Here is a 41,987-nt window from a genome sequence, read left to right as displayed (position 1 = left end):
TGCGCGATCTTTCACCCCCATCCTAACCTTCCCCCATCAAGGGGGAAGGGACTTTTGGACAGCACCTTTCTCCATCAAGGGGGAGGGGACTTTTGGGCAGCGTTCATAGTTGATTTGCAAATTTGCCTACCCCCTGTTAGCCCATCAAGGGGGAAAGGGATTTATGAAATCGTCTCAACAGGATAGTCAGGATGTTAGGGATGGGGCTAGATGCTCGTCTTCTAGCGCCTTTGCCATTTGCAGCGTTTTAGGGGCGAGTTTGCCATCGTATAGCGTATAGCGCGCGGCGAATTCGTTGAGTATCGCCTGTGCTACGGTGTCGTAGGCGGCGCCTTGCACTTCGTCTTCGATGCTGCCGACGGTTTCGGGCGTCCAATCTACGCCTAGCGCGTCGTACACGGGCAGCAGGACATCGCGGATGCGCTCGCTGCCGCTTACGACGACCACGCCGCCGACATGCGCCGCACCCCGGATTAGCCGCTGCCCGACGCCCATCAGCTTGCGCTCGCCGCGCGCGTTGACGCTGTGCTGACCGGGGCAGTACTCGCCTGCGACCTCGCCTACCCGCGCGTCAATGCCTAGACTTCGCAGCGCGCGCAGCATAATGTCGGCGGTCTCGTCGAAGCGCGCCATCACATCGCCGCGCGGCTTCGTCGTGTCGGGCATCGTCCACGAGAATGCGATAGTGCCGTCGTGGAACACCGCCGCGCGTCCGCCCGCCAGCCGTTCGATAGCCTCGAATCCGGCGGCTCGCGCAAAGGCGGCAGCGTCGGCGTATCTTGGCGCGCGCGTGTCCTGCGGTCCGAACGCGACAACATCCGCCGGTGTGTAAATCCGCAGCGTCTCCGGTTCATCGCCGCGCGCGATCTGTCGCAGCAACGCCCGTGATACAGCCGTATCCAGCGCCGCCCGTTCGCGGAATGCCTCGCGGGTAACGCGTATTGTTCGTTCGCTCATGGTAGAGAGGATACCATAGCCTGCGGTGCTCAAAATGCTGGTTTGGGGCTTGATGAGACGACTTTACAAATGCAATTTACCCTTGTCATTTCGAGCGAAGCGAGGAATCTAAAGTCGGAAGCAGGTTTGCATGCGGCGATCCCTGCCTTCGCAGGGACATGCTTTAGATTCCTCACTGCGTTCGGAATGACATGAAAACGGTGTGGGATGACGTGAAAACGATGCGGGATGACAACATTAGGGATTTGTGAAATCGTCTTTGTGATATGCTTGCTGCGCTTTTGATTCGCGCTACCTTACTTTGTAGCGTCCCTTTGATATGAAGCACATTATTGCTGTAAGGAGAAGACGAATATGAAAATCAAGTCTGTACGAGCGGTTTCGGTGAATATACCGCGTACGCCGCCTAAAACGCCGGCTCGGCGTGATGGCTGGAACTCGCATGCGCGGCGCGCTTTACCAATCAATAAGTATCCGGAGTTTCCGCGTATGCACGGGTCGATGCCGGGCGCGAATACGCAAGAGGAGCTTTGGGTGCAGGTCGTCGCAGAGGACGGCACTTACGGGCTGGGGCAGTGCAGTTTCGGCGAGCTTACCGCCACGCTTGTGGACTACCATTTTGGACCGCTGCTTGCCGGGCGCGACTGCTTCGCCACCGAGTTCCTGAACGACCTGATGTGGCGTTCCACGCAACGGTTCGGCGCGGGCGGCATCGCGACCGTCGCGCAGTCCGGCATCGACCTCGCGTTGTGGGACTTGAAGGGCAAGCTTCTCGAACAGCCTGTCTATCGGCTGCTCGGCGGCCCGTGCCGCGACAAGGTTGACTTGTATGTAACATCGGACGATCTCGACTGGTCGATGGAACTCGGCTTCCATGCCTTCAAAGTGAGCAATCCGGTGCACTACGAAGAGGGCATGGACGGGCTGAACATCTTGGACGAGCATATCGGCAGGGCGCGAGATATGGTGGGCTACGATGTGGAGCTGATGTACAATCCTGTGATGTCGTTCAATGTGGAGTTCGCGGTGCGCGTTGCCGAGCGGCTGCGAAAGTATGGCTTGCGCTGGCTGGAAGAACCGCTAATCCCAACCGACCTCGAGGGGCATATCGAACTGCGAAAGGCGATAAACTGGGTGCCGCTCGCCACCGGCGAAGACCACCACGGCAGGCATGCGTTCCGCCAACTCATCGAGCATCGCGCGATAGACATTGCGCAGCCCGACCTCAAGTGGTGCGGTGGGCTGACTGAAGCGGTGAAGATATACACCATCGCGGAGGCGGCGGGCATCGCGACGATACCGCACGCAGGCGCGGGCACACCATACGGGCAGCACTTCGGCATGGCAATGCCCGAATCGCCGATGGCGGAGTTCTGGATGGGCTCGGACCCCGGCGTGCCGCTGGAGGAGGTCTGCCCTATCCCCGGCATGCCAATGCCTAAGGACGGCTATGTTGTGCCGTCGGACGCGCCCGGTTTCGGCATGGAAATACAGGACGAGTGGATAACGCCGTGGGACCATACCGCGGCGATGAAGACGCTGGGATAAGTGTGCAATGAGAGAAACTACCTGCCGTCCGTATATCGAGGGCGGCAGGTAGTGTTGCGGTTTGAGGCAAAAAGCCCCTTCACGCTTTGATAGGGAAGGCTAGACGGGGAAGGTTAGGATGTGGGCGAATCCGCTAATCTTCGCGGCACAACGCAGATGCCACCGGAGCGCGCGCCTTATTATTATGAATTGTCCGGTTGTATGAACAAGTCGGACTGCATCGCCGCGCGTTGCGGTGTTTAACTTGCATGCCATATAATTGCGGACAGGCGACTGACGTGCGGCTGTGCCGCATTTTGCCGTGTATTCCCGTAGCGGTGTTTCGAGATAGTGTCCGGGCCGGTACCCTCGTACCGGCGGTAGGAGGTCAACGATGAGCAGCGACCTTGCAATGATAGCCCACTTGATGCGGCGCGCAGGCTTTGGCGCTTCGCGCGAAGAGCTGGAACGGCGGCTTGCCGTCGGGTATGAAGAGACGGTCGAAGACTTGCTGCACCCGGAGCGGCAGGAGCCGGTGGACATCTACGAGTTCCTGCGCTATCACCATTTGCAGTGGAAGCCGGGCACGCTCGGCGGCGTCGGGCAGGTAAGCTGGGTCTGGCGGATGATTAACACGAAGGCGCCACTGGAAGAAAAAATGTGCCTGTTCTGGCACCAGATTTTCGCAACGGGCGTGTCGAAGGTCGATCACTATGACGAAATTACGGATATGATCGACATGTTCCGCGAGAAGGGCATGGGCAAGTACCGTGACCTGCTGCTGGCGGTGTCGAAGAACCCGGCGATGCTATTCTGGCTGGACAACAACGAGAACCACGCGACCGCCGTGAACGAAAACTGGGGCAGAGAACTGCTCGAGCTGTTCAGCATGGGCGTGAGCAACTACACCGAAGACGATGTGCGCGAATGCTCTCGCGCGTTCACCGGCTGGACTATGACGCCCAAGTTGCCGCGCTTCCACATGGGCAGGTGGGACTGGTACTTCGAGTACAGGGAAGACGACCACGACCACGGCGATAAGACATTCCTCGGCGAGACGGGCGACTTCAATGGTGAAGACATCATCGATATCATCCTGAAGCAGCCCGCCACGGCGCGGTTCGTGGCGCGACACCTGTACAGCTTCTTCGTGGCTGACGAGGTGCAGGTGCCCGCGTGGCCGGTGACGCCGCCGAACGATCCCGAAGCCATCGACTTCCTGTCGAATGCGCTGATGGAGACGGACTACGATATTCGCGCCGTGCTGCGTATGCTCTTCAACTCCGACTTCTTCAAGGCGGCGCTGTTCCGCAAGGTGAAGAACCCGACCGAAGTCGTCGTCAGCACACTGCGGATGGCAGGCGACGCCGAGCTGCCCACGCCGGACATATACGCGTGGGCGAACCACATCACCTATATGGGGCAGGAACTGCTCAATCCGCCGAGCGTAGAAGGCTGGCACTCCGGTGTCGAGTGGATAAACAGCGGCGCGTTGATGAAGCGAACGAACTTCGTCGCGGATATGGTGAACGAGACGGACCGACCCGGCATACGCAGGCTTATCGAGCGCGCGCAAGCGGAGTCGACCACGCCCGAGGCACTGGTGGATGCATGCCTCGACTTGATGGGGCCGTTGCAGTTCAACGAAGGCACACGCGCCGAACTCGTGGCGCATGCCGTGCAGAACGGCGTGTGCGGCGGCGACGGCAAGTCCGACGCCGAGGGCGCGCGAGAGATTGCGGAGCTTCTGCAGCTCATCGTGTCCACGCGAGAGTATATGTTTGCGTAGCGTCTTGCGAGATTTCCGCGATATTTCTGTATAGTCCCACCACAACACACAAAACCGCTTGACTGCGAGGTAAGCGCCTATGCTGACGAGAATAGTTGCCGATAGAGTGTACGACTACAGCCATGTCGTGGGCGGGCGGCAGATAACGGGGATGCTGACGCTGACGGTCGGGCAGGACGACGATGTTTTCGTGCTGCTGCGCCGCCCGCAGAACAGCAATATCACGAAGATTACCATCGGAGATATGCCCGGCGACGAAGAGATTTTGACTCAGTTCGGCACGTGCGGCGACGGCGGCGGGGAGTTTATGTGGCCCGCAGGCGTGGCGGTGGACAGCGACGAGAATGTGTATGTAACCGACGAGTGGCTGCACCGCGTATCGGTGTTCGACAAGGACGGCGGCTTTCTGCGGATGTTCGGCGAGCTTGGCAGCGGTCCGGGGCAGTTCAACCGCCCGTCCGGCATCGCGATCGACAACAACGACGACCTGTATGTGTCCGACACGCTCAATCACCGCGTGCAGAAGTTGGACAAGTTCGGCAACCCGAGCATTGTGTTCGGGCAGCGTGGCGATGGCGACGGCGAGTTGAACGCGCCGTGGGGCTTGACCGTGGACTCCTGCGGATGCGTGTATGTCGCCGACCACAAGAACCACCGCATACAGAAATTCGACGCGGACGGCGAGTTTGTGTTCAGGCTGGGCGAGCTTGGCGACGGCGAGGCGCAGTTCGATCACCCGACCGATGTCGCGGTCGATCCGGAAGGCGACATATATGTGTGCGACTGGGTGAACAACCGCGTGCAGGCGTATGACGCGGACGCCAACTACATCACGACATTCTCCGGGGACGCGCAAGAGTTGTCTAAGTGGCAGCACGAGTATGTGCTGAGCAACCCGGACGTGTACAAGGCGCGGCGGCGGGTGTACAGCCTCGAACCCGAGTGGCGGTTCGCGCTGCCGATGGCGGTGGAGTTCGACCCGGTGAAGTCGCGGCTGCTGGTGGTTGACCCACAGCGCTGGCGGATACAGATATACAACAAGCTAGACAACTACGACGACCCGCAGTTTAATATCTAGCCTTTACATCGCTATCCAGTCTTACCGGCTGCGTTTACCGGCTGCCGCGGAGTCTTGGGTCTAGGATGTCGCGGAGGGCGTCACCTAGTAGGTTGATGCCGAAGGCGGTGAAGGTCAGGGCTAATCCGGGGAAGACGCTCGTCCAGGGTCCCGCGGCGATGTAGCGCTCCTGCGCCTGTCCTAGCATGTTGCCCCAAGTCGGGATGTTGGGCGGCACGCCTAGCCCGAGGAAGCTTAGGCTTGCCTCCGTTACGATTGCGCCGCCTAGCACCGCTGAGCCCACGACTATGACGGGCGCCATGCAGTTCGGCGTTATGTGACGGAACATTACCCGCCAGTCGTCTGCGCCAACGGCACGCGCCGCCTCCGCGTACTGGCTCGCCTTGACGCTGAGCGCGACGGAGCGCACCGTTCTGACCGTGCCCGGCACGCGCACCGCCGTTATCGCGATGATGACCGCCGTCAGCGATGGTCCCATCGCCGCCATCAGCGTGAGCGCGAGCACAAGTCCCGGCAGCGCCTGCATAGAGTCCACGACGCGCTGCAGCAGCAGGTCGAGCGTCTTGCCGAAGTATGCGCTTGCCACCCCTAGCGCCGTGCCTAGTACGCTGCTCGTTACGACCGCTATGAAGCCCACCAGCAGAGACACGCGCGAGCCGTAGATTACTCGGCTCAGCACATCGCGCGCGATATGGTCTGTGCCGAACCAGTGTTTCGTGTCCGGCGGCGTCAGCCGCGATGTGCGGTCGGATATTTCCGGGTCATACGGGCTGATGACCGGCGCGAATATCGCCACCAGAATGGCGAAAATCAGAATGAACCCGCCGAGCGCGCCGAGCGGCTTCGATTTCACAAGCCACCACGCCCGTATGAGCAGGCTTTGCTTCCTGCTCATGCCGAACTCTACGGCGAGGGTCGCTTCAACGGACTTGTCGGTCATTATGACGCCTTTGGCGGTGCGAGATTATTCCGGTGTGGTTCTTCGTGCGTAGATTGGGGATTGGGATTGCTCGCGGGGCAACTATTCGTAGCGTATGCGTGGGTCTAGCCAGCCGTACAGCAGGTCAACCATTAGGTTGACGGACAGGAAGATGAACGCGATGAACATCACCAGGAATTGCACCATCGGGAAGTCCCGCGTGTTGATGGCGAAGATGAGCAGCCGTCCTATTCCCGGCAGGCTGAAGACGCTCTCGATGACGACCGAGCCGCCCAGTAGAAAGCCGAACTGCACGCCGAATAATGTTAGCACGGGCAGCGCGGCGTTCTTCAAGGCATGTCGGAGTACGACTACGCGCTCTAGTAAGCCCTTCGCCATTGCGGTGCGGATGTAGTCTTCGCGCAGCACTTCGAGCATCTGCGAGCGTGTCATCCTGGCTGCGACCGCGTTCGTGGAATACGCAAGCGCGACGGCGGGGAATATGAGCTGTATGAAGTTCGTCTTCAGATCAACCCACGGCGCGGTGTAGCCGAGCGGCGGAAACCAGTTGAACCAGAGCGACAGGCATAATAGCAGCAGCGCGCCAACCCAGAATGTTGGCATTGCCAAGCCGATGATGGCGAAGATGCGCAGGAAGTAGTCTATCCAGGTGTCTTGGCGCGTGGCGGATATGATGCCCATTGGCACGGCGAAGGCTATGGCGAGGAATATCGCCATAAACGCGAACTGGAATGTCAGCGGCAGGCGCGGTCGCACTTCTTCCCATATCGGGCGGTTGGTGAAGAACGAATCGCCGAAGTCCAACTGCACCGCGCTGGCGATCCACTTGACATACTGCACATAGATGGGCGCGTCCAAGCCCAAACGCCGGCGCACACGGTCCAACTCATCCTGCGTGAACGAACCTTCGCCTTCGTACCCGGCGAGCATTATGAACGCAGGGTCGCCCGGCACGATTCGCAGGATGATGAATACGATGAGGGATACCCCAATCAGGGTTGGGAAGAAGAGGAGCAGTCTTCGGACTACATAGGCGCGCAACAGTCAACCTTCCCTGTCATACTAGGTTCTGTTGACATTTGGTTAATGAAGCGTTTCGGACTTGAAAATCAAATCTATTCTGCCATGCCACACCATTTGTCATGTCATTCCCGACTTTATCCTGTCATTCCGAACGCAGTGAGGAATCTAAAATCATTGCGCGTAAGCCGGTTCACGACTTTAGATTTCTCGCTTCACTCGAAATGACAGGGAAATGGCGAAATGTCAACGCTGCCTAGGCAGCCCAAAACGAAACGGTGCACTTGGCAGACTCTTCGCTACGGTATTCGTGGTGATTCGTGCCCCCGTCTCGTGCCTCCCCCTTGACGCGGGGGAAGGCACTTATCCTACCCATTCTGTACATCATGATACTTAACGCGCTTGTTAGGCGTTTCGGGGCATTGGGGATGCCCGCCCGGATACGGCAGCGGCACAGGGCATTGCCCCGACCTAGCGGCAGGGCTCTTCTTGGTCCAGCCAGACGCGGTCGAAGCGGTAGTTGTTTTGTCCGAGCGCGCGGGGCTGAGTGTAGTCCTTTACGCAGCTGTACTGCAAGTGGAAGCCAATGCCCTGCGTGCCGGGTATGTACGGCACATCCTGCAGCAGAATGTCGGTCATCTGGCGCAGCAGCTCGCCGCGCTTGCTCTGATCGACTTCCTGCTTTTCTTCATTGAACAGCGCGATGAACTCGGCGTTCTCCCAGCCTTGATAGTTGCGGCCGGCGGTGGGCAGCCAGAGCAGGTCGTTCGCGGCGTCCGGGTCAAGGAAGTTAAGCCCGGTGCCCTGCCAGTTAATCTCGAAGTCGCCCTGCTGGTAGGCGGCGAACCCTGCCGCGCTCTCCATCGGGCGCAGCGTCAGGTCGATGCCGATTTCCTTCCACTGCTGCGCGACTATCGCCGAGTAGTCCGGATACGGTCCGACCTTGCGGAAGGTGATGGTCGCGTCGAAGCCGTCCGGGTATCCCGCTTCGGCTAGCAGGCGCTTTGCCTCTTCGATGTCCTCTGCCTTTTGGTCGAAGCGGAAGCCGGGGATTTGCATGTAGTCTTCAACAGTGTAAATCCAATCGAAAATGCAGGGGTAATAGCACTGCGGCTCGCCGCCTGCCGGGTGAATCAGCTCAATCATCGCTTCGCGGTCGGTGGCGAGCTGCAAGGCTTGGCGCACACGCACATCATCGAAGGGAGCGTTGCGCAAGTTGATGTGGATGCCGCCCACTCCAAAGCCTACCGTCTCGCTCACGAAGAGCCGGTCGCCCATCTGTTCGCGAATGGCAATGTCGTCGTCCGCGCCGAATGCGGGGAAGACGGCTTCCTTGTGCGCGTGTCCGGTGCGGAACGCCGCCACGCGCGAACTAGGGTCGGTTACGATGACATGCCGCACGCCGTCGAGATACGGGAATGGCTGGTCGTAGTAGCTCGCGTTGCGCTCCACCTCGAACGATATGCCGCGCTGGTAGTTCTTCAAGATGAACGGTCCTGCGCCTATCACTTCGTCGAGTTCAAGCTGGCGTCCGGGGTCCGCGCCGGTGTCAACCTCTTCAAGGATGGACTTTGGCGGAATGGAAATCCACGGCGATGCGACGCAGCCAAGGAATCCGACCGCCGGGTCTTTCAGCGAGACTTGCAGCGTCGCCGGATCTACCGCCTGCGCGCCGTCCATAAAGCCGCGGATGCAGCCGGAACGCGGCATCGCGATGTCGTTGGGGCGTTCTACCATGCGGTTGAGCGAGTACGCCATATCTTCCGAGCTGACCGCCGTGCCGTCGCTGTATGTTACTCCGTCGCGCACCTTGAAGGTATAGACCTTGCCGCTGGAATCCACTTCCCACGAAGTGGCGAGGTCAGGGACAACATCAACCCAAGTCTCGGTGCTGTACTGCAAGATGCCGGGGTAGATGTGCGTCATGTACGACAGTTCGGCGACCGATGTGTTGCGGTGCGGGTCGGTGTGCCCTAGGTCGAAGCCCGCAAGGGGGACTAGGATGCCGCCGGGAATCGCCTGCTGACCGGTCGGCGTAGGAGCCGGTCTGCGTTCCTGCGCGACTGCCGCTATCGCCACTGTCGGCACAGGGAGCGGCGCGCCGGACTGCACGGGCGCAGCGGGCGCAGCGGGCGCGGGTTGCGCCGGTGCTTGTGGCTGAGCCGGCGCCGCTTGCTGCTGTGGCGCAGGTGCCTGTGCGGGCGCTGCCGCCGGCGCCGCCTGCTGCTGTGGCGCGCTGGCAGGCTGTGGAGTCGCCGCGCCGCCGCAAGCCGCTACGAACAGCGCGGTAATCGTGATTGCCAATAGTCCAAACGCGATTTTACCCAGTTTCATAGTGCGAACCTCCGGCAACGAGCGTAGATTGGGCAAGAGTGTAACATCGGCACATGAGTATATCAAGCGCGGATAATTAACATTGATACGCGGCATAGTCCTTGATAGCCAAGCATAATTGTCGTATCTCGCCCTGCCCATCCCGCATATCAATACATAAAATGGCTTGACATATACGAACAATAGTCCTAATATGTTTGCGTGATGGGACGGAGAGAACGGAGGTTATGGATGGAAGATAGGATTCGGTCGATGAGCATGAGCATCGTGCGGCGTGACGCGATGGACGACACTCGGCGCAGTGTGGTCATCGCGGCGAACGATAGAGCGCGGACGGCGCCGGAGATAGACCTTGCGGGGCTGCGGTTCGACAATTATCGCCGCAATCCGGTGGTGATGTGGGCGCACGATTCGACGGGGCGGTCGCCGTCCGGCGGGCTGCCCATCGGCAGAACGCTGAACATCAGCCGCGCTGAGGACGGCGGTATCGTGGCGGAGTTCGAGTTCCTGGAGGACGACCCGTTCGCGCAGCGCATACGGAACGCATGGGACAAGGGTTTTCTGCAAGCGGCGTCGATAAGCTGGCTGCCCACGGAGAGCGTACCCGCCAAGCAAGGCGGCGTGCGGGATGTGCGGGCGGAACTGCTGGAATGGTCAATCGTGTCCGTGCCGGCAGACCCGGACGCGCTGCGCGAGACTCACCGGAGAATGCTCGATTCGCTGATAGAGGACGGAACTGACATGGATGGATGGGATGGGGAAGACTATCACCCCCATCCTAACCTTCCCCTATCAAGGGGGAAGGGATTTAACGGAGTGGATGAGAAAGGGAGGATTGGGATGACGACTACGGACATTCAGGGAATCAAGAAGGACTTAGCGGACATCAATTCGTTCGTGCGCGAGCGGTTCGAGCCGGTGAGCGGCGAGATTGGGCTGCTGCGCGAAGAGACGGAGCGCATCGCGCGGACGGTGAACTCGGCGGTCGAGCGCGAGCGCAGCGTCCGGCGCAATGCGCTGAGCGGCTACGCGCAGGATGCCGCGCTGCCCACCGTGCCGTCGGGCGCTTACGCGGGCATGGACATTCTGGATTTGGCGCTGGTGCGGCGGTTCGCGCATTCGCAGCGGCGCGAAGGCTTCGGTCCCGCTTGGATCGAGCGCGCGGAAGAGGCGAAGCGGCTGCTTGCGGCGAGTATCACGTCATCGGACATACAGGCGTCGCACACGGCGGCGGAGCGGCAGCTCGAACGCTGGTTCAGCGTGGACTCGAAAGACACCGGGCAGTTTCAGGGCTTCAGCCGTCAGCTGCTGGGCGCAATGACACGCGCGGCGATGGACAGCACGACCGCAGGCAGCGGCGACGAACTGGTGGCAACGCTCGAAGCGCGCGAACTGTGGCAGGATGTGAACTTGCAGACGCTTGTCGCGCCGCTCGTGCCGACATTCCCGATGCCGTCTAACCCGTTTGAAGTGCCGCGTCAGCTCGGCGATGTGAACTTCTTCCCCGGCACGGAGAACACGGCGAGCACGGACACCGCGCTCGCCACCGGCAGGACAACGCTGACCGCGTTCGAGCTTGTCGGGCAGGTGCCGTACAGTTTCACGCTGGAAGAGGACGGCGTTATCGCGATGCTGCCGGAGATTCGCGCTAGTCTGGTGCGCAATGTCGCGGAGGTACTGGACGACATCATCCTGAATGCGGACAGAACCAAGACGAACGGCATCAACACGGACGGCGCGACGATTTCGGCGAGCACTTCGGGCAAGGCGCACTGGCTGGTGGGCTACGACGGCATCATTCATCTGCCGCTGGTGGACAACACATCGCAGGCGAACAATCACAACGCAGCCGTGTCGGATGATATGTTCAACGAGCTGCGGACGAAGCTGGGCAAGTACGGCGCGCGCCCGTCGCAGTTGGCGTGGGTTATGGATGTGAACACTTTCATCCGCGCGCAGTCGGTGGAGCAGTTCAGGACGATGGACAAGCTCGGACCGAACGCCACGCTGCTTACGGGCATGCTGGGCGCGGTCGAGGGCATACCGGTCATCGTGTCCGAGCAGATGGCGCTCGCGGACGCGGACGGCAAGATTACGGACGGCGCGGCGACGAACACAAAGGGTCGTCTGCTGCTGGTGAACCGCACGCAGTGGGCGCAGGGCTTCCGCCGGCAGCTGATGATAGACGTTGACCGCGACACGCAGAAACGCCAGACGGTCGTGACGGTGAGCTTCCGGCACGCGCTGGCGGAGCGCAGCGGATCGCGCGGCACGGCGACGCACACAGGCTTGCAATACAACATCGACCTAGCGTAACACCAGACCGACATGGGACATGGGATGGAGGGGATGGACAGGATATATCCCTTCCATCTTGTACATCCATGTTTGCTTGAAGGATTGTTCTATGACACATGCATACATAACGCCGGACGCGCTGAAAAGTCCGTCCGCGCTGAACATCACCGGGACGGCGAATGATGACAGGCTGCTGGCGCTGGCAGAGGCGGCGAGCGGCGCGATAGATCGCTGGTGCAACCGGCACTTTTACGCGCGGCGGGCGACGATACGGCTGGACGGAAGCGGCGAAACGACTATCGGCGTGCCGGATCTCGTGAGCGTGGACGGCGTGCGGATTTATGGCGGCATCAGAGGACCGGCGACGCCATGGAGCGCGGCCGACTACGACCTGCTGCCCTACGACGCGGATCCGGCATCGGCGGGCAATCCGTATTCGCGTCCATACACGCGGCTGCTTGCCACCGGCGCGGCGATCGGCAGGGCGATATTCCCGGCCGGTCGCGGCAATGTTGAGGTCGAAGGCGTATGGGGTTGGTGGCAGCATCTGCGGCGCATATCGCGTGTCGTGGGCGCAAACGCCGGTGCCGATACTGCGACTATCTTGCTGTCCGCTGCCGTAAGTGGGAGTGCCGAAGTTGGCGCGGGCAACACGCTGCTGATTGGCAGCGAGCAGATATATGTGCTGGCGCGCGACGGCGATACGATGGCAGTGCGGCGCGGAGTGAACGGCACGACGGCGGCATCGATAGCGCAAAACGCGCCGATAGACATCTATGAATATCCGCCGCCCGTGGGCGAGGCTGCGTTGCTGCTCGCGGTGCGCCTTTGGCACGGAGCGCGCGGCGGCGTGGACGACTGGCAAACAAGCGAAATCGGCATGGACTCCGACATCGGCTTGCTGCTAGGCGCCTACCGCAAGCCCGCGCTTGGTGTCTATTAATAACCGATGGACAGGATGGTTAGGATTTTGAGGGAATGGTGATGGCGAACGAAATCGGTGTAGCGAAGCGGGGGCTGGCGTCTGTTCTGTCGAACATAGACGGGCTGCGGGTATTCGACCACGCGCCGGACAGCGTGCACGAATTCCCGGCGGCAATTGTGCGTCTGGAATCGCGCGAGTCGGTGGAGACGCTTGGCGGCGCGGTCAGGGGGAGCATGCGCGTGGAAGTGCTAGTTTCGGCGGCGGACGCGCGGCAGGCAGAAGCGATGCTAGACGCGCTGGTAGAGCCGCAGGGCGCGCGCAGCATCGAGGCGGCAGCGAACACCGACCCAAGCTGGGACGGTGCCGTGGACTATGGCCACCTGCTAAGCGTGGACAACATCGGCGCTCGCAAGACACGCGGCGCAAACTGCGTAGGCGCGGATTTCCGGTTTGTCTTCATGGCGCGGGGGTAAGGGGCATGAGAACGGCGGCTAGGGTTCGTCCACATTAGTATGAAATGACGCTGGTATGATAATATCAAGCACACCGCTTCAGCAGGGCGAATTCGAGGAGGCGATGTATGACTGCCATTGCCGACAAATGGCGAACCCAACCGATGTATAGCTTCGTTGAAGCCGCGCGCCTCGCCAATGTGTCAACGACCACCGTCAAAAACTGGTTCCTTGGATACTCAACGAAAGCCAAAGGCGCTGTGCCTCCGTTGTTCCCCGGAGGTGTCGCCGGTGGGTCAATGCTGTCCTACCTTCAGCTAATGGAAACAGTCGTTGCCGCGCGATTCAGAATGGTTGACAATGCGCGTTATCGTGATGTGCATGCCGCCTATCGGAACGCCGCGGAAATCTTGAAAGTCGAGTATCCCTTTGCTCATCTGAAATTGGAGTCGCTGGGGGGACATATCATCGCTCGGCTTGAAGGCGAAGATATTGGAGGCAGCCTGCAAGCGTTTGACAACCCGGCGCAGTGGTCCTTGCCCGGGCTTATCATCGACACAATTCTCCAAGTCGAGTACGAAGATGAACTTGCGGCGAAATGGTTCCCCTTAGGCAAAGAGTATCCCATCGTAATCGACCCGCGTATTAGCTCTGGCATCCCTACTATCAAAGGCAGAGGAATCAGCGTGAACGCCGTCTTCAAGCGTTGGCGCGCGGGTAACAAGATTGGATTCATCGCCGAAGATTTGGAGATGGAAGCCGATGTCGTGGAAACTGTGTTGCAGTATGGGGACGGAATTGCAGCGTGATACTTCTCTGCGATGAGGATATAGGCACCGGAGTTCCCATCGCTTTAACTGCTGTTGGATATGACGCAAGGGCGCTTGTGAGGCAAGGATGGGGAGGCATGCCCGATGTGGAGTGGCTGGCTTTGGCCGGAAGCCTTGGGATGCTGGTTCTTAGCTGCAACAAGAAGATGCTACTTATTTCTACCGAGCGCCAGGCGATCGTAGATGCAGGTATTGGCATCATATTCCTGACGACCGGCGAAGAACGCCCTCCCAGAGTTCTGCTTACCTTGCTTAGGGTGTGGGAAACTCTCGAAGGAGTTGACACGAACGAACCGCGTCCCTTCGCCAAGTTCCTCTCGCCAAACGGCAGGCTATCGGACGAATACAGAGGCCTGAGGCTCTGATATGCGCTCGCCCAAGGCTCTTGCTGGCGTACCTTTCTGCTGTTCGCTTCTAACTCCGTGGGTGCGGGTCTGCGCTGAACTCTGCCGTTACTGATGTGCTTGGGGTTGCGACCGCAACCGAACCGTAGAGCGGTCAACGGCGTTTCCATGTGTCCACCAGCGCTTCGCCGTCTTCGTCGCTCACGCCCCACATCTTGAAGTGGATGCGGATGTCGTCGTACACCAGCCTGTCCGACGGCGGCGGGTTCGGGTCGCGGTACGCCTCGACGCTGACGTCCATCCATTCGAGCGGGCGCTCTTCCTCTTGCGCGACGCGCTCGATCATATTGACCGCGCATGCCGATATGCCGCCGAGGAATAGCTCACCTGCGCCAATTTCCTCGCCGCCGGAGTCGTCGGCGACCCAGTGATGGTTGCGCGCGTTGCATATCGCGCGCCCAAGCGTGCCGGTGCTGTAACTCCGCACGGCGTAAGCCAGACTCAGTTCCGTCATAACGAACCTCCCTTTGCGTATCTCACTTCGGTCGCGTCAATCCTATCAGACAGTATCTGCGAGTGATTATACTCTGCCGCGTCGATTATGCCATTTTCAATATCTGGCGCGGCGTCAGCGCCCATAGCAGGCGGGCGCGTTCCGGCGTGTTCGCGGGGTCAATCGACAGTTTGCAGAGCGCGCCTTTCTTGAGCTTGACGATGTCAGCGACGCTGCCGGTGAGCGCAAAGGCGACAAGGTTGCTAAGGTGCGGCTCGTGCCCGACGACCATCACATCGGCAACGGCGGAGTGATGCGTGGCAATGTCGTGAAGAATCGCGCTCGGGTGCGCTTCAGGCACAAGGGCAATGGACGACACCATACGCGGCGGCGATTCCAATCCTTGCCGCACAATGTCAGCCGTCTGCGCGGCGCGCACGAGCGGGCTGGCGATAAGCACATCCGGAGCGATGCCAATGGCGTTCATCCCCGCAACTTGGCGGCGCATGCGGTCAATGCCCCTGCCGGTAAGAGGACGCAAATCGTCGTCCGGGTATTCGCGGCTATCGCGGTCGGCAGCGATGCCGTGCCTGAGTATGTAGAGGTTCATTGGTTTTGCCCTCACCCTAAGCCTCTCCTTCCGGGAGAGGGGATGTTCGTCACCCCCATCCTAACCTTCCCCCGTCAAGGGGGAAGGAATTATGTAGCAGCGACAGTTTCGGCAGGCTCGTCGTGAGCAACGGATTCGCAGTCCTGCTCGCTAGAGCATCCCTTTACTTCGAGGCGAATGCCTTCGTGCTGCCGGATATGCTTGATTATGTCGAAGAGGTCGTTCACGCTTGTGTCGTGGTCGGGATGGCACATGCGCTTGATGTCGTCGGGCGTCTTGCCCATAAGCTCGCCAAGCTTTTCGTAGCCGATGGTGGAGTAGATGCAAGAGTGTAGTGCGATTTTCCCGACTCTGACATCATCGGAGAGAAGAAGGTCGATTGCGCTTGGGAGCATCATTGCACGATATACAGGGTCCCATTGCGCGCGTTCCCGGAAAATGTCGTCAATGGGTATGCCAAGCTTGTTAGCCATGTTTAAGCCTCTCGCCGCTTGTTATGTCTGTACTCTCGCCAAAGAGTATGAGCGTTCTGAATATCTCTATGCTGGCGGCTCTTTGTGCCGCCACCGAGCAGGATGATTAGTGTGTCGCCGTCTCTGCCGAAGTAGATTCTGTATCCGGGTCCGAAGTTAATACGGTATTCCGATACGCCGCGCCCGACGCTTCTAGCATTGGATAAGTTTCCCGCCCGCATCTGAAACAAAGCCGACTCTATTCTATTTGCCGCGATGCTATCCAGCCTGTCGTGCCAGCGCCGAAAGGGATTGCGCCCTCTGTGGTCAGTGTATGCGATGACTTCAATCATTATCGGAAAGTAACACCTTCACTTACCGAGGAGCAAATATAGGCTTCACCTTCCTAACTATCCAGCCCGCCGCACTCCGATGGTTGCCTGTATGCTATTCACCTTCAGCGTCTCGGTGTAGGCGTCATCGGCGGGCAACTGGCTCACCAGCTCCTGCGACAGCGTCTCCTGCCGGATATAGTCGCCGTGCGCCGCGATTACGGCGTGGAGTTCCGGGCTGCTCTCGTAGTACGTGACGATGTGATCGGCTATGTCGAAGTCGGCGGAGCGGCGCATGTTCTGAATGCCGTGCACAAGCTCGCGGGCGTCGCCTTCGAGGCGCAGGTCTGGTGTAATTTCCGTCGACAGCGCGACCGAGTATGCCCTGTCTTCTTCTGCCGCAAAGCCTTCTGGAGCGATTCTTTCTTCTAAAATGTCGAACAGCCCGGAACTCAGTACGGGGTCATCGGGTCCTTTCGTGAAGACATAAGTAGCGGTCTGAGGAGCGTCTTCAGACATTCGAACTATCTCTTCCTCGGATGCGCCCAACTCTATTCGGGGTAGCGATACGTCCTTTGGCGGGATGACGACTTTTTCGCGCTGCCGCAGTTTGGTTACGACCTCGCGCGGGTCCATTTCTGTCAGCCCTTCGGTAATCTCGCGCAGGCGCGGCCCGTACTTCGGTCCCAGGACTCGCATGTTCGGCGATACTTTCCAGTCCCAGAAGTGTATGTCTCCCATGCCTTCGCTGTCGTAGATTACCTCTACATCCTTGACATTCAGCTCCTCCCTGAGCTGGTCGGACAGCGCCTCCACCGTCGCTTTGTCGGACTCGCCGGACACCAGCACCTTCATCGTCTGCACGGGCTGGCGCACCTTGATGCCCGCCTTCTGCCGCGCAGCGCGTCCCATGCTTGAGAGCTGCATTATCATACGGGTTGCGCGTGACAGGCTTTCATCTATCAGCGATTCATCCGCGACAGGGAAGTCGTCCAGATGGACACTTTCTTTACTTTGCCCATTCGTCAGATTGCCATACATCTGCTCGGTCATGAACGGCGTCACCGGCGCGATGAGCTTTATCAGCGTGAGCAAGCATTCGTACAGCGTGGCGTATGCGCCGTGCTTGTCGGCGTCCGCGTTCTCGGCGAGGATTCCCGCCTTCCAGAAGCGGCGGCGGCTGCGGCGTACATACCAGTTCGACAGGTATTCGACGAAGCCCTCGACATGGCGCGCCGCCCTATCCGGATCGAAGTTCTCGAACGCGTCCGTTACTTCCCTGACAAGCTGGTTCAGCTCGGACAGTATCCAACGGTCTAATTCGGCGCGCTCCGACACCGGCGGCGGCGTTGCCGTGGCATCGTAGCGGTCGATGTTCGCGTATGTTACGAAGAACGAATAGACATTCCACAGCGGGATGATGAAGCGGCGGCGCACTTCGTCGGCGGAACGGAAGCCGAAGTTGATGTTGAGCGCGGGATTTTGGCGCAGGAACACCCAGCGCATCGCGTCGACGCCCATGCGCTCGGCGGCGTCCTCGAACCAGATGGCGTTACCCTTGCTCTTATGCATCTCCTCGCCCTTGTCGTCGCGCATCAGGGCGTAGCTGAAGACCGACTTGAACGGTGCAGTGTTTTCCAGCACTGTGCTCATCGTGAGCAGAGAGTAAAACCAGTTGCGGAACTGTCCGGGGAAACTCTCAGAAATCCAGTCGGCGGGGAACCACTTGCGCCAGTATTCCTGGTCGTGGCGATACTGGATAGTGGAGAACGACACGATGCCCGCGTCCAGCCAGGCGTTGCCAACATCTTCGATGCGGCTAACGGTTGCGCCGCACTTGTCGCAGCGAATCTTCACCGAATCAACCCAAGGGCGGTGCGGCGAGTTGCCGGCGAATTCATCCCAGCCTTCTACGGCGCGACATTGCAGCTCAGTCTCGCTGCCGATGACATCGAACCAGCCGCACTCGGCGCATTTGTAGATGGGCAGCGCTAAGCCATAGTAGCGCTTCTTGGAGATCATCCAGTCATCCATGTTGCGCAGCCAGTCGAGTTCGCGCGCGTAGCCGAACTCCGGCACCCAGCGGATATCGTCCACCACATCCATAATCTGGTAGCGCAGGCTGTCCGCCTTTTCCGCGCCGGTCAGTTCTTCGCGGGGCTTGTCGTGCTTTTCGCCCATGCTGATGAACCATTCGTCCACCAGCCGGAAGACCAGCTCCGAATCGCAGCGCCAGCAGACCGGGTAGCGGTGCGAATATCGTTCCAGATTGTAGAAGACGCCCTTGGCCTTGAGGCTGTCGTAGATGGCGTCGTTCGTGTCATAGACATTCCGTCCGGTCAGCCAGTCGAAGCCGTCCACGAAATCTCCGTATTCGTCCAACGGCGCGATGGCGGGGATGCCGTTCTCATTGCCCAGCTCGAAGTCTTCCTTACCGGCGCCCGGCGCGATGTGCACGATGCCCGTGCCTTCGCTCTCGCTCACCTCGTCCCACGCGACGACGCGGTGTTCAACACCTTCCTGCACGGGCAATTCCCCGAACGGCGCCCGGTATCGCGCGCCGACAAGTTCGCTTGCCGGCAGTTCGCCCAGCACTTCGTAGTCGCCCTTCAGCACGGACGCGCGTTCTTTGATGAGATACAGTGTATCGTCGCCCTGCCGCACCTTGATGTAGGTCTTTTCGGGATGTACGGCGGCGGCGGCGTTCGCGGTGAGCGTCCAAGGCGTGGTCGTCCAGACCAGCAAGGATTCTTTGCTTTCTTCACTCCCATCCTGACCTTCACTCATCGAGGGGGAAGGGACATTTATGAGGGGGAACTTGACGAACAGACCGGGGTGTACGATTTCCTTGTAGCCTTCGGTTACGATTTCGTGCTCGGACAGACCCGTGCCGCAGCGAGGGCACCACGGCATAACATCGCGCCCTTCGTACAGCCAGCCCTTCCGGTGGCAAGTCTTCAGGAAGTGCCAGATGGTGTAGTTATTCTCGTCGGACTTGGTGTGATACGAATCGTCCCAGTCCATCCAATAGCCGAGCCGGATGCTCTGCTGCGAGATGATGTCGGCGAAGCGGTCAACGCGCTGCTTGCACATATCCACGAACTTGCCGACGCCGAACGCTTCGATGTCGCGTTTGGACTTGAAGCCGAGTTCCTTTTCCACTTCGACTTCGATCCAAAGCCCTTGCCCGTCGAAGCCGTTCTGATAGCGCTGGTCGTAGCCCTGCATAGCGCGAAAACGCAGGAAGATGTCCTTGTAGGATCTGCCCCAGGCGTGATGAACGCCCATAGGATTGTTGGCGGTGATGGGCCCGTCGATAAACGAATGAGTCTTATCGGCGCCGGAATTGCGCTGCATATACTTGGTCGGGATGTCGTTGCGCTCCCACCAGTCGAGGATGTCGCGTTCCATAGCAGTGAAATCGGTCTTGGTATCGACGGGATTGAACATGGGTGAAATCTCCTGAAACCGGCATTGATACATGGGATAGACGGGCGATTAGTCTATTGTATCGCATTCGTGGGATGTATCAATGTTTTGTGCGGCGGGGGGAGATTTTAGTCAGGGGATAAGATAGCGCAGGTTGGACCTGGCGCACGACTGAGCCTGCGGTCAAGTGTAACAAGCGGGCAATCGAGTGCCTCTGCCAACGCAACAAACCATGCGTCGTAGATTGTCAGATTATTCCGCAACTGCCATATCCGCTCGGCGAATGGGGTGAAGGGATACAGAACAATGTCGATATCGAACAGTTCAGTATAGGCAGCCGTCGCTTCTGTGTACGATAGTTGCCCGGCGAGTTCCATCCGACGCAAGATGTTGCTGGCTTCCGCAAGCGCCAGTTCCGGACAAGCTAAGTCTTCGCCTGCAAAGGCGGCATCTACCCATCTAGTGTCGCTGCCGTGGTCCACCACAGACGCGACCAGCGCGGAAGAATCGGCGACGGCAGTCATGTGCGGTCCGCGTCGCGCATTTCAATGATTTCATCTGCCGTAATCCGCGTTCGGGACGCAACTCTGCGCTTGCGTACCTTTTCAAGCCACTCATCTGTAGAAAGCTTAGGACCGTTCACTGCGCGCCTGATTCTTTCGAGGTCTTCTTGTTCTGTCCACACGTCCGCAGCAGGCTTCACTTTCTCGGCACGCTCTTCCTTAGAGAGTTTCGATTCCACCTCGACGGTCAGCGACACGATTTCGCCTTCGGACAGGTCGAGCGGCGTGAGCGGCGTGAGCGAGCCTTCGGAGTATCTTGCTCTTACCTTCTTAAGCATGTTGAAAGCCTTTCTTTAGCAGTGATAGCCGTCATACGCTGGGACGCGGCTCCGCCCTTGAAGACACAGATCCTACCTATCGAGTTGGCGGATAGTTCGCTTTAGTGCAGCCAAATTCGGCGTGCTCATCCCAGCAAGTGTCGCAGAGGTCTTGACCGCAGCCGTAGCATTTCAAGGTAGGCCACCATGTCCCACATCGCTGGCATCTGTTCATTGATTGCTGTCTCTTTTCAACGATAGGGGTTCAATAGAGCATATCATGCTGAAGATATTGGAAGGTGTGGTACCGAATTCGCAAGAGCATCAGCAAGAGGCTCGATACGATATTTGATGGCGTCGGCCAATTCCTTATCCTTCCGAATTAGCGCGATGACCGCTTTCTCATAGTCTTTTCGATCCTTGAACCGAAGTGATTTTACAATTTCACCAAAAGCCGCCGATTCTCGGATGGGATAACGAGCGACGATGATATCCAATTTTCTCTGTGCGACTAATTTTTGGTAATGGGACAATTCATTCTTGTAATCGCAGGATGATGGGATTGTGACTGCCAAATCCTCACTTGCTCCAATGGAATTCCAGTCTGGGACTTTGGACAGTAGCGAGCTTCGTATCTTGCGGACACACAATTTCTTAGCCATTCTTTCGACAACATCTTGATGGCCAACGACATTGAGTGCGCGGGTTGTTGCCGAAGCATTCATTGCTTCGGCGTCTGTATTCAAGGTCTCCGCCTGTCGTTTGGCGACTGCTCTGATAGCTTCCGAGCAATAGTAGAGCGATTCAACTGAGTAAGCGTCAAGAACATACACATAGTCATCTGCGAGTTTCTCAATGTTTTCTTCCGTTCGGTTGTCCCTGTCTATCAGACCGAACGCTTCAACATCATTAAGGGATTGTGTTTTCCTTAGACCACTGACTGCTCTCTGGACATCATCACAAGTTCCTATTGGAATCACTGTAACGTCCGGGAACAATTGCTGGTAAAGTCGAATATCCAAACTGTCTTGTTTGCCCTCTATAAAGAGCATCCTCTTTCTTGACCCTAGGATTGACCGTTTGATGTCCTCTGGTAAATCTGTATCCCTTTCAAGTACATCTATATCCCAAGAACTAGGGGCATTGCCGTTCCATTGACACGACCGAGTTATTATCACTTGCGCATTTGGATGAGCGATTGGCAGGGCTATTTCGTGTGTCGATACGACGAATGTACAATCAGTGCGCCGTTCAAATAGGGCTGACAGGAATGGCTCAGTGATGGACCTGTGAAGATGACGCTCGGGTTCGTCAATCAGTAGTATAGTTCCATCTTCGACGGTAAGCACTTGTGCTGCAATCAAGACTGCATTACGTTCGCCATCCGACATTTGGGAAATACTAAATGGTGCGTTGGCATTCTGATGTAAAGCCAGTATCTCGGTATCATCATCAGAAATCTCGATTTTAACCGCTAAGTTTCCGAGTCGTATTAGATCATTGAGTTGGCTGAGTGCAGACACTGATGATCGGGACAGTTCTTTCGCCCCATCTATATTTTCTTCATCAACTTGACGGGTGATTGCTCGTGCGCGCATATTTTCACTTGCGACCAGATCGAATAGGATTGCAGAATGTTGGACTCCATAACCATAATAGTTTGCGCCTTCCTTCCATAAAGATTCTGCTTGACGCTCGTAGTTTCTGATCTGATCGTCGAGTCCTTTACGTCTTGCAGGAGTCAAGTCAACACTTCCTGATTCAAGCCATGTCTGCCGATATGCCGTGATACGCTTGATATTCTCATTAGGATGCGACGAAATGAACTGTTGTAGCAATGCCGACTTACCAGATCCGTTGGGTCCAACTATAAGTAGCGGCTCTCCAGTGGTTAGGCTTACTGTCGTGGATTGCCCAGTGGTTGTGGGGATATGCCAGTCCATCCAGTGCTCCTATGCCTCAAGCCCTTCACATACATGACCATTTTCCTCTGGCTAATATAGCACAAAAACTCTAATTGCATAAAGGATATTAATGCACATTATGAGGCACTTATCAGTGCGCGAAAACATTGTTCCTATGCCATTGGATAAAGTCGGTACGGGGAACAAATCGGCTTGGGAGTTTGATTTGTCGCCCCTCGTATGTCAACAACAAATCACGCACAGCGTCGTTTGTTGAACGCGAAACTTGCTCACTGACCATAATGGTGTAATCGTCCGCGACGGTGATTAGTCCCCTGTCAAACGCGCGGTCATGCAGGGCGTTCAAGCACAATCCATTTTGCGGATTTAGTTTTTCGGTGCTGTCGGATTCCGCCCAGGGCTTAATATGGCTTGCGACTAACAGAGTCTCTATGTCAATGCCGGTGATACAGCATTCACTTTCATAGGCAGATAATATCGCCTTACGGAAGAACGGCTGATTTTCCCTGACTCTGCGAACGGCCAGCCTTTCCCCACCCAATCTTTCGGGCAACTCCTTATTCTCAGGGACAGGGTCAACCGCAGGGGCATCGTCAAGTGTTTTCTCTTTTTCTGCGATTAGTCGCTCACTCTCCTCAATGAGCGTCTGCCAGTCATTGTGAAACTCGTCCCATATTTGTCTGTCTAAGCGAGATGCGTTGCGAAGTCCTGTTATGCCGCGTTTCTTCAATTCCGGGTCGAAGCTGCCAAAGTTCCCGATTTTCATGTTGACGGCAGAGGGGGAACGATTGACCAATTTAGCAAATCGTTGAACATCTGGATGGGACTTGTTGGAGTCCTTGAATGGAATCTGGCAGTACAGGTTGAACACTATGATGGTTTCTTCGCGTGTCCATCTACGAAAACCAGGTCTAGCCGCCATTTTCGTTCATCACCTGTTAAGAATTTTGGCTTTCTACCTGAAATGAATAGAGTAGAACTATATCACGCAAAGGGCGAAGCCTTTCACACCACAAACAGCGGAGACGCGCGCGTAATCACCTGTGTCTCTGCCGCCACCGCCTCGCGCAGGAACTTGGGGACGGCGAACATGCCACGGTGCGCGATGCCGTCGTAGCTGCGTAGCGCGCCGCTTCCCCCTGCGATGCGTTGGGCGATGCGGCGGTCTATCTCGCCGGCGGTGAGCGTGAGCACCGTGTCGTCGGGCGCGCTAACTACGAATCCCCAGGTCGTGCCGAATGATGGGATGAACGCTTCGCATAGGTGCGCGGCCGGGAACATGGACGCGGCGGTGTTCGCCACGGCGGAGAAGCACTGCTCGTAGAATGTCGCGCCCGTCGGTCCGGATTGCGCCACCATTATGCCGCCCGGATTCAGCCGCGATCGCAGCGAACGATAGAACTCCTGCGTGAATAGCAGGTACGCCGGACCTGCCTCTAGCGGGTCTGGCACATCGATGATTGCGATGTCGAAGCGCTCGTCGGTTGTCTCGATGTATCGCAGCGCGTCCTGGTGCAGCAGCGTCAGGCGCGGGTCGTCAAACGCGCCTTGGTGGTGATTCGGCAGGTGCTGCCTGCACATGCTCACGACCAGCTCGTCTAGGTCAACCATTACCACGCGCTCGACGGACTTGTGCCGCAGCGCCTCTCGCGCCGTCGCGCCTTCGCCGCCGCCCGCGATGAACACCGAGCGCGGTTCGGGATGCGCCAGCATTGCCGGCTGCACGAGCGCCTCGTGATACACGAATTCGTCGAGTTCCGTGGACTGCGTCTTGTCGTCCAGCACCAGCGTCCTGCCGAAGCACTCGGCGTCGTGGATGAGCACATGCTGATACGGCGAGTCGCCCTCGAACAGCACCTCGCGTATGCGCTCGAGCTGCATCAAGCCTTCGGTGATAAGTTCGTAGTGCCAGTTGCCTTCGGGCGGAGTTCTCATGGAATTATTACTTGCTCGGATATACGGGGTGGGTCGCGGAGTATAAGTTTCTTCGCCATTAAGGGGAAGGTTAGGATGGGTGAGGTAGTCTGAAAATGCCGATAAGGGCGCGCGTTCTACGAAGTCGTATCTTCATCAGCGCAAGGCGCCGGCGATGTCCCCGGTCGGCGCGATGCCGCCGTATGTCAGTCGTCAGTGGTCAGTCGCCGAACGCCGCGGACAAGGACGCGCTGACGCCGCCGCGCTGCACTTCGGTGATGTCGCATTGGCGGGATTGCAGGCTTTCTGCGATGAAGTTTGCCGCCTTGCGTGGCTTGAAATCCTCGCCGCAGGTGAAGATGTCCACGGCTGCGTAGGCGTGTTCGGGCCAGGTGTGGATGCTGATGTGCGACTCGGCGATGCAGACGATGCCGGTTACGCCGATGGGCGAGAACTTGTGGAACACCTCGCCGACGATGGTGGCGCCCGCCTCCTCCGCGGCGCGAAGCAGCACTCGCCGGAGCAGCGGCATATCGTCGAGTAGCGATGGGTTGCAGTCGTTCAATTCCACCAAAAGGTGCGTGCCTAGCGCCCCGTACCTCTCATTCAATCACCTGCCCTCCCTAAACAAAGTTCATTAATTATGAACGTTTATCGTCCAACTTTCAATTATAGATGCGCGGGGAGATAAGCAGTTTCAGAAATCTAACCCCTACCCCGCCTGTGGTAGAATCAATCGTAGCAAGGAGGCGCTTATGACCACACCAGCCACGACTTCCATAGTTTATCCAGATTCGGATGGTATGCCATTGCCTGATGGAGAGTATCAATCGCCACTGTTTTCTGCGGCAGTCAGTACCCTAAGACTTTTCTTTCGCGATGTTCCCGGCAGCAGAGTTAACGGCGATACTTTCATATATTATGTTGAAGGCAACCCGCGCATTTTCTTTTCACCGGACTGCTATGTGGCGACTGATCTTTCAGAGGAATCCATAGAATCTATAGTGCGCAGAAACGTCTATCTGACATGGGAAGTGGGAAAAGCGCCTGACTTCATTCTTGAGATAGGCTCGCCAAGCACGGCGCAGAATGACTTGGGCAGCAAGAGAGACCTGTACGCCGAATTAGGCATTCGCGAGTACTGGAAATACGATGGTACGGGCGGCGATTTCTACGGCGAGCCGCTTGTGGGTGAACGGCTTGTGGACGGTGAGTATCAGCGTTTGGAGAGGCGTGTCGAGGCTGACGGAAGTGTGTGGGCACACAGCGATGCGTTGAATCTTGACCTCTGGTGGATAGATGGCGAGTTGCGGTTCTGGAATCCGCTTGCCGAGCAGTGGCTGCTGAACCATGAACAAGAGCATCTGCGCGCTGAAGAAGAACGAATAGGCCGTATGGCGGCAGAGTCTCGCGCGGACGAAGAGCAAGCACGCGCGGACGAAGAGCGAGCACGCGCTGAACGAGCCGAATTTCGTCTGGCGGAGATGGAAGCCGAACTTCGGAGGCTGCGCGGCGAGTAAGCGCTGCCTGTTCTTTACACGCAAATCCGCCGCGCTTTGTTGCGTTATTCCTCTGTCCGTGAGCCATCATCGTAGGCAATTAGCGACCTTTGCAAAGCCCTTGCAGCGCTGGACAAGCGCCACACGCCACTTGTTTTAGATTTCCAAGTACCGTGCCAATCGGCAATATAGATTGGCTTCCCTTCTTTCGCATTCCGCTTTTCTTCGGGACGGGCGCCGCGCCACCTTGCCGTGTTTATCTATGCAGGTCTCGAACAGGCATCGCGCAGAACATGCCCGCTGAATATCGCCGCTTGCGTATATTGCCCGTATTACTGAAATTGCCGCTAGTCTATCCACTAATTGTTCCCACTAATAGCCACCAATCGTCTGACGGCAGCGGGCGTCTGCTAGAATAGCGACATCGGGGCATCGTTGCCTCGTGGCATGGGCGAATAGACAGGCACACTACGGACAAATATACGACACAGGTCGGCGACATTTGCGCCGGTCAGGTTTTTCATGGGACGTTAGGCGTCAGAGAGTTGAGGGAGCGCCATGAAGTGGAGTTCGGCAATATCGGAAGAATCTACCCTTACCGGCGCGTTCGAGGATTGCGCGCGCAGGCTGGAGGACGAACTCGGCGGGCTGGCGGCGCATATAATAGTGGCGTTCGTTTCGCCGCACTACGCTCACGAATATCAGGCGATGACGGGGCTCGCGGCTGATCGGTTCGGCGATGCGCTGCTGGTCGGATGCAGCGGCGGCGGCGTCATCGGCGCAGCGACCGAGGTGGAAAATCGCCCAGCACTCGCGCTCACGGCGGCACATTTGCCTAATGTGCAACTGACGCCGTTCCATATCCAATACGGTGCGCTGCCCGACGGAGACGCGCCGCCGGACGAATGGGGCAGTTTGGTCAACACGCCCATCGGCGCGGATGTGGACTTCCTCATCCTCGCGGACCCGTTCAGCATGCAAGGCGAGCAGCTGCTGATGGGACTGGACTACGCATTCCCGCGCAGTGCGAAGATTGGCGGGCTGGCAAGCGGCGCGCACCAAGAAGGCGGCAATGCGCTATATCTCGATGACGAAACCTACACCGATGGCGTTGTGGGCGTGGCGTTTGAGGGCGATGTGCAAATCGACACGGTTGTCGCGCAGGGATGCCGTCCCATCGGCGAGCTGCTGCACATCACATCGAGCCGGCGCAATATCCTGCTTGAAGTTGACGGGCGCACGCCGTTCGAGGTGTTGAAAGAGATATTCATAACGCTGGACGAACGCGACCGCGAACTTGCGCAGCACTCGCTGTTCTTGGGCGTAGTGATGGACGAACTGAACGACGACCCGCAATTGGGCGACTTCCTGATTCGCAACATCGTGGGTGTTGACGCGCAGCGCGGCGCGCTCGCAGTGGGGGAGATGCTGAAAGAAGGGCAGACTGTGCAGTTCCACCTACGCGATGCCGAAACATCGTCGCAGGACTTGAGCGCGATGCTGGAGCAATATGTCTCCGAATTGCCACAATCCGGGCGCTCCGAGGCAGGCGCGCTGCTGTTCCAGTGCCTTGGTCGCGGGTCGTACCTGTACGGCAGACCGGACCACGACACGAGCATGTTCACGGACATGGTGGGTGCCGTGCCGCTGACCGGCTTCTTCTGCAACGGCGAAATAGGGCAAGTGGGCGACGCAACATTCCTGCATGGCTACACTAGCTCATTCGGGATTTTTCGTCCGAAGCACAGAGATATGGAGGTATAACAGATGGTTAGAACCACAAAAGACTATGAGAACGAGTTCATAGAGATACCGACGGGCCCAGGCAAGCACGGCGAACCGATAATAAAGGGAAAGGGTCCAAAGGTTTGCCTGTTTGCATCTGATGCCAGATACCGTGGACTGACGCCCGAGGAAATTTTGAATAATGGATGGAAAGGCTACCTCACCTTGGAGGAAATAAATGCCGCACTTGACTTCGCCGAGAAGTACCCCTGGCTGATAGACTGGGACAGATACAAGCCTGAACCTGAAGAGGTCTGGCATCGTGATTGAGCATCTCTACTTCGATGAGAACATGCCGCGTGAAATGGAAGGCATTCTGCGCGGCATGGGTTACACGGTGCATACGGTTTATGAAGTGGGAACTTCTTCAGAGGACGATGCTACACACCTTCGACTGAGCGCGGAAAGAGATTGGGTGCTGGTGACTCAGGATCGCAGGGACTTTCGCAGGCTGCACTGGCTTTGGACGGCGCTCTACAAATGGGGCGTACTGCATGAGGAGCACGGCGGCATTCTGACAATTTATCAGACGCGGCTTTCTACGCCATACCTTGATTGGGCGGCGGCTATTCACGACTTTCTTCAACCGCGCGACACGCTGAGGGGTGAGATGCGCATGTGGCGTCCTTCACAAGGCAGGTGGGAAGAAGAGCCTGTGAAGCTGATGTGAACTACGCCAGCCCCAGCAGGCGCGCGGCGTTCCCGCCTTGTATGGCGGCGCGGTCTTGCGGCGATAGATTAGCGGCGGCGATTTCGGCTAGCAGGCGGCGTGGGCGCAGGAGCGAGTAGTCGCTGCCGAATAGCGCCTTATCCACGCCGACTAGCGACGATACCGTCGAATAAATCTGCGGCGTGTACAGGAATGGCGATGCCGCGCTGTCGAAATAGACATTGCGCAGCGCTGCTTTAACTTCCGGCATCAGCGCGTAGAATGGCAACCCGCCGCCCCAGTGGGCACAGACTATCGTGGCATCCGGGAAGTTGCCGATGAATCGCATCAGGATGTCCGGCGTAACGCTGCCCTTGCCAGCGTAAATGTGTCCCACAGGCTCAGACGAATGCGTATTCAGGATTAAACCGCGCTCTTCGATGACCGACATTAGGCTTGCCATCGTGTCCCTGTCGCCGAGGTCGAATGCCTGCGTATCCGGGTGCAGCTCGCCGATGCCGCTCAGTCCGGCGTCCGCGCATCGTTCGGCTTCACGCGCCGCTAAGTCGCAGCCGTTCGCAGCCGTACCCCACGCCGGATTGACGCTCGCGAAACCTACGATGCGTCCTTCGTAGCGCTGTGACGCTTCGATGATGTAGTCGTTCGCCTCGCGCGCGGTGTCATGGTCTGTCCAGCCGATGCCCATCGCTACCGCGACATCCACGCCGTCTTCGTCCATCGCGGCAATCAGGTTTTCGGCGGTCGCCATGCGTGCTTTGGGATTGGCGTACAGCGCGGCGAATGTACGGTCTCGCCGTATGTGTCGCTCGCGGTTCTTACGCATGGACGGCGGGAATATGTGCGTATGGAAGTCGATAATCACTTGGAGCGGGGTGTTATGCTTTGCCCAGAGGGTTTCATCTAGTCTTTATTGGCTGGCTATAATTGCCGCGGCTGCGCCTATGACTGCCGCGCCTTACTTGTCAGGCGTCAATCATAGCAGACATTCGTCTCGTAATCCGAGTTTATACCGCGAAACCCAGGGCAATCGCATCTAATTTGTCTGACGCGAAACTTCGGAAAGTCAGCCGTCGCCACTTCTTTCAAACGGCAGATATTTGCTGAAATACACAATCTAAAGAGTTGTTCAGTCAAATACACAGCCGATATTCACTCAATCAGATACATCAGAGCAATCATTATTCCAAGCATAGCAAGATGCGATTGCCCTGCCGCGAAACCCGAAGATGGCATAATGCATACAATGCCCCTTTCCTAACCTTCCCCCTTAGAGGAAAGGGATCATCAAGGTTGCTATTGTATCCGGCGGAAGTGGGGATACGCGAAGGCGAATATGATAGTCAGTCCGGTCAGAATCATGCCGCTTATGCTGAGCGCCTGCCCCGTGCCGATTACTTCGGCGAATTCGCCGAACGGTATCGCGCCGATGGGCATCAGCCCGAACGTCATCATGAACAGGCTCATGACTCGACCGCGCTTCTCGGGGTCGGCGTATATCTGCGACAGGGTCATGTTCAGCGACATGTAGAGCGAGCTGAGGAGGCCGTTAATGACAAGGAAGAATATCGCGGAGACGAACTCGGCGGAGAACGCGACGCCCACGACGGATATACCCCATATCACGCTGATGACGAGAAGGATTATGCCACGATTGCCGAGGTTCCGCATAGACGCCAGCCCGAGGGTGCCGACCAGAGCGCCTATGCCCATAACAGCCATCAGGTAACCGAGGTCGAACGATGTTACGTTGAGCTGCTCGCGCGCCCACGCGGGCATTAGGGCGAAGAGCGTGAAGCCGAACATCGCCGGCAGAAACGCCATGATGATGAGGCCCCTGAGTGTCTTGTCTCCCAAGGCGTAATTCAAGCCTTCCTTGATGTCGCCGGTTACGCTTTTGCGTGGCCCGCTTGCCCGGACTCCCATGCTCTTGACGCGCAGAACGGAAAAGCCAGAGATGACATACACGATGGACACGATATAGAAGACGAGAGCGGTGCTGAAGAAGGCAATGAGAATGCCGGCGACTGCAGGTCCTGCCGCGCGCGTCAGGTTCATGGATGCGTTGTTCAGGGCGACGGCGTTCATCACGCGGTCACGCGGCACAATCTCGGATATGATGGCTTGGCGGCTTGGCATGTTGAGCGCGAACATCGAGCCGTTCAGCACTCCCAACGCCATCAATGCGCCGAGCCAGATGGTGCCGGTGGCGTCCATCATACCCACGACAAGGGTGAGAGCGGCGTTCCCCAACTGGCTGCCGAATATAAGGTACTTCTTCGGCATTCTGTCCGACAGCGCGCCGCCGAACAGGGAGATAATAGCCATCGGCGCGGCGAACGACACCATCGCCCAGGTTAGCGCGGACGGCGAGTCGTTTTCTAGCCGCAACACAAGCCATCCGCGGGTAATCATTTGCATGTTCATTGCGGTGAACGACGCAAACGACCCAAGCCAAATCCAGCGAAAGTCGGGGATCGCTAGTGTCTCGGCGATGGGAGATTGCCTGAGTCGCTCAGCGAAGGACTGCCGTTCGGCGGCACCGGCGGCAGTGGACGCCGGCGCCCTTATTGTGCTCTGTGCCAAAAATGCCTACCTTAGCCGGGCGGCAGACATGTCCGTTGTCCGATGCAACTTGCCGCCGCGTGTTATCTACCTTGACGATAGCACCGCACCCCGATGTCGTCAATCGTTTCAGCGCCTACATAATTTCATCGATACAATTAAGGTCGATGGACAGGAAGTGCAGGATACAACGCGCCAAGCCAAATCCTGCCCATCCTGTATTTCCCTGTATGTGAATGTCAATTTCACCGCCGCGCGCCAACCGTGTCGGGCGTCAGGTCTGCCGGTATTTCGGGTTTTGGGTCGGTCTTGAATACGGATGCTATCGCGCCGATGATTTGCAGCGTCGCCATTGTTAGAAACGCCGTCTGCAGCCCGTCCAAGAACGAGTCCAGCAGTGCCGAGCCGGGTGCCGCGTCGAGCACGGCGTCTATCTTCACTTCAAAGCCTGCGCCGACCATTACAGCGGTAACGATGGACGCGGCGACTGCCGTGCCCGTCACATTGCCGGAGTTGCGAGATAGGTTCACGAACGCAGCGACCACGCCGTGCCGCTCCGGCGTAGCCGCGCTGAATATCGACGCGGAGTTGGGCGATTGGAAGAGTCCGGACCCGATGCTCTGCAAGAGTATGCCGGCGATTACAATGACTATGGATGTCGATGCGGAGAGGAATGCGAGGACAACCAAACCGCTCGCGGACAGCAGCAGCCCGATGATGTTGAATGGCTTCCAGCCGTATCGGTCGGACAGGCGTCCGCTGACTGGCCCCATCACAATCCTGCTTGCGGCATTGGGCAGCAGCGCCAAGCCCACCAGCGCCGGTGTGTATCCCAGCGCCGCCTGAAGGTAGAATGGCAGCAAAAATCGCGACGACGTTATGCCCAAGAACGACATGAAGTTCGTACCGATGCCGATGCTGAACACCCTGCTGCGGAACATTGACATATCCAGCATAGGCGACGATGCGCGCATTTCCCACCAGATGAACGCTACTAGGAACGCGAAAAATCCCATCGCGCCGAGCATTATCGGCGGAGACGTCCAGCCCATGCGCGAGCCGTTGGACACGGTGAGCAGGAAGGATAGCAGCACCGCGGTGGACAGCGCCGCGCCTGCGTAGTCGTAGCTGCGGTTGCGCGAGTCCTGCCGGAACACATCGCCGCGGATTATCAGCAGCACGACAATCATCGTGGCGATGCCCATCAGGATGTTGATGTAGAACAGCCACCGCCAGTCGAATGCGGTTATCAGGAAGCCACCGGCGATGGGACCAAGCACGCCGCCCGTACCAACGACGCTCGCATGCGATCCGATACCTTTGCCGCGCTCTTCGCTGGGGAAGACGGTGGTAATCATCGCCATGCCGGTGCCCTGCGTCATCGCCGCGCCAAGCCCCTGCACGGCTTTGGCGGCAATCAGCGCGATAATGCTGCCAGAGGTCGCGGCGAATATAGCTGCCGCGACAAAGATGACAAGCCCGACGACATATATGAGCTTCCTGCCCACGATGTCGGATAGCCTGCCCATCGGCAGCAGAAGGGCGCTTATCGCCAGCCCTTCTGCTATGACAACCCACTGCACCGTCGATAGGTCAGCGTCGAAGTACTGCGCGATGGTCGGAAGTGCGACAGACATACCGCCGTGATTGACGACCGAGGTCAAAGTCCCCAGCGCAACGGCGGAAAACACCCACCAGCGGTAAGTCGGCTTGTCAACAAGTGCGGATGCAAGCATGTCCCTGATTCTAGCAGAAACTACGATGCCCTATTCTCAACACCGGAATTAACAGGATAGACAGGATGTATAGGATGGTATAATCGCCTTTCAGTTGATATTTGCGTAGGAAGGTTTGGCTATGCTGATTCCGTTTGCGGGGGCTTATGACTTGCGCGCCACGCTTTGCGGCGGGCAGGCGTTCCGGTGGCGCGATGAGGGTGATGGCTGGTTCGGCGGCGTGATATTTGGCAATGCGGTCAGGATGCGCCGCGTCGATGATGGCATCGAGTTCACGAGTGCGCCGGACAGGGAGGCGTCGCTTGAGCCGCTTGTGCGCGACTATCTTCGCGTGGACGATGACATGGACGCGATATACACGGCGCTGAGCGAGGACGAGCATCTCGCTGACGCGGTTGAGCGGCATCGTGGGCTGCGTGTGCTGCGACAGGAGCCTTGGGAGTGCCTAGTATCCTTCATCTGCTCTGCGAACAACAACATCCCACGCATCACGCAGAACGTCGAGAACATGGCGGCGAACTATGGCAGTGCGCTGCCGCAGTTTGATATGTCGCCGGAGGATAACGGCGATTCGGGTGTGGAGTCGGCTGGCAGCAGAAGCGCATTCCCGCCTCCCGGCGCACTATGCGATGCCGGTGAGCAAGCATTGCGCGACCTGAAGTTAGGCTTTCGCGCGCAGAACGTGATAGGGGCAGCGCAAGGGATTGTCGCGGGCGACGGTCCGGATTTGTACGCGCTGAGAGAGTCAGAGTACGACCACGCGCTCGCAGAATTGGTCAAGCTGCGCGGAGTCGCGGACAAGGTGGCGAACTGCGTGCTGTTGTTCTCGCTGGACAAGCCGCAGGCGTTCCCGGTGGATGTGTGGATAGTGAAGGCGCTGCGAGACTGGTATCCGGACGCCCCCGTTCCACCGCCACTAAACCGCAACGGCAACAAGTCCGCGCCCACCGAAAAACAAAAGCGCGAGATGCGCGAGTGGGCGCTAGACCGCTACGGCATGCACGCCGGCTACGCGAACCAGTACATGTTCCACCATAAGCGCTATTTGGATGGCGCGTCAGGATAAGCCGTGCAGCTTCGTGCGGATGATATGATTTCGCGTGGCAAGCGAAGTCAGGCGCTAATCGTCGTCCTCATCCCCAATATCAATCGGCAGGTTTTCGAAAGGAACGCCGTTCTCTTTCGCCCATGCGCGCAGTTTGGCGTGCGTCCGCCTGCGCTCTTTCTGAACGCCGATTTCAACGCCTTCCGTGCGCCCTATCTTGATTCCCTCCTCGAGTTGTTTTTTTCTTAGCCAGCTTGCTAGAACCATTATTGCCTCCACACATAGCGCGACGGCTAGGGCGTTCATTGCGGCGCCACCACCCAGGGGACCTGATGACCTTACGATGTCGCGCGCTATCTCGCTGAACGAATCGCCTTGCGCCTGCTGTATGCGCGCGTATGCTTCCATCGTCACCAGCGGTATGTATTGCGCCAAGAATATGGCGAAGTACGCCCCGATTGCCTGGGGCGCTATCGACCATATCGCCACTCTTTGCTCGGAGTCGTCGCGCAGGGTTGTCAAATTCTTCCATTATCCGTAGTCTGATTTAGCGACAGTATAGCATGGGAGAACGGATTCGTATCGCGCCGCTAACCGTGCAGCTGCTTCCGGACAACCGCTGGTATCTCGTGTAGGCTGCACTTCACTTGGCGGGCTGGGGGTAGGGAGCGCAGGAAGGCGGAGCCGTAGCGGCTGCCGGTTACTCTGCCGTCTAGGATTACGACCACGCCTCTGTCGGTTTTGGTGCGGATTAGGCGGCCGAAGCCCTGCCGCAGACGCAGTATCGCGCGGGGCACGCTGTACTGCATAAAGGCGTTGTCGTACAACTCGGAGCGCGCCTGGAAGACTGGCTCATTGGGCACATCGAAGGGCAGTTTGGCGATTATCAGTGCGCTGAGCGCATCGCCGGGCAGATCAACGCCCTCCCAGAAGCTGGCGGTGCCCAGCAGCACGGCGCGCGGATTCTGCATGAAGCGGCGCACGATCTGAGCCGGCGGACCATCATTGCCCTGCTGCAAGACCTCTATGCCGCGCGCCTTCAGGTCGTTCCTGATGTTGGACGCCGTCTTGCGCAGCGCGCTGTACGATGTGAAGAGCGCCATCGTGCGTCCATCGGCGGCGATCGCGGTATCCTTTATAGTGTTGTCCAGCGCATCCTGATACGCCCACGAATTCGGCGCGGGTATGTCGTTCGGCAGGCAGAGCGCGGCGACATTCGGGTAGTCGAATGGAGAGCCTAGCAGCAGTGCGCGCGCGTCCTTGAAGCCGGTGCGTTCCACGATGTGATTGAAGTTCTGCTCTGTGCTGAGCGTCGCGCTGGTCATTATGACGCTGCGGGTCTGCGAGAATATCAGGTCGTCCAGATGTTCCGCGACATGCAGCGGCGCGGCGTGCAGCGACAAGTCTTGGCGCTGTGCCGACAGCGTGAGCCAGTAAATTGCGTCGTCCTCCGGCGCGACCACGAATTCGTGCAGATTGCGGCGCAGCGTATCGTTCGCCTGCGCTGCGTCGGCAAGATCGTTCATCAGCGATTCGTAGTTTAGCAAGCCCGCCTCGTCCATGCCTTCCAATGCCTTGTGCAAATTCCCCAGCAGCTTGCCCAGTTCTAGGAGCGCAAGGTCCGCGTTCTCCCAGCCGATTTCTATCTCGGACCACTTCGGATTCGCCCGCATGCCCTTCGTGACGCGAACCTGCTGCGCGTATGCCGGCTGCTGGCGTCCGCTGTCCGTGGGCTTCACCATCGTTCCCATTTGCGCCAAAGTACGCGGGACATAATCGCGCACGCGGGGCATCAGCCTCGCAATCTCATCGACGACCGTATCCACGGTTTCCTTGCGGTCTGTAACATCCGACAGCGCGGTGCGGAATGCCATAGTTGCCTGATTGGGCAGCCCGGCGTCGCCGCTTAGATTCTGGAAATGTTCGCCGAAGCGCGCCTGCGTCAGCTCGAAGCCGAGATGCTTGGTGGCTTCCTCTTCGAGATGGTGCGCTTCGTCGATGATTAGCACATCGTAGTCCGGAATTATCCTGCCTACGAGCGCGTTCGACAGAAGCAGCGCGTGGTTGACGACAATCAGGTGCGACGCGGCGGCGCGTTCGCGGGCAGCGCGCAGGAAGCAGACGCTCTCATTTCGCATACAGCCACGCGCGTTGTTCGCAGACAACCTGTCCCACGGAGCGGCTGCGTCGCGATGCCCTAAGTTGATTTCGGCGCGGTCGCCGCTCGCGGTCGATTGCAGCCAGAGCATAGTCTTGGCGAGCAGTCGCGCCTCTTCAGAAGTCGGCTCGGAGGCGTACATTGCGTTCCAGCGGCGCATGCACAGGTAATTCGCGCGTCCCTTCAGCGAGGCGAATCGCAGCCCGTCTTCGTCTTCTTCGCCGTCGTCGTCCGCAAACTTCAGCGCCTCTACGAGGATGGGCACATCCTTGTTCAGCAGCTGCTCTTGAAGGTTTATGGTGTTGGTGGAAATGACCACGCGCTTGCCGTTGGCGAGGGCGTAGAGCGCGGCGGGCAGCAGGTACGCGAGCGACTTGCCGACGCCGGTGCCCGCCTCGATGATGATGCGCTCGCCGTCGTTGATAGCCTCCGTAACCGCCTGCGCCATCTGTACTTGTTCGGCGCGCGACTCAAAGCCGTCCAGCGCCCGCGAAAGCTCGCCGCCTTCGCTGAACATCGACGCGACCATATCCGCATCGATGGGCGTTATTCGCTCGTTCTCTTTCAGCGCACCGCCGCTGTGCAATCTGCGGGTGATGCGCTGCATATCCAATCCGTTCAAGCCGACTTTAGACTCATCCTCGTCTGAATTCGCATCCTGTATAGACGCATCGGACGATTCCGCAATCGCTGACGATGTTAGAGGCGGGTAACCGCCGGATATAACGCGCGGGTTGGCGGCGATGCCATCAAGCAGATACGACATCGACCAGCCAGACGATTGCGCTATACGCTGCATGGCGGCGAGCGTCATCGGATCGAGCGCGGCGGCGTCTTCCAGCAGGCTCAGGAAGAGCATTTTGCTTACAATGGCGTCATAGACAGCGCGGTGCGCCCTGTCCTGTTTGCGCTGCTTGCGGATATTCGGAAGTTCCAAGTTCTGCGCTAATTGTTCCAACGCGTAACTCGGTTCGTCCGGTCGCAGAACATACGCAAGGTCGTATGTATCCACGATGGGGTTCGGCAACTCGATACCGCTATTTCGCAAGAAGCCGAGGTCAAAGCCTGCGTTGTGTGCGATGAGGGGCGCAGTGCCAACGAATGCGACGAATTCAGGCGCAACGCGGTCGATGGTGTCCGCGCGGTCTAGCTCGCGCTGTTGAATGCCGGTCAGCGCCGTGATGAAGGGGGATATTCTCCGCTGTGGATTCACGAAGCGCTCGAATGTGTCGAGCGTTTTACCGCCCTGAAACTTGGCAGCACCAATCTCGATAATGGCATCGCCTCTATCGGCGTTGAGTCCGGTCGTTTCGAGGTCGAAGGCGACCCAAGCATCGTCAAACGGATCGGTGTGGATTGAAAGCAATGTGGCGACTCTCAGTTGGGCTTTGTGTGGCGTAATCCGGGCTTGCCCCCTTACTCTAACCTTCTCTACTAATCTTTCTCGAAGAGGGCGGAGAGATAAGGCGGTAGGGCAACGATTAATGTTAGCAGGATTTCGAAGAAAGCGCACATAGTTTCTGGTGCAATTTATCGGATATTTAATATCATTTCTTGGTGGGGGGGACGACTATTGAGACGGCTATTGTGCAATCTGCGCGTGGTTGTGCCTAAAGGCGTAACAATCTAACATTAGGGAGACCAAAAGAATTGATGAGAGGTTAACAATGACTACACCAAGTTCGGGGATGGTGAGCGGCAGTGAGCTGATTGGCAGGGCGCTGGCGCTTGAAGGCGTGAAGAATGTGTTCACGATTGCGGGCGACCATGTGCTGCCCGCACTGGATACGATGGCGGATATGGGCTTTCGCTTCGTGGACACGCGGCACGAGCAGGCGGCGGCGCACATGGCGGACGCTTGGGGCCGCATTACCGGCGAGCCGGGCGTGGCGATGTACACGACGCCGGGCTTTTCCAACGCAATACCCGGTCTCGCCAACGCGCAGCACTCGGAAAGTCCGCTGCTGTCCATCAGCGGCTCCGCGGAACTCGCTGAGCTGGGACGCGGCGCGATGCAAGAGATCGATCAGGTCGGCATGGCGCGTCCCGTCTGCAAGGGCGCGTGGATGGTTACCGACACGCGGCGCATCCCGGACATGATAGCGCACGCCCTTCGCGTGGCGTACAGCGGGCGGCGGGGTCCCGTGCATCTGACCATTCCGGTTGACATTCAGCAGAACATGGTCAGCGAAGACGAAGTCGCGCTCTACGCGCCGAACGAATATCGCGGCATCGGCGCGGCACAGGCATCGCAGGCGGACATCGAGCAGGCGATTGCGATATTGCATGCCGCCGAGCGCCCGCTCATCGTCGCGGGCAGCGCGGCGGCGTACTCGCGCTCCGGCGAGGTGATGCAGGCGTTCATCGAGACGACACGCATCCCGCTGCTGACAGAGGGAGACGCGCGCGGTCTGGTGTCGGACGAACATCCCTACTGCCTAGGTTTCTTCGATCAAGGGCTTAGTCAAGCGTCGCGCAAGATACGCGATGCGGATGCCGTGCTGATGCTCGGACGCAAGCAAGACCTGATTATCGGCTACGCAATGGCGCCGACGATAGGCGCGGACGCCGCCGTCATACAGATCGATCCGTCCGAAGCGGAAATCGGGCGCAATCGCGGGGTGGCGGTGGGAATCGCCGGCGATGTCGAAGCCACGCTGCGGCAGCTCACGGCGGAGGCGGGCAAGCATGCGTGGTCGGACTTGCCCTGGCTTAACGAACTTCGCGCAGAGCGCAGGGCTTGGCAGGAGCACCTGGAATCGCTGGCAGTGCCGGACGCGCCGATGCATGCGATGTTTGTGCACCGCACCGTGATGCAGCAGCTGTCGCCGGACGACTACCTGATATTCGACGGCGGCGACTACTGCCATTTCGCGCGCGCGTACCTGCCTGCGCGGTTTCCCAAGAGCTGGCTGTATGTAACGCCGTCCGGCATGCTTGGGCACACGATACCGACTGCGCTCGCGGCGAAATTGGCGCATCCGGACAGACGGGTAATCGCGTTCAGCGGCGACGGCGCGTTCGGTTTCAACGGCATGGAGTACGATACGGCGGTGCGGCACAACCTGCCGTTCGTCTGCGTGATGGGAAACGACTCCGCGTGGGGCATCGACCGGCAGATTCAGCTTGGGGTATATGGCAAGCCCGTCGCCACCGACCTGCTGCCCACGCGCTACGACCAAGTGGTGCGCGGACTAGGCGGGCACGGCGAAATCGTAGAGAACCCGGAGGAACTTCATCCCGCGCTCGAACGCTGCCTGAAACTGGAACGCCCTGCGCTCATCAACGTGCAAGTGCAGCGCCAAGTCAGCCCGCGCGGACAGTCTGCCATCAATCGGTGGAAAAGCCACACGATAGTGCCGATTTAGCGCATATAGGTCTCTTTCCATGCCTGCCAATGCCCCGATAGGGCGGGGAATTAACATCGATGGACAGGATGGGCAGAACGAGCAGGATGAGGGATGAACCGTGCGCGATGCAGGCCCGTACAACCTGAGAAATAAGGTGCAATATTGAGCAGCAATATACAACTCAGTGTCGTGGACCAGTCGCCGGTGCGGAAGGGCGGCACGGCGCGAGACGCGCTGACGGAAACCGTCGAGCTGGCGCGCGCCGTCGAGCGGCTGGGCTACCGGCGCTTCTGGGTGGCGGAGCACCACAACTTGGCGAACTTCGCCGGGACTAGCCCGGAAATCCTCATCGGGCAGATTGCCGCGAACACGGAGAGCATTCGCGTAGGCAGCGGCGGCGTGATGCTGCCACACTACAGCGCGTTCAAGGTCGCCGAGGTGTTCCGTATGTTGGAGACGCTCTTCCCCGGCAGGATAGACCTCGGCATTGGGCGCGCGCCGGGCAGCGACCAGATTACGGCGGCAGCGCTGTCGTATCCGCGTCCGCAACTCGATGTGCGCCACTACCCGGTCGTCGTGCGCGATCTGCTGAACTTTCTGCACGACACGGTGGACGGCGAGCATCCCTTCGCGTCGCTGCACGCCGGTCCCGGCGAGTTCACCACGCCCGATGTGTGGCTGCTCGGCTCGCGTGCGGACAGCGCGGCGATGGCAGCCGAGATGGGCTTGCCGTTCAGTTTCGCGCACTTCTTCGGCCTGGCGACAGAGCACGGACCGGCGATCGCCGAGATGTATCGGCAGAACTTCCAGCCGTCCGAGTATCTGTCCGAGCCGAAGGTGAATGTCGCGCTGCAGGTATTGTGCGCCGAGACGGACGAGGATGCGCAGCGAATCGGCGCGAGCCGCAATCTGTCGCGAGTGCGCTCGGTGCAGAACATCCGCGAAGGCGTGCCGCCCATCGAAGAGGCGCTCGCATACGAATACCGTCCCGACGAATGGGCGTATCTGTCGAAGCTAAAGGAAAGCTACATCGACGGCACGCCCGAGTATGTGCGCGACAAGATAGAGGCGCTCGCGTACGCCTACGACACCAACGACATCGGCGTCGTAACGATATGCTACGATTTCGCGGACAGAGTGCGGTCGTATGAATTGGTCGCAGAAGCGTTTGGGCTGGAGAAATTTAACAGCGATGAACAGGATGGATAATCGAAAGACGCTGTTGGATATGTGCTGTTGGATATGTAAGGAGGCTTGCAATGCGCTGGGTAAGATATGAAGCGGATGGCGGCGCGGCTTTTGGGATTGTAGAAGGCGATGAGATTGCGGAGGTGAGCGGCGATCCGTTCGATGGGTATGAGCGCACGGGCGGACGCAGCGCGCTTGCGGATGCGCGGCTGCTCGTGCCTTTTGAGCCGAAGACGTTTTACGCGGCGGGTGTGAATTACGAAGAGCATGTGCGTGAGGCGGCGGCGCTGCTCGGACGCGAGCCGGATATTCCGCAAAAGCCGGATATCGGCTACCGTGCGAACAACGCGCTTATCGCGCACGGCGAACCCATCGTCAAGCCGGCAGACTCCACCGAGCGCTTTCAGTACGAAGGCGAGCTGGTGGTGGTTATCGGTAAGGAAGCGAAGCACCTGTCAGAAGAGGACGCGCTGTCCTGCGTGCTGGGCTACACTATCGGCAACGACGTGAGCGAGCGCACCTGGCAGGCAGGCGACCGCACGATGTGGCGCGCCAAGAACAGCGACACTTTTAAGCCGATGGGCCCGTGGATCGAGACCGATGTTGACCTGGACTCGCTGCGGACGACGGTACGGCTGAACGGCGAAGTCGTCTCGGAGTTCGCCACTAACAACATGGTCTTCGGCGTGGAAACATACATCAGCGCGATGACACGCTACCTGACGCTGTATCCGGGCGACATGATATGGATGGGCACGGACGGCGCGACGGACAACATGAAGGTGGGCGACGTGTGCGATGTGGAGATAAGCGGTATCGGCGTGCTGAGTAATAGTGTAGTTGGTCAGTAAGTCGGTATATCGGTTTGTCGGTATATCAGTAAGTCAGAGGTTTACGCGGTGCAGGATTTCAGGAACTTGAGGGTATGGAAGCATGGTCATCAGTTGACTCTGGATGTGTACAATATCACGCAAAATCTTCCGCGCAATGAGCAATACGGATTGACCAGCCAGCTACGCAGGTCGGCGGCATCCGTCCCCGCCAATATCGCTGAAGGCTGCGGTAGGTATGGCAATGCAGAGTTGAGACGCTTCTTGCAGATAGCCATGGGTTCTGCCAGCGAACTGGAATATCACATACTGCTGACGCGCGACTTGGCATACATTGACAACCAGACTTACGATAGAGTTAACCAGCAAGTAATTAGCGTCAAGCGTATGCTCGCTTCATTGATTACCGCCTGCGTTAAGAAAGCGAAGTTCTGACTAACTGAAATACCGAAATACTGACATACTAAAACCGGAGGTTTTACCGATATGGCGACGATCAATTCGGTGCTGGGGCCGATGGACACGGCGGACTTGGGATTCACGCTGTCGCATGAGCATGTGATTGTGTCGTCTGCGGGGATTCAGCAGGTTTACCCGGAGTTCATAGACCGCGCCGGCTCTATTGAACGCGGCATACGCGACCTTAAAGCGGCATACGACGAAGGGCTGCGCAGCATGGTCGATGTTTCGACAAT

At 58.4% G+C, this 41,987-nt stretch carries 38 protein-coding genes (1 of these 38 only partly in view); 18 read left to right on the top strand and 20 right to left on the bottom strand.

The genetic code is table 11. The features are described 5' to 3' along the window. Positions 1–186 precede the first annotated feature (186 nt). The gene (locus F4X57_13535; GenBank protein MYC08174.1) at positions 187–957 is read right to left on the bottom strand and encodes a lipoate--protein ligase family protein; all 771 of its coding nucleotides are present in this window, start codon (positions 955–957) and stop codon (positions 187–189) included. A gap of 354 nt (positions 958–1,311) precedes the next feature. Here F4X57_13535 and F4X57_13530 point away from each other — a divergent pair, with 354 nt between their 5' ends. The 3 genes from F4X57_13530 (at position 1,312) to F4X57_13520 (ending at position 5,351) form a co-directional block, all read left to right on the top strand. Further along, positions 1,312–2,505 (top strand): hypothetical protein, encoded by a 1,194-nt coding sequence (locus F4X57_13530; protein MYC08173.1) that lies wholly within the window; start codon positions 1,312–1,314, stop codon positions 2,503–2,505. A gap of 373 nt (positions 2,506–2,878) precedes the next feature. After that, positions 2,879–4,273, top strand: coding sequence for a DUF1800 domain-containing protein (locus tag F4X57_13525; protein MYC08172.1), 1,395 nt, complete (start codon positions 2,879–2,881; stop codon positions 4,271–4,273). 79 nt (positions 4,274–4,352) lie between these two features. Then, positions 4,353–5,351, top strand: a complete 999-nt coding sequence (locus F4X57_13520; protein ID MYC08171.1) for a 6-bladed beta-propeller — start codon at positions 4,353–4,355, stop codon at positions 5,349–5,351. Positions 5,352–5,385: 34 nt separating this feature from the next. On the opposite strand, the gene F4X57_13515 is transcribed toward F4X57_13520, so the two are convergent. The 3 genes from F4X57_13515 to F4X57_13505 all read right to left on the bottom strand — a co-directional run bounded on the left by F4X57_13515 (position 5,386) and on the right by F4X57_13505 (position 9,645). Next, complete coding sequence (locus F4X57_13515; protein ID MYC08170.1) at positions 5,386–6,291, bottom strand: ABC transporter permease; 906 nt, start codon at positions 6,289–6,291, stop codon at positions 5,386–5,388. Positions 6,292–6,372: 81 nt separating this feature from the next. After that, positions 6,373–7,335 (bottom strand): ABC transporter permease, encoded by a 963-nt coding sequence (locus tag F4X57_13510; GenBank protein ID MYC08169.1) that lies wholly within the window; start codon positions 7,333–7,335, stop codon positions 6,373–6,375. 447 nt (positions 7,336–7,782) lie between these two features. After that, complete coding sequence (locus tag F4X57_13505; GenBank protein ID MYC08168.1) at positions 7,783–9,645, bottom strand: ABC transporter substrate-binding protein; 1,863 nt, start codon at positions 9,643–9,645, stop codon at positions 7,783–7,785. 204 nt (positions 9,646–9,849) lie between these two features. Between F4X57_13505 and F4X57_13500 the strand changes: the two genes are divergently transcribed. The 5 genes from F4X57_13500 to F4X57_13480 all read left to right on the top strand — a co-directional run bounded on the left by F4X57_13500 (position 9,850) and on the right by F4X57_13480 (position 14,515). Beyond that, positions 9,850–11,961 (top strand): phage major capsid protein, encoded by a 2,112-nt coding sequence (locus tag F4X57_13500; protein MYC08167.1) that lies wholly within the window; start codon positions 9,850–9,852, stop codon positions 11,959–11,961. Between the two features lie 91 nt (positions 11,962–12,052). Beyond that, entirely contained in the window at positions 12,053–12,886 is an 834-nt protein-coding gene (locus tag F4X57_13495; protein ID MYC08166.1) for a hypothetical protein, read from the top strand. Between the two features lie 41 nt (positions 12,887–12,927). After that, a complete protein-coding gene (locus F4X57_13490; GenBank protein MYC08165.1) occupies positions 12,928–13,341 on the top strand; it encodes a hypothetical protein in 414 nt (137 codons plus the stop codon). A 107-nt stretch (positions 13,342–13,448) separates the two neighbouring features. Beyond that, positions 13,449–14,129 carry a DUF433 domain-containing protein gene (locus tag F4X57_13485; protein MYC08164.1) on the top strand — a complete coding sequence of 227 codons (681 nt, stop codon included), beginning with the start codon at positions 13,449–13,451 and terminating at the stop codon, positions 14,127–14,129. Between the two features lie 140 nt (positions 14,130–14,269). Beyond that, the gene (locus F4X57_13480; protein ID MYC08163.1) at positions 14,270–14,515 is read left to right on the top strand and encodes a hypothetical protein; all 246 of its coding nucleotides are present in this window, start codon (positions 14,270–14,272) and stop codon (positions 14,513–14,515) included. 133 nt (positions 14,516–14,648) lie between these two features. Here F4X57_13480 and F4X57_13475 read toward each other — a convergent pair whose 3' ends face one another. From F4X57_13475 to speD, 11 genes are all read right to left on the bottom strand, one after another. Next, positions 14,649–15,008, bottom strand: coding sequence for an OsmC family protein (locus tag F4X57_13475; GenBank protein ID MYC08162.1), 360 nt, complete (start codon positions 15,006–15,008; stop codon positions 14,649–14,651). Between the two features lie 85 nt (positions 15,009–15,093). Beyond that, complete coding sequence (gene sixA, locus F4X57_13470) at positions 15,094–15,597, bottom strand: phosphohistidine phosphatase SixA (protein MYC08161.1); 504 nt, start codon at positions 15,595–15,597, stop codon at positions 15,094–15,096. Between the two features lie 89 nt (positions 15,598–15,686). Then, positions 15,687–16,070, bottom strand: a complete 384-nt coding sequence (locus F4X57_13465; protein MYC08160.1) for a hypothetical protein — start codon at positions 16,068–16,070, stop codon at positions 15,687–15,689. A 2-nt stretch (positions 16,071–16,072) separates the two neighbouring features. After that, positions 16,073–16,399, bottom strand: a complete 327-nt coding sequence (locus tag F4X57_13460; GenBank protein MYC08159.1) for a type II toxin-antitoxin system RelE/ParE family toxin — start codon at positions 16,397–16,399, stop codon at positions 16,073–16,075. A 60-nt stretch (positions 16,400–16,459) separates the two neighbouring features. Continuing rightward, positions 16,460–19,831 carry an isoleucine--tRNA ligase gene (locus F4X57_13455; protein ID MYC08158.1) on the bottom strand — a complete coding sequence of 1,124 codons (3,372 nt, stop codon included), beginning with the start codon at positions 19,829–19,831 and terminating at the stop codon, positions 16,460–16,462. A gap of 107 nt (positions 19,832–19,938) precedes the next feature. Next, positions 19,939–20,334 carry a type II toxin-antitoxin system VapC family toxin gene (locus F4X57_13450; protein MYC08157.1) on the bottom strand — a complete coding sequence of 132 codons (396 nt, stop codon included), beginning with the start codon at positions 20,332–20,334 and terminating at the stop codon, positions 19,939–19,941. Further along, positions 20,331–20,651 carry a DUF104 domain-containing protein gene (locus tag F4X57_13445; protein MYC08156.1) on the bottom strand — a complete coding sequence of 107 codons (321 nt, stop codon included), beginning with the start codon at positions 20,649–20,651 and terminating at the stop codon, positions 20,331–20,333. The genes F4X57_13450 and F4X57_13445 overlap by 4 nt, the downstream gene beginning before the upstream one ends. Before the next feature lie 257 nt (positions 20,652–20,908). After that, on the bottom strand, positions 20,909–22,573 hold the full coding sequence (locus F4X57_13440) for an AAA family ATPase (protein ID MYC08155.1): 1,665 nt from the start codon (positions 22,571–22,573) through the stop codon (positions 20,909–20,911). 112 nt (positions 22,574–22,685) lie between these two features. Next, positions 22,686–23,477, bottom strand: a complete 792-nt coding sequence (locus tag F4X57_13435; GenBank protein MYC08154.1) for an HNH endonuclease — start codon at positions 23,475–23,477, stop codon at positions 22,686–22,688. A gap of 83 nt (positions 23,478–23,560) precedes the next feature. Beyond that, the gene (speE, locus tag F4X57_13430; GenBank protein MYC08153.1) at positions 23,561–24,490 is read right to left on the bottom strand and encodes a polyamine aminopropyltransferase; all 930 of its coding nucleotides are present in this window, start codon (positions 24,488–24,490) and stop codon (positions 23,561–23,563) included. 199 nt (positions 24,491–24,689) lie between these two features. After that, positions 24,690–25,079 carry an adenosylmethionine decarboxylase gene (gene speD / locus F4X57_13425; GenBank protein ID MYC08152.1) on the bottom strand — a complete coding sequence of 130 codons (390 nt, stop codon included), beginning with the start codon at positions 25,077–25,079 and terminating at the stop codon, positions 24,690–24,692. A gap of 145 nt (positions 25,080–25,224) precedes the next feature. Between speD and F4X57_13420 the strand changes: the two genes are divergently transcribed. The 4 genes from F4X57_13420 (at position 25,225) to F4X57_13405 (ending at position 28,423) form a co-directional block, all read left to right on the top strand. Continuing rightward, a complete protein-coding gene (locus F4X57_13420) occupies positions 25,225–25,989 on the top strand; it encodes a Uma2 family endonuclease (protein ID MYC08151.1) in 765 nt (254 codons plus the stop codon). A 537-nt stretch (positions 25,990–26,526) separates the two neighbouring features. Beyond that, positions 26,527–27,732, top strand: a complete 1,206-nt coding sequence (locus F4X57_13415; protein MYC08150.1) for a hypothetical protein — start codon at positions 26,527–26,529, stop codon at positions 27,730–27,732. 3 nt (positions 27,733–27,735) lie between these two features. Then, positions 27,736–28,023: a hypothetical protein gene (locus F4X57_13410; GenBank protein MYC08149.1), complete on the top strand. Its 288-nt coding sequence runs from the start codon at positions 27,736–27,738 to the stop codon at positions 28,021–28,023. Then, positions 28,016–28,423, top strand: a complete 408-nt coding sequence (locus tag F4X57_13405; GenBank protein ID MYC08148.1) for a hypothetical protein — start codon at positions 28,016–28,018, stop codon at positions 28,421–28,423. Before F4X57_13410 ends, F4X57_13405 begins: the two co-directional genes overlap by 8 nt. Position 28,424: 1 nt before the next feature. On the opposite strand, the gene F4X57_13400 is transcribed toward F4X57_13405, so the two are convergent. The 3 genes from F4X57_13400 to F4X57_13390 all read right to left on the bottom strand — a co-directional run bounded on the left by F4X57_13400 (position 28,425) and on the right by F4X57_13390 (position 32,721). Then, the gene (locus F4X57_13400) at positions 28,425–29,285 is read right to left on the bottom strand and encodes an amidohydrolase (protein MYC08147.1); all 861 of its coding nucleotides are present in this window, start codon (positions 29,283–29,285) and stop codon (positions 28,425–28,427) included. Positions 29,286–29,716: 431 nt separating this feature from the next. Then, complete coding sequence (locus tag F4X57_13395; protein ID MYC08146.1) at positions 29,717–31,006, bottom strand: MFS transporter; 1,290 nt, start codon at positions 31,004–31,006, stop codon at positions 29,717–29,719. A gap of 224 nt (positions 31,007–31,230) precedes the next feature. Continuing rightward, entirely contained in the window at positions 31,231–32,721 is a 1,491-nt protein-coding gene (locus F4X57_13390; GenBank protein ID MYC08145.1) for an MFS transporter, read from the bottom strand. A 121-nt stretch (positions 32,722–32,842) separates the two neighbouring features. Between F4X57_13390 and F4X57_13385 the strand changes: the two genes are divergently transcribed. Next, positions 32,843–33,787, top strand: a complete 945-nt coding sequence (locus F4X57_13385; GenBank protein MYC08144.1) for a hypothetical protein — start codon at positions 32,843–32,845, stop codon at positions 33,785–33,787. A gap of 54 nt (positions 33,788–33,841) precedes the next feature. On the opposite strand, the gene F4X57_13380 is transcribed toward F4X57_13385, so the two are convergent. Continuing rightward, complete coding sequence (locus tag F4X57_13380) at positions 33,842–34,288, bottom strand: hypothetical protein (protein MYC08143.1); 447 nt, start codon at positions 34,286–34,288, stop codon at positions 33,842–33,844. Positions 34,289–34,356: 68 nt separating this feature from the next. Beyond that, entirely contained in the window at positions 34,357–37,290 is a 2,934-nt protein-coding gene (locus F4X57_13375) for a DEAD/DEAH box helicase (GenBank protein MYC08142.1), read from the bottom strand. Positions 37,291–37,591: 301 nt separating this feature from the next. On the opposite strand from F4X57_13375, the gene F4X57_13370 reads away from it, so the two are divergent. The 5 genes from F4X57_13370 to F4X57_13350 all read left to right on the top strand — a co-directional run. Then, positions 37,592–39,292 carry a thiamine pyrophosphate-binding protein gene (locus F4X57_13370; GenBank protein ID MYC08141.1) on the top strand — a complete coding sequence of 567 codons (1,701 nt, stop codon included), beginning with the start codon at positions 37,592–37,594 and terminating at the stop codon, positions 39,290–39,292. 141 nt (positions 39,293–39,433) lie between these two features. Beyond that, positions 39,434–40,483, top strand: coding sequence for an LLM class flavin-dependent oxidoreductase (locus tag F4X57_13365; protein ID MYC08140.1), 1,050 nt, complete (start codon positions 39,434–39,436; stop codon positions 40,481–40,483). Between the two features lie 50 nt (positions 40,484–40,533). Further along, complete coding sequence (locus F4X57_13360) at positions 40,534–41,313, top strand: fumarylacetoacetate hydrolase family protein (protein MYC08139.1); 780 nt, start codon at positions 40,534–40,536, stop codon at positions 41,311–41,313. Between the two features lie 48 nt (positions 41,314–41,361). Beyond that, positions 41,362–41,727, top strand: coding sequence for a four helix bundle protein (locus F4X57_13355; protein MYC08138.1), 366 nt, complete (start codon positions 41,362–41,364; stop codon positions 41,725–41,727). A gap of 51 nt (positions 41,728–41,778) precedes the next feature. Beyond that, positions 41,779–41,987 carry the 5' end (the start) of a phosphotriesterase-related protein gene (locus F4X57_13350; GenBank protein MYC08137.1) on the top strand. It continues 742 nt past the right edge of the window, so the window shows 209 of its 951 coding nt (coding positions 1–209); it begins with the start codon at positions 41,779–41,781; its stop codon lies beyond the right edge, outside the window.

The sequence above is a fragment of the Chloroflexota bacterium genome, assembly GCA_009840355.1.
In the GTDB taxonomy this organism is placed as follows: Bacteria; Chloroflexota; Dehalococcoidia; order Lucifugimonadales; family JADFKI01; genus Bin90.
The sequence above is the reverse complement of the archived record's forward strand: the minus strand, read 5'-3'. Positions and strand labels throughout refer to the sequence as shown.

Bases quoted from the DNA above. Each gene is read 5' to 3' on its own strand.
- F4X57_13535 (MYC08174.1), bottom strand. From the start codon at position 957: ATGAGCGAACGAACAATACGCGTTACCCGCGAGGCATTCCGCGAACGG.
- F4X57_13530 (MYC08173.1), top strand. From the start codon at position 1,312: ATGAAAATCAAGTCTGTACGAGCGGTTTCGGTGAATATACCGCGTACG.
- F4X57_13525 (MYC08172.1), top strand. From the start codon at position 2,879: ATGAGCAGCGACCTTGCAATGATAGCCCACTTGATGCGGCGCGCAGGC.
- F4X57_13520 (MYC08171.1), top strand. From the start codon at position 4,353: ATGCTGACGAGAATAGTTGCCGATAGAGTGTACGACTACAGCCATGTC.
- F4X57_13515 (MYC08170.1), bottom strand. From the start codon at position 6,291: ATGACCGACAAGTCCGTTGAAGCGACCCTCGCCGTAGAGTTCGGCATG.
- F4X57_13505 (MYC08168.1), bottom strand. From the start codon at position 9,645: ATGAAACTGGGTAAAATCGCGTTTGGACTATTGGCAATCACGATTACC.
- F4X57_13500 (MYC08167.1), top strand. From the start codon at position 9,850: ATGGGACGGAGAGAACGGAGGTTATGGATGGAAGATAGGATTCGGTCG.
- F4X57_13495 (MYC08166.1), top strand. From the start codon at position 12,053: ATGACACATGCATACATAACGCCGGACGCGCTGAAAAGTCCGTCCGCG.
- F4X57_13490 (MYC08165.1), top strand. From the start codon at position 12,928: ATGGCGAACGAAATCGGTGTAGCGAAGCGGGGGCTGGCGTCTGTTCTG.
- F4X57_13485 (MYC08164.1), top strand. From the start codon at position 13,449: ATGACTGCCATTGCCGACAAATGGCGAACCCAACCGATGTATAGCTTC.
- F4X57_13480 (MYC08163.1), top strand. From the start codon at position 14,270: ATGCTGGTTCTTAGCTGCAACAAGAAGATGCTACTTATTTCTACCGAG.
- F4X57_13475 (MYC08162.1), bottom strand. From the start codon at position 15,008: ATGACGGAACTGAGTCTGGCTTACGCCGTGCGGAGTTACAGCACCGGC.
- sixA (MYC08161.1), bottom strand. From the start codon at position 15,597: ATGAACCTCTACATACTCAGGCACGGCATCGCTGCCGACCGCGATAGC.
- F4X57_13465 (MYC08160.1), bottom strand. From the start codon at position 16,070: ATGGCTAACAAGCTTGGCATACCCATTGACGACATTTTCCGGGAACGC.
- F4X57_13455 (MYC08158.1), bottom strand. From the start codon at position 19,831: ATGTTCAATCCCGTCGATACCAAGACCGATTTCACTGCTATGGAACGC.
- F4X57_13450 (MYC08157.1), bottom strand. From the start codon at position 20,334: ATGACTGCCGTCGCCGATTCTTCCGCGCTGGTCGCGTCTGTGGTGGAC.
- F4X57_13445 (MYC08156.1), bottom strand. From the start codon at position 20,651: ATGCTTAAGAAGGTAAGAGCAAGATACTCCGAAGGCTCGCTCACGCCG.
- F4X57_13440 (MYC08155.1), bottom strand. From the start codon at position 22,573: ATGGACTGGCATATCCCCACAACCACTGGGCAATCCACGACAGTAAGC.
- F4X57_13435 (MYC08154.1), bottom strand. From the start codon at position 23,477: ATGGCGGCTAGACCTGGTTTTCGTAGATGGACACGCGAAGAAACCATC.
- speE (MYC08153.1), bottom strand. From the start codon at position 24,490: ATGAGAACTCCGCCCGAAGGCAACTGGCACTACGAACTTATCACCGAA.
- F4X57_13420 (MYC08151.1), top strand. From the start codon at position 25,225: ATGACCACACCAGCCACGACTTCCATAGTTTATCCAGATTCGGATGGT.
- F4X57_13415 (MYC08150.1), top strand. From the start codon at position 26,527: ATGAAGTGGAGTTCGGCAATATCGGAAGAATCTACCCTTACCGGCGCG.
- F4X57_13410 (MYC08149.1), top strand. From the start codon at position 27,736: ATGGTTAGAACCACAAAAGACTATGAGAACGAGTTCATAGAGATACCG.
- F4X57_13390 (MYC08145.1), bottom strand. From the start codon at position 32,721: ATGCTTGCATCCGCACTTGTTGACAAGCCGACTTACCGCTGGTGGGTG.
- F4X57_13385 (MYC08144.1), top strand. From the start codon at position 32,843: ATGCTGATTCCGTTTGCGGGGGCTTATGACTTGCGCGCCACGCTTTGC.
- F4X57_13370 (MYC08141.1), top strand. From the start codon at position 37,592: ATGACTACACCAAGTTCGGGGATGGTGAGCGGCAGTGAGCTGATTGGC.
- F4X57_13360 (MYC08139.1), top strand. From the start codon at position 40,534: ATGCGCTGGGTAAGATATGAAGCGGATGGCGGCGCGGCTTTTGGGATT.